The sequence below is a fragment of the Amycolatopsis granulosa genome, from assembly GCF_011758745.1.
Classification (GTDB): Bacteria; Actinomycetota; Actinomycetes; order Mycobacteriales; family Pseudonocardiaceae; genus Amycolatopsis_E; species Amycolatopsis_E granulosa.
On the sequence record NZ_JAANOV010000001.1, the window covers coordinates 5,497,062 to 5,554,071 of the forward strand.

The 57,010-nt window shown below is 73.5% G+C and carries 57 protein-coding genes and 1 pseudogene (2 of these 58 only partly in view); 50 read left to right on the forward strand and 8 right to left on the reverse strand.

The window, feature by feature from the left end; all coding sequences use genetic code 11:
• Positions 1–436 carry the 3' portion of a glucose PTS transporter subunit IIA gene (locus tag FHX45_RS27095; protein WP_167107829.1) on the forward strand. It extends 17 nt beyond the left edge of the window, so 436 of the gene's 453 nt are visible here — the last part of the coding sequence; the start codon falls outside the window, past its left edge; the stop codon is at positions 434–436.
• A 62-nt stretch (positions 437–498) separates the two neighbouring features.
• Here the strand turns inward: FHX45_RS27095 and FHX45_RS27100 are convergent, their stop codons facing one another.
• Positions 499–942: a QcrA and Rieske domain-containing protein gene (locus tag FHX45_RS27100; protein ID WP_167107832.1), complete on the reverse strand. Its 444-nt coding sequence runs from the start codon at positions 940–942 to the stop codon at positions 499–501.
• 115 nt (positions 943–1,057) lie between these two features.
• On the opposite strand from FHX45_RS27100, the gene FHX45_RS27105 reads away from it, so the two are divergent.
• From FHX45_RS27105 to FHX45_RS27155, 10 genes and pseudogenes are all read left to right on the forward strand, one after another.
• Entirely contained in the window at positions 1,058–1,447 is a 390-nt protein-coding gene (locus FHX45_RS27105; RefSeq protein WP_167107836.1) for a hypothetical protein, read from the forward strand.
• Positions 1,448–1,470: 23 nt separating this feature from the next.
• Complete coding sequence (locus FHX45_RS27110) at positions 1,471–1,956, forward strand: sigma-70 family RNA polymerase sigma factor (RefSeq protein ID WP_208401145.1); 486 nt, start codon at positions 1,471–1,473, stop codon at positions 1,954–1,956.
• A pseudogene (locus FHX45_RS27115) lies at positions 1,953–2,144 on the forward strand (anti-sigma factor family protein); the annotation flags it as partial. The gene FHX45_RS27110 and the pseudogene FHX45_RS27115, both read left to right, overlap by 4 nt.
• Before the next feature lie 1,549 nt (positions 2,145–3,693).
• Positions 3,694–4,257 carry a prepilin peptidase gene (locus tag FHX45_RS27125; RefSeq protein ID WP_341771629.1) on the forward strand — a complete coding sequence of 188 codons (564 nt, stop codon included), beginning with the start codon at positions 3,694–3,696 and terminating at the stop codon, positions 4,255–4,257.
• 113 nt (positions 4,258–4,370) lie between these two features.
• On the forward strand, positions 4,371–5,579 hold the full coding sequence (gene aroC / locus FHX45_RS27130; RefSeq protein WP_341771630.1) for a chorismate synthase: 1,209 nt from the start codon (positions 4,371–4,373) through the stop codon (positions 5,577–5,579).
• On the forward strand, positions 5,576–6,079 hold the full coding sequence (locus tag FHX45_RS27135) for a shikimate kinase (RefSeq protein ID WP_167109516.1): 504 nt from the start codon (positions 5,576–5,578) through the stop codon (positions 6,077–6,079). Before aroC ends, FHX45_RS27135 begins: the two co-directional genes overlap by 4 nt.
• On the forward strand, positions 6,076–7,185 hold the full coding sequence (gene aroB, locus FHX45_RS27140) for a 3-dehydroquinate synthase (RefSeq protein WP_167107842.1): 1,110 nt from the start codon (positions 6,076–6,078) through the stop codon (positions 7,183–7,185). The genes FHX45_RS27135 and aroB overlap by 4 nt, the downstream gene beginning before the upstream one ends.
• Complete coding sequence (aroQ, locus tag FHX45_RS27145; RefSeq protein WP_167107845.1) at positions 7,182–7,613, forward strand: type II 3-dehydroquinate dehydratase; 432 nt, start codon at positions 7,182–7,184, stop codon at positions 7,611–7,613. Before aroB ends, aroQ begins: the two co-directional genes overlap by 4 nt.
• On the forward strand, positions 7,610–8,527 hold the full coding sequence (locus FHX45_RS27150; RefSeq protein ID WP_167107848.1) for a GNAT family N-acetyltransferase: 918 nt from the start codon (positions 7,610–7,612) through the stop codon (positions 8,525–8,527). Before aroQ ends, FHX45_RS27150 begins: the two co-directional genes overlap by 4 nt.
• A gap of 50 nt (positions 8,528–8,577) precedes the next feature.
• Positions 8,578–10,080 (forward strand): glycoside hydrolase family protein, encoded by a 1,503-nt coding sequence (locus FHX45_RS27155; protein WP_208407878.1) that lies wholly within the window; start codon positions 8,578–8,580, stop codon positions 10,078–10,080.
• Positions 10,081–10,093: 13 nt separating this feature from the next.
• On the opposite strand, the gene FHX45_RS27160 is transcribed toward FHX45_RS27155, so the two are convergent.
• A complete protein-coding gene (locus FHX45_RS27160; RefSeq protein ID WP_243869240.1) occupies positions 10,094–10,528 on the reverse strand; it encodes a hypothetical protein in 435 nt (144 codons plus the stop codon).
• A 69-nt stretch (positions 10,529–10,597) separates the two neighbouring features.
• Between FHX45_RS27160 and FHX45_RS27165 the strand changes: the two genes are divergently transcribed.
• The 3 genes from FHX45_RS27165 to nusB are packed head-to-tail and all read left to right on the forward strand — an operon-like array spanning position 10,598 to position 12,737.
• Positions 10,598–11,695 carry a M24 family metallopeptidase gene (locus tag FHX45_RS27165; RefSeq protein ID WP_167107851.1) on the forward strand — a complete coding sequence of 366 codons (1,098 nt, stop codon included), beginning with the start codon at positions 10,598–10,600 and terminating at the stop codon, positions 11,693–11,695.
• Positions 11,696–11,731: 36 nt separating this feature from the next.
• A complete protein-coding gene (gene efp, locus FHX45_RS27170) occupies positions 11,732–12,289 on the forward strand; it encodes an elongation factor P (RefSeq protein WP_167107854.1) in 558 nt (185 codons plus the stop codon).
• Position 12,290: 1 nt separating this feature from the next.
• Positions 12,291–12,737 carry a transcription antitermination factor NusB gene (gene nusB, locus FHX45_RS27175; protein WP_167107857.1) on the forward strand — a complete coding sequence of 149 codons (447 nt, stop codon included), beginning with the start codon at positions 12,291–12,293 and terminating at the stop codon, positions 12,735–12,737.
• A 131-nt stretch (positions 12,738–12,868) separates the two neighbouring features.
• Here nusB and bldD read toward each other — a convergent pair whose 3' ends face one another.
• A complete protein-coding gene (bldD, locus tag FHX45_RS27180) occupies positions 12,869–13,357 on the reverse strand; it encodes a transcriptional regulator BldD (protein WP_020422358.1) in 489 nt (162 codons plus the stop codon).
• A 235-nt stretch (positions 13,358–13,592) separates the two neighbouring features.
• On the opposite strand from bldD, the gene pyrR reads away from it, so the two are divergent.
• From pyrR to FHX45_RS27290, 22 genes are all read left to right on the forward strand, one after another.
• Positions 13,593–14,183 carry a bifunctional pyr operon transcriptional regulator/uracil phosphoribosyltransferase PyrR gene (pyrR, locus tag FHX45_RS27185; RefSeq protein WP_167107860.1) on the forward strand — a complete coding sequence of 197 codons (591 nt, stop codon included), beginning with the start codon at positions 13,593–13,595 and terminating at the stop codon, positions 14,181–14,183.
• Positions 14,180–15,139: an aspartate carbamoyltransferase catalytic subunit gene (locus FHX45_RS27190; protein WP_167107863.1), complete on the forward strand. Its 960-nt coding sequence runs from the start codon at positions 14,180–14,182 to the stop codon at positions 15,137–15,139. The genes pyrR and FHX45_RS27190 overlap by 4 nt, the downstream gene beginning before the upstream one ends.
• On the forward strand, positions 15,136–16,425 hold the full coding sequence (locus FHX45_RS27195) for a dihydroorotase (protein WP_167107866.1): 1,290 nt from the start codon (positions 15,136–15,138) through the stop codon (positions 16,423–16,425). The genes FHX45_RS27190 and FHX45_RS27195 overlap by 4 nt, the downstream gene beginning before the upstream one ends.
• Positions 16,425–16,931, forward strand: a complete 507-nt coding sequence (locus FHX45_RS27200) for a PH-like domain-containing protein (protein WP_167107869.1) — start codon at positions 16,425–16,427, stop codon at positions 16,929–16,931. The genes FHX45_RS27195 and FHX45_RS27200 overlap by 1 nt, the downstream gene beginning before the upstream one ends.
• Complete coding sequence (carA, locus tag FHX45_RS27205; RefSeq protein WP_208406149.1) at positions 16,883–18,058, forward strand: glutamine-hydrolyzing carbamoyl-phosphate synthase small subunit; 1,176 nt, start codon at positions 16,883–16,885, stop codon at positions 18,056–18,058. The genes FHX45_RS27200 and carA overlap by 49 nt, the downstream gene beginning before the upstream one ends.
• Positions 18,058–21,390: a carbamoyl-phosphate synthase large subunit gene (gene carB, locus FHX45_RS27210; RefSeq protein WP_167107875.1), complete on the forward strand. Its 3,333-nt coding sequence runs from the start codon at positions 18,058–18,060 to the stop codon at positions 21,388–21,390. The genes carA and carB overlap by 1 nt, the downstream gene beginning before the upstream one ends.
• A gap of 30 nt (positions 21,391–21,420) precedes the next feature.
• Positions 21,421–22,230 (forward strand): orotidine-5'-phosphate decarboxylase, encoded by an 810-nt coding sequence (pyrF, locus tag FHX45_RS27215; protein ID WP_167107878.1) that lies wholly within the window; start codon positions 21,421–21,423, stop codon positions 22,228–22,230.
• Between the two features lie 118 nt (positions 22,231–22,348).
• On the forward strand, positions 22,349–22,666 hold the full coding sequence (gene mihF, locus FHX45_RS27220) for an integration host factor, actinobacterial type (protein ID WP_017983071.1): 318 nt from the start codon (positions 22,349–22,351) through the stop codon (positions 22,664–22,666).
• Positions 22,663–23,340: a guanylate kinase gene (gene gmk / locus FHX45_RS27225; protein ID WP_167107881.1), complete on the forward strand. Its 678-nt coding sequence runs from the start codon at positions 22,663–22,665 to the stop codon at positions 23,338–23,340. The genes mihF and gmk overlap by 4 nt, the downstream gene beginning before the upstream one ends.
• Before the next feature lie 4 nt (positions 23,341–23,344).
• Positions 23,345–23,617, forward strand: a complete 273-nt coding sequence (rpoZ, locus tag FHX45_RS27230; RefSeq protein ID WP_017983069.1) for a DNA-directed RNA polymerase subunit omega — start codon at positions 23,345–23,347, stop codon at positions 23,615–23,617.
• Positions 23,610–24,830 carry a bifunctional phosphopantothenoylcysteine decarboxylase/phosphopantothenate--cysteine ligase CoaBC gene (coaBC, locus tag FHX45_RS27235; RefSeq protein ID WP_341771631.1) on the forward strand — a complete coding sequence of 407 codons (1,221 nt, stop codon included), beginning with the start codon at positions 23,610–23,612 and terminating at the stop codon, positions 24,828–24,830. The genes rpoZ and coaBC overlap by 8 nt, the downstream gene beginning before the upstream one ends.
• Before the next feature lie 57 nt (positions 24,831–24,887).
• Positions 24,888–26,090: a methionine adenosyltransferase gene (metK, locus tag FHX45_RS27240; RefSeq protein ID WP_167107884.1), complete on the forward strand. Its 1,203-nt coding sequence runs from the start codon at positions 24,888–24,890 to the stop codon at positions 26,088–26,090.
• A 49-nt stretch (positions 26,091–26,139) separates the two neighbouring features.
• On the forward strand, positions 26,140–28,209 hold the full coding sequence (locus FHX45_RS27245) for a primosomal protein N' family DNA-binding protein (RefSeq protein WP_167107887.1): 2,070 nt from the start codon (positions 26,140–26,142) through the stop codon (positions 28,207–28,209).
• A gap of 67 nt (positions 28,210–28,276) precedes the next feature.
• Positions 28,277–30,052: a gamma-glutamyltransferase gene (ggt, locus tag FHX45_RS27250; protein ID WP_208406150.1), complete on the forward strand. Its 1,776-nt coding sequence runs from the start codon at positions 28,277–28,279 to the stop codon at positions 30,050–30,052.
• A gap of 174 nt (positions 30,053–30,226) precedes the next feature.
• The gene (fmt, locus tag FHX45_RS27255; protein ID WP_167107893.1) at positions 30,227–31,153 is read left to right on the forward strand and encodes a methionyl-tRNA formyltransferase; all 927 of its coding nucleotides are present in this window, start codon (positions 30,227–30,229) and stop codon (positions 31,151–31,153) included.
• Entirely contained in the window at positions 31,150–32,565 is a 1,416-nt protein-coding gene (locus tag FHX45_RS27260) for an RsmB/NOP family class I SAM-dependent RNA methyltransferase (RefSeq protein ID WP_167107896.1), read from the forward strand. The genes fmt and FHX45_RS27260 overlap by 4 nt, the downstream gene beginning before the upstream one ends.
• Complete coding sequence (locus tag FHX45_RS27265; protein ID WP_167107899.1) at positions 32,562–33,071, forward strand: flavoprotein; 510 nt, start codon at positions 32,562–32,564, stop codon at positions 33,069–33,071. Before FHX45_RS27260 ends, FHX45_RS27265 begins: the two co-directional genes overlap by 4 nt.
• Before the next feature lie 44 nt (positions 33,072–33,115).
• Positions 33,116–33,805, forward strand: a complete 690-nt coding sequence (rpe, locus tag FHX45_RS27270; protein ID WP_167107901.1) for a ribulose-phosphate 3-epimerase — start codon at positions 33,116–33,118, stop codon at positions 33,803–33,805.
• Positions 33,806–33,828: 23 nt separating this feature from the next.
• The gene (locus FHX45_RS27275; protein WP_167107904.1) at positions 33,829–34,464 is read left to right on the forward strand and encodes a riboflavin synthase; all 636 of its coding nucleotides are present in this window, start codon (positions 33,829–33,831) and stop codon (positions 34,462–34,464) included.
• A 29-nt stretch (positions 34,465–34,493) separates the two neighbouring features.
• Entirely contained in the window at positions 34,494–35,771 is a 1,278-nt protein-coding gene (locus FHX45_RS27280; RefSeq protein WP_167109523.1) for a bifunctional 3,4-dihydroxy-2-butanone-4-phosphate synthase/GTP cyclohydrolase II, read from the forward strand.
• 31 nt (positions 35,772–35,802) lie between these two features.
• Positions 35,803–36,309, forward strand: coding sequence for a 6,7-dimethyl-8-ribityllumazine synthase (ribH, locus tag FHX45_RS27285; protein WP_167107907.1), 507 nt, complete (start codon positions 35,803–35,805; stop codon positions 36,307–36,309).
• Positions 36,306–36,770, forward strand: coding sequence for a PH domain-containing protein (locus FHX45_RS27290; RefSeq protein WP_167107910.1), 465 nt, complete (start codon positions 36,306–36,308; stop codon positions 36,768–36,770). The genes ribH and FHX45_RS27290 overlap by 4 nt, the downstream gene beginning before the upstream one ends.
• A 13-nt stretch (positions 36,771–36,783) precedes the next feature.
• Here the strand turns inward: FHX45_RS27290 and FHX45_RS27295 are convergent, their stop codons facing one another.
• Positions 36,784–37,560, reverse strand: a complete 777-nt coding sequence (locus FHX45_RS27295; RefSeq protein WP_167107913.1) for an exodeoxyribonuclease III — start codon at positions 37,558–37,560, stop codon at positions 36,784–36,786.
• 89 nt (positions 37,561–37,649) lie between these two features.
• On the opposite strand from FHX45_RS27295, the gene uvrC reads away from it, so the two are divergent.
• The 4 genes from uvrC to whiA are packed head-to-tail and all read left to right on the forward strand — an operon-like array spanning position 37,650 to position 42,456.
• Positions 37,650–39,593 carry an excinuclease ABC subunit UvrC gene (uvrC, locus tag FHX45_RS27300; protein ID WP_167107916.1) on the forward strand — a complete coding sequence of 648 codons (1,944 nt, stop codon included), beginning with the start codon at positions 37,650–37,652 and terminating at the stop codon, positions 39,591–39,593.
• 35 nt (positions 39,594–39,628) lie between these two features.
• On the forward strand, positions 39,629–40,486 hold the full coding sequence (gene rapZ, locus FHX45_RS27305; RefSeq protein WP_167109525.1) for an RNase adapter RapZ: 858 nt from the start codon (positions 39,629–39,631) through the stop codon (positions 40,484–40,486).
• A gap of 8 nt (positions 40,487–40,494) precedes the next feature.
• Entirely contained in the window at positions 40,495–41,460 is a 966-nt protein-coding gene (locus FHX45_RS27310) for a gluconeogenesis factor YvcK family protein (protein WP_167109527.1), read from the forward strand.
• 9 nt (positions 41,461–41,469) lie between these two features.
• Positions 41,470–42,456: a DNA-binding protein WhiA gene (gene whiA / locus FHX45_RS27315; RefSeq protein WP_167107919.1), complete on the forward strand. Its 987-nt coding sequence runs from the start codon at positions 41,470–41,472 to the stop codon at positions 42,454–42,456.
• 135 nt (positions 42,457–42,591) lie between these two features.
• Here the strand turns inward: whiA and FHX45_RS27320 are convergent, their stop codons facing one another.
• The gene (locus FHX45_RS27320) at positions 42,592–43,410 is read right to left on the reverse strand and encodes a serine hydrolase (protein ID WP_167107922.1); all 819 of its coding nucleotides are present in this window, start codon (positions 43,408–43,410) and stop codon (positions 42,592–42,594) included.
• Between the two features lie 101 nt (positions 43,411–43,511).
• Between FHX45_RS27320 and FHX45_RS27325 the strand changes: the two genes are divergently transcribed.
• From FHX45_RS27325 to FHX45_RS27335, 3 genes are read left to right on the forward strand one after another with little or no spacing between them, the layout of a single operon-like run.
• Positions 43,512–44,186 carry a response regulator gene (locus FHX45_RS27325; RefSeq protein ID WP_167107925.1) on the forward strand — a complete coding sequence of 225 codons (675 nt, stop codon included), beginning with the start codon at positions 43,512–43,514 and terminating at the stop codon, positions 44,184–44,186.
• Positions 44,183–45,622 carry an ATP-binding protein gene (locus tag FHX45_RS27330; protein ID WP_341771632.1) on the forward strand — a complete coding sequence of 480 codons (1,440 nt, stop codon included), beginning with the start codon at positions 44,183–44,185 and terminating at the stop codon, positions 45,620–45,622. The genes FHX45_RS27325 and FHX45_RS27330 overlap by 4 nt, the downstream gene beginning before the upstream one ends.
• Positions 45,622–46,155, forward strand: coding sequence for a GerMN domain-containing protein (locus FHX45_RS27335; RefSeq protein ID WP_167107928.1), 534 nt, complete (start codon positions 45,622–45,624; stop codon positions 46,153–46,155). The genes FHX45_RS27330 and FHX45_RS27335 overlap by 1 nt, the downstream gene beginning before the upstream one ends.
• A 14-nt stretch (positions 46,156–46,169) precedes the next feature.
• Here FHX45_RS27335 and FHX45_RS27340 read toward each other — a convergent pair whose 3' ends face one another.
• Entirely contained in the window at positions 46,170–46,874 is a 705-nt protein-coding gene (locus tag FHX45_RS27340) for a 2OG-Fe(II) oxygenase (protein ID WP_167107931.1), read from the reverse strand.
• Between the two features lie 104 nt (positions 46,875–46,978).
• On the opposite strand from FHX45_RS27340, the gene FHX45_RS27345 reads away from it, so the two are divergent.
• The 4 genes from FHX45_RS27345 (at position 46,979) to FHX45_RS27360 (ending at position 54,277) form a co-directional block, all read left to right on the forward strand.
• A complete protein-coding gene (locus FHX45_RS27345) occupies positions 46,979–47,443 on the forward strand; it encodes a MarR family winged helix-turn-helix transcriptional regulator (protein ID WP_167107934.1) in 465 nt (154 codons plus the stop codon).
• Between the two features lie 11 nt (positions 47,444–47,454).
• Positions 47,455–48,933 (forward strand): hypothetical protein, encoded by a 1,479-nt coding sequence (locus FHX45_RS27350; RefSeq protein ID WP_167107937.1) that lies wholly within the window; start codon positions 47,455–47,457, stop codon positions 48,931–48,933.
• 64 nt (positions 48,934–48,997) lie between these two features.
• Complete coding sequence (locus FHX45_RS27355; protein WP_167107940.1) at positions 48,998–49,798, forward strand: hypothetical protein; 801 nt, start codon at positions 48,998–49,000, stop codon at positions 49,796–49,798.
• Between the two features lie 12 nt (positions 49,799–49,810).
• Positions 49,811–54,277, forward strand: a complete 4,467-nt coding sequence (locus FHX45_RS27360) for a hypothetical protein (RefSeq protein WP_167107943.1) — start codon at positions 49,811–49,813, stop codon at positions 54,275–54,277.
• Between the two features lie 26 nt (positions 54,278–54,303).
• On the opposite strand, the gene FHX45_RS27365 is transcribed toward FHX45_RS27360, so the two are convergent.
• Positions 54,304–54,789, reverse strand: a complete 486-nt coding sequence (locus tag FHX45_RS27365; protein ID WP_167107946.1) for a YybH family protein — start codon at positions 54,787–54,789, stop codon at positions 54,304–54,306.
• Between the two features lie 42 nt (positions 54,790–54,831).
• On the opposite strand from FHX45_RS27365, the gene FHX45_RS27370 reads away from it, so the two are divergent.
• On the forward strand, positions 54,832–55,179 hold the full coding sequence (locus FHX45_RS27370; protein ID WP_167107949.1) for an ArsR/SmtB family transcription factor: 348 nt from the start codon (positions 54,832–54,834) through the stop codon (positions 55,177–55,179).
• Here FHX45_RS27370 and FHX45_RS27375 read toward each other — a convergent pair.
• Positions 55,160–55,804: a LysE family translocator gene (locus FHX45_RS27375; protein ID WP_167107952.1), complete on the reverse strand. Its 645-nt coding sequence runs from the start codon at positions 55,802–55,804 to the stop codon at positions 55,160–55,162. The genes FHX45_RS27370 and FHX45_RS27375 overlap by 20 nt on opposite strands.
• A 73-nt stretch (positions 55,805–55,877) precedes the next feature.
• Between FHX45_RS27375 and FHX45_RS27380 the strand changes: the two genes are divergently transcribed.
• Both FHX45_RS27380 and FHX45_RS27385 read left to right on the forward strand, forming a co-directional pair.
• The gene (locus FHX45_RS27380) at positions 55,878–56,381 is read left to right on the forward strand and encodes a DUF6069 family protein (RefSeq protein WP_167107955.1); all 504 of its coding nucleotides are present in this window, start codon (positions 55,878–55,880) and stop codon (positions 56,379–56,381) included.
• Between the two features lie 32 nt (positions 56,382–56,413).
• Positions 56,414–57,010, forward strand: the 5' portion of a protein-coding gene (locus FHX45_RS27385; RefSeq protein ID WP_167107958.1) for a DNA glycosylase AlkZ-like family protein. The gene runs 573 nt beyond the window's last position; only the first 597 of its 1,170 coding nucleotides appear in the window; it begins with the start codon at positions 56,414–56,416; its stop codon lies off the right edge, out of view.

The following is a 57,010-nucleotide window of genomic DNA, read 5'->3' on the forward strand; positions in this document are numbered from 1 at the left end:
GAGCCCGGTCGCGGGGCGGGTCACGCCCCTGTCCGGGGTGCCGGACCCGGTGTTCGCGCAGGCGATGGTCGGGCCCGGCGTCGCGGTGCTCCCGGCGGGCGGCCGGCAGGACGCGCTCAGCCCGGTCAGCGGCACCGTCGTCACGCTGCACCCGCACGCGTTCGTCGTCGCCACCGAGGGCGGTCAGGGCGTGCTGGTGCACCTGGGCATCGACACGGTGCAGCAGAAGGGCGAGGGCTTCACGCTGCACGTCGTCAAGGGCGAGTCGGTGCGTGCCGGGCAGCCACTGATCAGCTGGGACCCGGACGCGGTCACCGCGGCGGGCTACTCACCGATCGTGCCGGTGGTGGCGCTGGACGCGGAGGCCCAGGCGCTGACCGGATTGCCGGCCGGCGGCGGCATCACCGCCGGCGAGCAGCTGTTCAGCTGGGACTAGTGCGGCGCGGGTACCGGTCGACGGCCCACCACAGGCGGCTCCGCCGCTGAGGGAAACAGAACCTAGGCGGTCACGACGTTGCCGCCGTCGACCTTGACGGCGATCGGGGGCAGGGCCCGCTGCGCGGGGCCCTTCTCGACCGCGCCGGTGAGGGCGTCGTACGTCGACCCGTGACACGGGCAGTGCAGCTTCGCGCCCTCGGGCGCGACCGTGCAACCCTGGTGGGTGCAGATCGCGCTGAAGCACACCGCGGTGGTGCCGGAGGGGCGCGACACGATCGCCGGTTGGCCGTCGACCTCGACCGACTTGGCGCCGCCGACGGGGACGTCGGCGAGCGCGGCGATGGTGGTACCGGGCGGGGCGGCGGGGGCCGGGCCGGTGTTCTGGCTGCTTCCGGAGCTGCCGCCGCTGCCGCAGGCGGCGAGGGCCACGGAGCCGGCGGCCGCACCGGCCACGGCGACCCCGGTCGTCAGGACGGCACGGCGGGTAGGTGAATGCGCAGTCATGTCCGGTGAAACGGCCGCCGGCCCCGCCCGGTTCACTTCCGCGACGGATTGAACCCGATCGCGCGCCACGCCGTGGTCAAACGGTGCAAGGATCGCCGGTGGAGGAGGTCGGGTCATGGTGGCGTGGCTGCTGCGGATCCTGGTGGTCCTCGGGCTGCTCGGATCGGCGTGGGTGCACTGGACCCTGTGGTCGGGCGAGGGGTTCCGCGACATCCCCACGATCGGCCCGTTGTTCCTGGTCAACGTCGCCGCCGGGGTGATCGTCGCGGTCGCTGTGCTGTTCTGGCACCACTGGCTGCCGGTGCTCGCGGCGATCGGGTTCGGCGCCGCCACGCTGGGCGCGTACCTGATCTCGCTGACCCCGGGAGGCCTGTTCGGGGTGCGGGAGCAGTTCGTGACGGCCGCGGAGAAGTGGGGCGTGATCACCGAGTCCGCGTGCATCGTGTTCGGGGTGCTGCTGCTGGTCGCGCAGCGGGTCCGGCGGAAGCAGAGCGTGCTCGTGTGACCGGGGGCGCCGAGGACCAGCTGATGCGGGCGCTGCACGCCGACCACGCGGCCGCGCTCTGGTCCTATGCGCTGCGGCTCACCGGGGGCGACCGCGCCCGGGCCGAGGACGTCGTGCAGGAGACGCTGCTGCGGGCCTGGAAGCACCCGCGGGTGCTGGACCAGACGCAGGGGTCGGCGCGGGCGTGGCTGTTCACGGTGGCGCGCCGGATCGCCATCGACGACTGGCGGTCGGCGGCGCACCGGTCGGAGGTGACCACGGACTCGCCGCCGGAACGCGCCGCGCCGGACGACACGGACCGGGCGTTGCAGGGGTGGCTGGTCGCCGAGGCGCTGCGGGAGCTGTCCGTGGCCCACCGCGAGGTGCTGTTGCTGTGTTACTTCCAGGGCTTCTCGGTCGCCGACGCGGCCGAGCGGCTCGGGATTTCGCCCGGGACGGTCAAGTCCCGGACGCACTACGGACTGCGGGCGTTGAAGCTCGCGCTGGAGGAGAAGGGGGTGACCCGGTGACCGAACCCGACGAGTTCGTGACCTATGACGCGGCCTACGTGCTGGGCGCCCTCGCACCGGAGGACCGCTCGGCGTTCGAGGAACACCTGCGCACCTGCGACCGGTGCTCCCGGGCGGTGGCCGAGCTGGCCGGTCTGCCCGGGCTGTTGTCCCAGGTGACCGCCGACATGCTGGGGCCGGCACCGGATGCGCCGACGGGGTCTTCGGCTGCGGGGTCTGCGGGGGCGGTCCGGGCGGTCACGGGGGAGCCCGGGGTGAAGCCGTCGCGGGACGGTCTGCCGTCCCAGGCTGTGGAGCCGCCGCACGAGTGGCCGGTGGCGTCGCTGCCGGACGGGGTGCTGCCGGGACCCGGGATGCGCCCCACCGGGACGCCGGGGACTGTGCCGGGTGAGCCGCCATCGGCCGGGTCGCCGCCACGGGAAATGGCGTCGGGCAACGCCGTGCCGGGGGTGTGGCAGCCCGGGGTGAGCCCCGATGAGCCGTCATCGGATCGGGCGTGGCGGCCCGGGATGCCGGATGAGCCGTCGTCGGGCAGGTCGTCGGGTGGGTCGTCGCAGCAGGTGACGGTGCCGGGCGAGCGCTCGCCGGGCGGAGATTCGCGGTCCGCGACCGCGCCGGGTGAGCGGTCATCGCCAGGGGCGGGGCGGCCGGGGATGGTGCCGGGCGATCCACTGCCGTTCGTGCCGCCGGCGGTCGCGCCGGGCGGGGCGTCACCGGAGGAGATGCTGCCGGCGTTGCTGCGCACGGTGCACCGCGCCCGGCGGCGCCGGCTGGCGACGACCATCGCGGCAGCGGTGGCGGCCGCGGCGGCGGTGCTGGCCGCCATCTTCGTGTCCCTGTCCGGCGGGGACGGTGGCGGGACCGCCATGACCCCGCTGGGCGCCTATCCGGTCCAGGCGACCGCCGCGGTGGCCTCGGTGTCCGGCGGCAGCCGGGTCGACATGTCGTGCACCTACCGGGGCGCCCGTCAAGGGGCGGGATACCAGCTGGTGGCCCTCCGCGTGGACGGCTCGGAGACCGAGCTGGCCACGTGGACCGCCACCCCCGACCGCGACGCCCGCATCTCGGTGGGCACCGACGTGCCGCGCGAACAGATCACGGCACTGGAAGTTCGCACCACGAGCGGCGTACCGCTGCTGCGCTGGCACCCCTGACGAGTGGCCGGTGTGGTGCGCGCACGAGTGGGACTCTCGTGACGAGCGACCGGACCACTCGTGAACGGGCGAGGCGCGACTGTGCCCCGCAGACCCGTCGACCGGACCGTGATCACGCTCCTGGCCGGATTCCGCGGGAACTGCATCCCACTGGACCTTGCCTGACCCTGCGCACGCGGCACCACGGTTTCCCGCCTGGAACTCCGCGTGCCGAATGGGCCCGGCTATCCGGCACGTGCGCGAAGTTCGCTCGTTCCGCCAGGAGTGCCGGCGGAGCGGTACTCGGGTGGCCTGCCGAGATACCAGCGGATCGCCAGTCCGCGTGAGACCGGCGTGATACCCGCGGATCGGCGCTCGCGAGCACCGGCGAGAGGTGCCTTCCCCGCGACTCTGCATCGCTCGGGTCTCCGCCGGTGCAGGGCGATGCCGGGAAGAGTCCCGGTGCCACGAGCGAGCGGGAGGGCGCGACCGGTTCTCCCGTCGCGCCACGAGAAGACCGTTCGCACGAGGTGCCTCGTGCGAAAGGAACTTTCGTGCGCGCCGGGAATTGCCGACCCGGCCGAGCCGGTTCCAGGCTGGGACCGTGAACTGGGGAATCGTCGCGGCGCTCGGCGCCGCGGGAACGTGCGCCGGCGCCGCAACGGCCCGCCTGCTCCGCCGGGCGGAGGCGCCGGTGCCGGTCGTCGCCGTCGCGGCCGGCACCGGCGCGGTGTGGCTGGTGTTCGCCGCCGCGGGCGTGAGCCGGTGGCTGCCGTTCGTCCTGGCGGCGCTCGCGGTGCCGTTGACCGCGGCCGACCTGGGCCATCGGCGGCTGCCGGATGTGCTCACCCTGCCGGCGTACCCGATCGTCGTCGCGGTGGTGCCGAACCCGCTCCAGGCGCTGGCCGGGGCCGCGGTCTTCGGCGGCGCGCACGTGGTGGCCCACGTGCTCGCCCCGCACGCGATGGGCGCCGGGGACGTGAAGCTGGCCGGAGCCCTCGGCGTGGCCCTCGCGTCGGTGGGATGGCTCGCCCTGCCTGCGGCCGCCGTGCTGGCCGCGTTCGTCACGGCGGTCCTGGCCGTGAGCCGCCACTGGCGCGATGGCGTCCCGCACGGGCCCGGCCTCCTCGCCGCGGCCACCACGTTGGTGTTGTTGCGTCCGGGATGACCGGCGGTGGCAGGGCGGCTCCGTCTCCGCCGTGCATGGCCGCCCCGCGGGCCCGCGCCACACCGGCCGGAGCCGCGTGCACCGCATCGGGAGGGTCATGACAGGATCGTCTGGTGGGACTGCGCTGGATAACCGCTGGTGAATCGCACGGCCCGGCTCTCGCTGCCGTGCTCGAAGGGATGGTGGCCGGGGTCGAGGTCACCACCGCCGACGTGAGCGAGCAGCTCGCCCGCCGGCGGCTCGGGTTCGGCCGCAGCCCCCGCATGGGCTTCGAGACCGACCACATCGAGTTCCTCGGCGGCGTCCGGCACGGCGTCACCCAGGGCGGGCCGGTCGCGGTGCACATCGAGAACGCCGAATGGCCCAAGTGGGAAAAGGTCATGTCGGCCGACCCGGTCGACCCGGCCGAGCTCGAGGGCCTGGCCCGCAACGAGCCGCTCACCCGCCCCCGGCCCGGGCACGCCGACCTGCCCGGCATGCAGAAGTACGGCTTCGACGAGGCCCGCCCGGTCCTGGAGCGTGCCAGTGCCCGGGAAACGGCCTCCCGCACGGCGCTGGGCACCGTCGCGCGGAACTTCCTCCGTCAGCTGCTCGGCGCGGAAATCGTCAGCCACGTGGTGTCCATCGGCGGCGCCGCCGCCCCCGACGGGCCGCTGCCCGGGCCCGGCGACCTCGCGGCCGTCGACGCCTCGCCGGTCCGCGCCTTCGGCCAGGAGGCCACCGACGCGATGATCGCCGAGGTCGACGCCGTGCGCCAGGCCGGCGACACCGTCGGTGGCGTCATCGAGGTCATCGCGTACGGCCTGCCGCCCGGGCTGGGCTCCCACGTCCACTGGGACCGCCGCCTCGACGCGCGTCTGGCCGGCGCGCTCATGGGCGTCCAGGCCATGAAGGGCGTCGAGGTCGGCGACGGCTTCACCACCGCCCGCCGCTGGGGCAGCCAGGCCCACGACGAGATCGACCGGGGCACCGGCCCGGTCGGCGTCACCCGCCGCTCCAACCGGGCCGGCGGTCTGGAAGGCGGCATCACCAACGGCGAGCCCGTCCGCGTGCGGGTCGCCATGAAGCCGATCTCCACCGTCCCCCGCGCACTGTCCACAGTGGACGTCAAGACCGGTGAACCGGCCGTGGCGATCCACCAGCGTTCCGACGTGTGCGCGGTGCCGCGCGCCGGTGTCGTCCTGGAATCCGTTGTGGCGCTGGTGCTCGCCGATGCGGCACTGGAGAAGTTCGGCGGCGACTCGCTGGCCGAGACCAAGCGCAACGCCGAGTCCTACCTCGCTGCCCTGGAGGAACGGTGGACCAGCCACCCTGCATCGTGATCGCCGGGCCGCCCGGGTCCGGCAAGAGCACGATCGGGCCGCTGCTCGCCGAACGCCTGGGCGTGCCGTTCCGCGACAGCGACGACGACATCATCGCCCGCACCGGCCGCGCCATCGCCGACATCTTCGCCGAGGACGGCGAACCGGCCTTCCGCGTCCTGGAAGAAGAAGTGATCGCCGAGGCGCTGGCCGCGCACCACGGGGTGCTGTCGGTCGGCGGCGGCGCCGTGCTCGCCGAGGGCACCCGGAAACGCCTGCGCGGCCACCCGGTCGTGTTCCTCAACGTCGGCTTCGCCACCGGCGTCCAGCGCGTCGGCCTGTCCACCGCGCGGCCGCTGCTCGCCGGGGTCAACCCGCGCGCCACCTACCGCTCGCTGCTCGAGGCGCGGTTGCCGGTCTACCGCGAGATCGCCACCCTCGAGGTGCAGACCGACGACCGCAGCCCGGCCCAGATCGTCGACGCCATCGCCCGCGAACTAGCCCTGGAGGAAGCGCAGTGACCGATCCGGTCCGGATCGAGGTCCGCACCGCCCGCCCGTACCCGGTGATCATCGGCCGTGGCCTGCTCGGTGAGCTCACCGAGGCGGTCAAGGACGCCTCCGGCGTCGCGATCATCCACCAGCCCACGCTGGCCGCCACCGCCGAGGCCGTGCGCGACGAGCTCATCGCCGCCGGGCTCGACGCGCACCGCGTCGAGATCCCGGACGCCGAGGACGGCAAGGACCTGTCCGTCGCCGGGTTCTGCTGGGAGGTCCTCGGCCGCATCGGCCTGGACCGCCAGGGCGTCGTCGTCGGCCTGGGCGGGGGAGCGGTCACCGACCTCGCCGGGTTCGTCGCCGCCACCTGGATGCGCGGCGTGCGGCTGGTCAACGTGCCCAGCACGCTGCTCGGCATGGTCGACGCCGCGGTCGGCGGCAAGACCGGCATCAACACCGACGCGGGCAAGAACCTGGTCGGCGTCTTCCACGAGCCCAGCGCCGTCCTGGTCGACCTCGCGACCCTGGAAACCCTGCCCCGCCACGAACTCGTCGCCGGCATGGCCGAGGTCGTCAAGGCCGGGTTCATCGCCGATCCGCGCATCCTCGAGCTCATCGAAGCCGGCCCGGAAGCCGCCACCGACCCCGCCGGCGAGATCCTCGGCGAGCTGGTGCACCGGTCCATCCAGGTCAAGGCCGACGTGGTGGCCGCCGACCTGCGGGAATCCGATCTGCGGGAGATCCTCAACTACGGCCACACGCTCGCCCACGCCATCGAACGCCGCGAACGCTACCGCTGGCGCCACGGCGCGGCCGTCAGCGTCGGCCTGGTGTTCGCCGCCGAGCTGGCGCGCCTGGCCGGCCGGCTCGACGACGCCACCGCCGACCGGCACGCGCGCATCCTGGAGACGCTCGGCCTGCCGACCAAGTACGACCCGGACGCGCTGCCCCAGCTGCTGGAGTCCATGCGCAAGGACAAGAAGACCCGCTCCGGTGTGCTGCGGTTCGTCGTGCTCGACGGGCTGGCCAAGCCGGGCCGGCTGGAAGGCCCGGACCCGGCGCTGCTCGCCGCCGCCTACTCGGCCGTGGCCGGTCCCCGGCAGTCCGAGGGCGGGAGCGTGCTGCTGTGAAGGTGTTCGTGCTCAACGGCCCCAACCTGGGCCGCCTCGGCACGCGCGAGCCCGGCGTCTACGGCTCCACCACCCACGCCGAGCTCGCGGAGCTGTGCGTCAAGACCGGCGGCGAGCTCGGCATCGAGGTCGAGGTGCGGCAGACCGACCACGAGGGCGAGATGATCGGCTGGCTGCACGAGGCCGCCGACGGTGGTAACCCCGTGGTGCTCAACGCCGGCGCCTGGACGCACTACTCGATCGCCGTGCGCGACGCGGCCGCCCAGCTCACCGCGCCGCTGATCGAGCTGCACATCTCCAACGTGCACAAACGCGAGCAGTTCCGGCACCACAGCGTGCTCTCCGACATCGCCACCGCCGTGATCGCCGGGCTGGGCGTCGACGGCTACCCGCTCGCCCTGCGCTGGCTCGCGGCCAACGCGGGATGACCGTCCCGGACCTCCGAACCGCCCGGCTGCGGCTGCGGGGCCTCCACGCCGCTGACACCGAAGCGATCGTCCGGATCTTCGCCGACCCGGAGATGAGCCGCTTCCTGGCCACCGACCTCAGCGACCCGGCGCGATGCCGGGCCTCGGTCGCGCGGCGCCTGTCCTACGCCGGGCCGGACGGCACCGGCCACTGGGTCGTCGAACGCGAGGGCGAGGTCATCGGCCTGGCGCACCTGCGGCCGTCCACCGAGCTGTCCGGGGATCTCGTGGAGACCGGCTACTTCCTCGACCCCGCCCACGGTGGCCAGGGCCTGGCCACCGAAGCGGCCGACGCGCTGCTGCGCCACGCCTTCGCGGCCCTCGGGCTGCCCGCCGTGTGGGCGCTCATCCACCAGTCCAATGTGGCCAGCCGGAAACTGGTGCACCGCCTGGGTTTCACCGATGTCGGCGGCGGCGAGCACTACGGCGGCCCGCACCGCGTGTTCGTCGCGCTGCCGGCCGCGACCGGGCAGTGGCACCACGTCGAGCTGTGGGTGCCCGACCTCGCGCGCGCCGAGGACAGCTTCGGCTGGCTGCTCACCGAACTCGGCTGGCGGGAGCACCAGCGCTGGCGCGACGGCGTGAGCTGGAAACTCGGCGCGGGGTACCTCGTGGTCGAACAGTCCCCGGCGCTCACCGGTGCCGTGCACGACCGTTGCGCGCCGGGTCTCAACCACGTGGCGCTGCACGCCGGTTCGCCGGAGCGGGTCGGCGAACTGGCCCAGGCCGCGCTCGCCCACGGCTGGCGGCCGTTGTTCGCCGAGCGCTACCCGCACGCCGGCGGTGCTGATCATTACGCCGCGTATCTGGAGAACGCCGACGGCTTCGAAGTCGAACTGGTCGCCGACTGGCCGCGTTTCACTCGACCGGGTTAGGCGCTCTCTACACTGATCGTGTCGGTGGCGGTGAACGAACGGCGGTGACCATGCGCAGGGTGCTCGGCGGAACGCTCGCCGCGGTGCTGGCCGTCAGCGCGCTGGCCGGGTGCGCCGGCAGCGTGCCACCGCAGGCCGAGGGCGCCGGGCACGGCGTGATCGGCGGCGCCCGGCCGGACACCACCACGACCGCACCCGCCGACGTCGCGCTCGAGACCGCCTCGCCGCGCGAGAGCCCCGGTGTCGTGGGCGCGGGCGGACCCGGCGCGCCCTACAACTACGGCCCGACCGTGATGGCCGACGGCGCCACCAACCGGATGTGGTGGTGCAGCCAGTACCCCGGCTCGCCGCCGCCGGGCGACGACATCCTCTACGCCGAATCCGGGTCGCTGGACGGGCCGTTCACCGGCCCCGGCGGCGCGGTGCCGCCCGCCGTGCTGTCCGGCGACCCCGGACAGTTCGACGGCGTGCACACCTGCGATCCGTCGGTGATCCGGGTCGGCGGGACCTACTACCTGTACTACACCGGCGCGGCCGGCGACCACGCGCTCGGCAACGCGATCGGCCTCGCCACCAGCACCGACGGGATCACCTGGCGGCGCGCGAACGGCGGCGGTCCGATCGTCGGCCCGGCCCACGACACCCACCGCGACAACCTCTACGGCGCCGGCCAGCCCGCCGCGGTGTACCTCGACGGCTGGTTCTACCTGATGTTCACCGATACCACGGGCCTCGCCGCGGGCTGGAACGGCGCGGGCCAGTTCGTGCTGCGGTCGAAGGACCCCACCTTCGCCGGTGGTATCGAGGCGCTCGGGGAGGCCGGCTTCGCCCCGGTGGCGAGCACCGCCGCGCCGCGCACCAAGTCCGTGGCCGACGCGTTCAGCGCGGACCTGATGTGGATCGACGCGCTGAACGCGTGGGCGATCGCGCACGAGACCGCGGACGGCACCACGATCACCTTCTGGGACCGCGACTTCACCCGCGGGCCGTACCGGCCGGTGCTCGTCCCGGGCGCCTGGCGGGAGGGTCCCGGCCTGGTCCGGCGGCCGGACGGGCACGCCCCCGTCTCGGCGGCGGACCCGTGCGGGCGGGTGCCGCTCGACGTGGTCCGCGCGACCGCGACCGGGGAGGCCGGCGCGCCCACCGATCTGCGCCGGTTCGGGCTGGACGTCGTGGGCGTGCCCGGGTGCGCGGACCCGCGCCGCGCGCTGACCGTCCTGGACGGCTTCGCGATGCCGTCCCCGGTGCGGACCATGGATCTGGTCGTCGCCGGACAGGTCGTGCGCGTCGACCGCCGCTCGGTGGCGCAGCAGCTGGCCGGGCACGTGCTGGACACGCGGCTGGACGTGCTGGACCAGTTCCCGGTCGCGGCACGGCTGGAGTCGGGCACGCGTGCGCTGACGGCGGCCGGGCTCGGCGTCGGCTTCCTGCTCGACGACGGCCGCCTCTACCCGGTGCGGCGGGTCGACGCGGTGGCCGCGAACGGCTCCGCCGTCGAGGACGTCTCACCCGCGCAGTGGCGCGGCTTCCCGGCCGGGCCCGCGCTGGGCTGATCCGGCGGCCGGGTCAGTCCTCGGCCGCGGGCCGCGGGCGCGGGCGCGGTGCCGGGCGCTCCTCCCCGGGCCCGTCCTCGTCGGTCGCCGGCCGCTTGACCCGCCCGCCGGCGAACAGGCCCAGCCCGGCCGGCACCAGGATGAGCAGCGCGGTGAACGCGGCGCCACCGGTGACCGCCGGCCACAGCTCGTCCGCGCCCGTGCGGTCCACGAACACCGCGCGCCCGATCACGTACAGCACGCCGGACACCGGGCCCGCCACCAGCGACGCGATCAGCCAGGTCCGCCCGGCGCCGGCGCGGCGCAGCCACGCGTCCAGCGCGCTCCACAGCGCCGCGATGCCCACCAGCAGCGCGATCACCGCGATCCGGGCGGTGGTCAGGCCGGTCGGGTCGTACACCGTCGCCTTCGCCAGGGCGACCTCGGCCAGCGCGTGCAGCACCGCCATGCCCAGACCTCGAACCAGCCAGGACCGCATACCCATCCACCCATCGTCGCACCGCACTAAGCTGCCGGTGTGCCCGACCTCCACGCCTCCCGGCGCGACGCCCTGCGCACGGTGCTCAACGAGTCCGGCGTCGACGCGTTGCTCGTCACCGACCTGCTCAACGTCCGCTACCTCACCGGCTTCACCGGCTCCAACGCCGCGCTGCTGGTGCACGGCGCGGGTGAGGACCGCACCGTGTTCTGCACCGACGGCCGCTACACCACGCAGGCCGCGGCCGAGGTGCCGGACCTGGAGCGGGTCATCGAGCGGGAGAGCGCCCAGGCTCTGCTGGCGCGCGCCGCGGGCGACGCGGCCGCCTACCGGCGCACCGGTTTCGAGAGCCAGCACGTCAGCGTCGAGGCGCACGACGCCTACACCCGGGTCGCCGAGGGAGTCGAGCTGACCCGCGCGCCCGGCCTGGTCGAGCGGTTGCGGCTGGTCAAGGACGAGACCGAGATCGAGGCGCTGCGGATGGCGTGCGCGGCCGCCGACCGCGCGCTGGCCGGGCTGCTCGAGCACGGCGGCCTGCGGGCCGGCCGCACCGAACGGGACGTGGCGCGCGATCTGGAGAACCGCATGCTCGACCACGGCTCGTCCGGGCCGTCGTTCGACACCATCGTCGCGGCGGGGCCGAACTCGGCGATCCCGCACCACCGGCCCGCCGACCGCCCGCTGCGCAGCGGGGACCTCGTCAAGCTGGACTTCGGGGCGACCGTCGACGGTTACCACTCCGACATGACCCGCACGGTCGTGCTCGGCCGCCCCGCCGGCTGGCAGGAAGACCTGTACGAGCTGGTCCGCCGCGCCCAGGAGACCGGCCTGGAGGCGGCGCTGGCCGGGCAGGCGGTCGCCGACGTCGACCGGGCCGCCCGGCACGTCATCGAGCACGCCGGGCACGGTGACGCCTTCTCGCACGGCCTCGGGCACGGTGTCGGCCTGGAGGTGCACGAGGCGCCCAGGCTCGCGAAGAACGTCGCCGGTACACTGGCCGTCGGCATGACGGTCACCGTGGAGCCAGGCGTCTACCTCGCCGGCCGCGGTGGCGTGCGCATCGAGGACACGCTGGTCGTGCGGGACGCCGATCCCGAACTCCTCACCCTGAGCAGCAAGGAACTCGTGGTCGTGTAGCGCGGCCCGATCGGAAACAGGAGAACTGGACAACCCGTGGCCACCACCAACGACCTGAAGAACGGCCTGGTGCTGAACCTCGACGGACAGCTGTGGTCCGTCGTGAACTTCCAGCACGTCAAGCCGGGTAAGGGCGGTGCGTTCGTGCGCACCACGCTCAAGCACGTGCTGTCCGGCAAGGTGGTGGACAAGACCTTCAACGCGGGCACCAAGGTCGACACCGCGACCGTCGACCGGCGCACCATGACCTACCTGTACAACGACGGGTCCGACTACGTCTTCATGGACGGCGAGACCTACGACCAGATCACGGTGCCGCGGGAGACGGTCGGCGACGGCGCGAACTACCTGCTGGAGAACACCGAGGTCCAGGTCGCCATGCACGAGGGCGTGGCGCTCTACGTCGAGCTGCCGACCTCGGTCGAGCTGGTCATCCAGCACACCGACCCGGGCCTGCAGGGCGACCGTTCCACCGGCGGCACCAAGCCGGCCACGCTGGAGACCGGCGCCGAGATCCAGGTGCCGTTGTTCCTGAGCACCGGCGAGAAGGTCAAGGTCGACACCCGCGACGGCCGTTACCTGGGCAGGGCCTAGGTTGTCCGACCCGGTATCGGCACCCCGTCGCGGCGGCCGCCGCGCCCTGCGCAGGCGTGCCGTCGAGATCCTGTACGAGGCCGCCCAACGTTCACTCGATCCGGTGACGCTGCTGGCGGACCGGGTGGGGTCCACCGCCGCCGACCCGGTCGGCGATTACACGATCACCCTCGTCGAGGGCGTCACGGCGAACCGTGAGCGCATCGACGAGCTGCTCGCCGAGCACGCGCACGGCTGGACGCTGGAGCGCATGCCCCCGGTCGACCTGGCCGTGCTGCGGGTGGGCGTCTACGAGCTGCTGTGGGCGGCGGACGTGCCGGACCCGGTCGCCATCGACGAGGCGGTGGGCCTGGCCCGGGAGCTGTCCACGGACGACTCGCCGCGGTTCGTCAACGGCGTGCTCGGCCGCATCGGCACGATCGCCGACCGCATCCGCGCGGTGCTGTAGCGCGCAGCGGAAAGCCCGGCGCGCGGAGATCGCGCCGGGCTCCTGTGCGGGAGGTCCGGGGGTGCCGGCCGGACGGCGCGGCGAAGCGAGGCGGTCCGCGTTCGGCGAACCCCCGCCTGCTCGGGTAGCCCTCAGTCCTCCTTGGCGGGACGCGCTTCCGGGGGCAGGACACCCCAGTCGATGAGCTGCTCGGTCAGTTCACCGGGCGTCATGTCGTAGATGATGGCCAGCGACCGCAGGTCCTCGGTGCGGATGGACAGCACCTTGCCGTTGTAGTCGCCGCGCTGGCTCTGGATGGTGGCCGCGTAGCGGGCGAGCGGACCGACCTTTTCGGCCGGCAGCTGCTGCAGCCGCTCCAGGTTGATCACGATCTTGGTGGCGGGTTCGGCGCCGGAGGGCACACGGCCTTCGGGCAGCAGCTCGACCACCGGCACGCCGTAGAAGTCGGCGAGCTCGGCCAGTTTCTGCACGGTCACGGCCCGGTCGCCGCGCTCGTAGGAACCGACCACGACAGCCTTCCAGCGTCCGCCGGACTTCTGCTCGACCCCGTGCAGGGACAGGCCCTGTTGCTGGCGGATCCCGCGGAGCTTCGCCCCGAGCGCCTTGGCGTAATCGCCCATCTGGTGGTTCTCCGTTTCCTCGCCCAGTCGGTCTGGTGGGCCGCCGGGGGACTGCCGAGTTGAACACTCAGAGTAATGGTTACGCATTGTCGTCACCAGGTCAAGAAGAGGATGGCCCCGGCACCACCCGGATGGCTGAACCGCACCTCCTGTTACCATCAGGTGGATTTCCTCGGTAAGCAGGAGATCGACATCCTTTAAGGACCCGTCCGGTGAGGCGGGGAAGGAGTCTGCCGTGGCGTCACGCCCTCGTGGCGCGGCGGAGCCAGGTGGCGAGCGCGAGCTGCTCTCCGCCGGCGACGTCGCGCGCACCATCGCCCGGATGGCCCACCAGGTCATCGAGAAGACCGCCCTCGGCGGCGGCCCGGGCGCACCGCCCGTTCTCCTGGGCATCCCGACCCGGGGCACCTCGCTCGCGACCCGGCTGGCCGAGCGCATCGGCGAGTTCTCCGGCGTCGAGCCCCCCACCGGTGCCCTGGACATCACCCTCTACCGCGACGACCTGCGCCGCCGTCCGACGCGGCCGCTCGCGGACACCACCCTGCCCGACAGCGGCATCGACGACCGGGTGGTGATCCTGGTCGACGACGTGCTGTTCTCCGGCCGGACCGTGCGCGCGGCGCTGGACGCCCTGCGTGATCACGGGCGTCCCCGGGCCGTGCAGCTCGCCGTGCTGGTCGACCGCGGGCACCGCGAGTTCCCGATCCGCGCCGACTACGTGGGCAAGAACATCCCGACCGCACGTGCCGAGGACGTCGCCGTGCTGCTGTCCGAAGTAGACGGCCGCGACGCGGTGCTGCTGCGGGAGGGGGAAGCGAAGGCATGAAGCACCTGCTGGCCACCGAAAACCTCGATCCGGACCTGGCGACCGCGGTGCTGGACACCGCCGACGGGCTCAAGCGCACGCTGCTCGGCCGCGAGGTCCGCAAGCTGCCGACCCTGCGCGGCCGCACGGTCGTGACCATGTTCTACGAGAACTCCACCCGCACCCGGGTCTCGTTCGAGATCGCCGGGAAGTGGATGAGCGCGGACGTGGTGAACGTCTCGGCCGGCGGCTCGTCGGTCGGCAAGGGCGAGTCGCTGCGGGACACCGCGCTGACCCTGTCCGCGGCCGGCGCCGACTGCGTCATCGTCCGCCACCCGGCCTCCGGCGCGGCCCAGCGCCTGGCCGGCTGGCTCGAGGGCACCGGCACCTCGGTCGTCAACGCCGGGGACGGCATGCACGAGCACCCCACCCAGGCGCTGCTGGACGCGGCCACCCTGCGGGACCGGCTCGGCGGGATCAAGGACCGGCGCATCGGCATCGTCGGCGACGTCCTGCACAGCCGGGTCGCGCGCTCCAACATCCACCTGCTGTCCGCGCTGGGTGCCGAGGTGGTGCTCATCGCGCCGCCGACGCTGCTGCCGGCCGGGGTCGGCGCGCTGCCGGTGACCGTCTCGCACGACCTGGACGCCGAGCTGCCTGCCCTGGACGCGGTGATGATGCTGCGCGTGCAGGCCGAGCGGTTGGCCGGGGCCGCCGGCCCCGGCGGCAAGTTCGCGGGGTTCTTCCCCTCTGCTCGCGAATACTCGATCGCCTACGGCCTGAACGAGGCGCGGCTGCGGCTGCTGCCCGAGCACGCGGTGGTGCTGCACCCCGGCCCGATGCTGCGCGGCATGGAGATCGCCTCCGCCGTGGCGGACGCGCCGTCCGCGGCGATCACCGACCAGGTCCGCAACGGGGTGCACGTGCGGATGGCCGTTCTCTACCACCTGCTCGCCGGAGAGGAAGACGCGAAGTGACCCAGGTTCTGATCAAGGGTGCCCGGCTCTACGGCGCGGGCGACCCGGTGGACGTCCTGGTCACCGGCGGCACCATCGCCGAAATCGGCGAAATCCAGGCACCCGGGGATGCCGAGGTGATCGAGGCCGGCGGCCAGGTCCTGCTGCCCGGCTTCGTCGACCTGCACACCCACCTGCGGGAACCGGGCCGCGAGGACACCGAGACCATCGAGACCGGCTCGGCCGCGGCCGCGCTCGGCGGCTACACCGCCGTGTTCGCGATGGCCAACACCGATCCGGTGGCCGACAACGCGGTGGTGGTCGAGCACGTGTGGCGCCGCGGCCGGGAGACCGGCCTGGTCGACGTGCACCCGGTCGGCGCGGTGACCGTCGGGCTCCGCGGCGAGCGGCTCGCCGAGCTGGGCACGATGGCGAAGTCGGCGGCCGGGGTGCGGGTGTTCTCCGACGACGGCCACTGCGTGCACGACCCGCTGATCATGCGCCGGGCGCTGGAGTACTCGACCGCACTGGACGTGGTGATCGCCCAGCACGCCGAGGAGCCCCGGCTGACCGTCGGCGCACAGGCCCACGAGGGCGAGAACGGTTCACGCCTGGGCTACGCGGGCTGGCCCGCCTCCGCCGAGGAGTCCATCGTCGCGCGCGACTGCCTGCTCGCCGAGCACGCCGGCGCGCGCCTGCACGTGTGTCACGTCTCCACCGCCGGCACCGCCGACGTGCTTCGCTGGGCGAAGGAACGGGGGACCCGGGTCTCGGCCGAGGTCACCCCGCACCACCTGCTGCTCACCGACGAGCGCCTGGCCACCTACGACCCGGTGAACAAGGTCAACCCGCCGCTGCGGACCGGCGGCGACGTGGCGAAGCTGCGGGCCGCGCTGGCCGAGGGCGTCATCGACTGCGTCGCCACCGACCACGCCCCGCACGCGCCGCAGGACAAGGACTGCGAGTGGTCCGCGGCCCGGCCCGGCATGCTCGGCCTGCAGACCGCCCTGTCCGTGGTCGCCGCGACCATGGTGGAGACCGGGCTGCTGGACTGGCGCGGCGTGGCGAAGGTCATGAGCGAGCGGCCCGCGGAGATCGCCGGCCTGCCTGACCAGGGACGACCGCTCGCCGTGGGCGAACCCGCCAACCTGGTGCTGGTCGACCCGGGCGCACAATGGACCGTGCGGGGGGCGGAGCTGGCCAGCCTCGCCGCCAACACCCCGTACGAGGGAATGCGGTTGCCCGCCGTGGTGACCGCGACGATGCTGCGCGGGCGGGTCACGGCCCGCGAAGGGAAGATCTGCTGATGGACCGGTTGCTGCTCACCCTGCTGGTGATCGTCTGCTTCCTGCTCGCGCTGTGGGGGATGCGGCGGAGCTGGCGGCGCCGCGCCCGGTCGCAGAGCGCCGTGCTGCCGCCGTTCCCGCAGAAGCCGGCCGAGCCGGGGGAGGAGCTGCTGCCGGAGGCCAAGGGCCTCTACGTGAGCACCACCACCGCCGGCAACTGGCAGGACCGGATCGTCACCCGCGGGGCCGGCCTGCGCGGCCGGGCGGTCCTCCGGCTCTACCGCGCCGGGCTGGAGATCGACCGGGCCGGCGCGCCCGGGTTCTTCATCCCGCGCGAGTCCATTGTGGAGGCCGGAAGGTCGAACGCGATCGCCGGGAAGGTGATGGGCACCGACAGCCTGCTCGTCGTCCGCTGGCGGCTCGGCGACGCCGAGCTCGACACCGGATTCCGCGGCGACGACCTCGATGTTTATCCACAATGGATTCGAAGCTTGTCCGAACGAGAGATCAAGGGAGGGGCCCAGTGACCGTGGGCACCAGGACACCGGCCGCATTGGTGCTGGAAGACGGGCGGGTGTTCCGCGGATCGGCCTATGGCGCCCAGGGCCACACGCTGGGCGAGGCCGTGTTCTGCACCGGCATGACCGGCTACCAGGAGACGCTGACCGATCCGTCCTACCACCGCCAGATCGTGGTGCAGACGGCGCCGCAGATCGGCAACACCGGCTGGAACGACGAGGACGACGAGTCCGACCGCATCTGGGTGGCCGGCTACGTCGTGCGCGACCCGGCCCGGACCCCGTCGAACTGGCGCTCCCGCCGCACCCTGGACGAGGAGCTGGCGCGCCAGGGCGTGGTCGGCATCAGCGGCGTGGACACCCGCACCCTCACCCGCCACCTGCGCGAGCAGGGCGCGATGCGGGCCGGGGTGTTCTCCGGCGACGCGCTCGGCGCCGAGGACGCGATGGTCGCGCAGGTCCTGGCGAGCCCGCCGATGAAGGGCGCCGACCTGGCCGGCGCGGTCACCACCAGGCAGCCGTACGTGGTGGCGCCGGAGGGGGAGCGGCGCTTCCGCGTGGCCGCGCTGGACCTGGGCATCAAGTCCAACACCCCGCGGCAGATGAGCCGCCGCGGGATCGAGGTGCACGTCCTGCCCTCGACGAGCACGCTGGACGACCTGCTGGCCGTCGAGCCCGACGGGGTGTTCCTGTCCAACGGCCCGGGCGACCCCGCCACCCAGGACCACGCGGTCGCGCTGACCGAGGAGGTCCTGCGCCGCGAGATCCCGCTGTTCGGCATCTGCTTCGGCAACCAGATCCTCGGCCGCGCGCTGGGGCTGGGCACCTACAAGATGCGCTACGGCCACCGGGGGATCAACATCCCGGTGATCGACGTGGCGACCCGGCGGGTGGCGATCACCGCGCAGAACCACGGCTTCGCCCTCGAAGGCGAGCCCGGGCAGCGGTTCGACTCGCCCTTCGGCGCCGCGCAGGTGAGCCACTACTGCCCCAACGACGACACGGTGGAGGGCGTGCGCTGCGCCGACGTGCCGGCCTTCTCGGTGCAGTACCACCCGGAGGCCGCCGCGGGCCCGCACGACGCGGCGCCGCTGTTCGACGAGTTCGTGACCCTGATGGAGAAGAAGAGCCGCTGATGCCGAAACGTACAGACATCGAGCACGTCCTCGTCATCGGATCCGGCCCGATCGTCATCGGGCAGGCCGCCGAGTTCGACTACTCGGGCACCCAGGCATGCCGCGTCCTGCGCGCCGAGGGCCTGCGGGTCAGCCTGGTCAACTCCAACCCGGCGACGATCATGACCGATCCGGAGTTCGCCGACTCCACCTACATCGAGCCGGTCACGCCGGACTTCGTGGAGAAGGTCATCGCGCACGAGCAGGCGCAGGGACGCCCGGTCGACTGCCTGCTGGCGACCCTGGGCGGGCAGACCGCGCTGAACACCGCCGTCGCCCTGCACGAGCGCGGGGTGCTGGAGAAGTACGGTGTCGAGCTGATCGGTGCCGACATCGACGCCATCCAGCGCGGCGAGGACCGGCAGAAGTTCAAGGACATCGTCCGCGCCATCGGCGGTGACGTGCCGCGCAGCCGTGTGTGCCACTCGATGGAGGAGGTCCGCGACACCGTCGCCGAGCTGGGCCTGCCGGTCGTCATCCGGCCCTCGTTCACCATGGGCGGGCTGGGCTCGGGCATGGCGCACACCGACGAGGAGCTGGAGCGGCTGGCCTCGATCGGGCTGGCCGAGTCGCCGGTCACCGAGGTGCTCATCGAGGAGAGCGTGCTCGGGTGGAAGGAGTACGAGCTCGAGCTGATGCGCGACCGCCACGACAACGTGGTGGTGATCTGCTCGATCGAGAACATCGACGCGATGGGCGTGCACACCGGTGACTCGGTGACCGTCGCGCCCGCGATGACCCTCACCGACCGCGAGTACCAGCACATGCGCGACGTGGGGATCGCCGTGCTGCGGGAGGTCGGCGTCGACACCGGTGGCTGCAACATCCAGTTCGCGATCAACCCGCGCGACGGGCGCATGGTCGTCATCGAGATGAACCCGCGCGTGTCCCGCTCCAGCGCACTGGCGTCGAAGGCCACCGGCTTCCCGATCGCCAAGATCGCCGCGAAGCTCGCCATCGGCTACAGCCTGGACGAGATCCGCAACGACATCACCGGCGAGACCCCGGCCTCGTTCGAGCCGACCCTGGACTACGTCGTGGTCAAGGTGCCGCGGTTCGCGTTCGAGAAGTTCCCGGGCGCCGACCCGGAGCTGACCACCACGATGAAGAGCGTCGGCGAGGCGATGGCCGTGGGCCGCAGCTTCCCCGAGGCCCTGGGCAAGGCGCTGCGCTCGATCGACACAAAGGCAGCCGGCTTCTGGACCGTGCCCGATCCGGAGGGCGCCACCCTGGAGAACACGCTGGAAGCCCTGCGCACGCCGCACGACGGCCGCCTCTACGCGGTCGAGCGCGCCCTGCGCCTGGGCGCCACCGTGCAGCAGGTGCACGAGGCCAGCGGCATCGACCCGTGGTTCATCGACCAGATCGCGCTGATCGGTGAGATCGGCGCCGAGGTGCGCGACGCCCCGGTGCTGGACGCGCTGCTGCTGCGCGAGGCCAAGCGCGTCGGGCTGAGCGACCAGCAGATCGCCGCGCTGCGGCCGGAGCTGGCCGGCGAGGACGGCGTGCGCGCGCTGCGCCACCGGCTCGGGGTGCGCCCGGTGTTCAAGACCGTGGACACCTGCGCGGCCGAGTTCGCCGCGAAGACGCCGTACCACTACTCGGCCTACGAATCCGACGCCGAGGCTGCCGAATCCGAGGTCACGCCGCAGCCGGACAAGCCGAAGGTGCTGATCCTCGGTTCCGGCCCGAACCGGATCGGCCAGGGCATCGAGTTCGACTACTCGTGCGTGCACGCCGCGCTGGCGCTGCGCGAGGCCGGGTTCGAGGCCGTCATGGTCAACTGCAACCCGGAGACCGTGTCCACCGACTACGACACCTCCGACCGGCTGTACTTCGAGCCGCTCACCTTCGAGGACGTGCTCGAGGTGGTCTACGCCGAGCAGCGCTCGGGCACGGTCGCCGGGGTGATCGTGCAGCTCGGCGGCCAGACCCCGCTCAAGCTGGCACAGCGGCTGGCCGACGCCGGGGTGCCGATCGTGGGCACCTCGCCGGAGGCGATCAACCTGGCCGAGGACCGCGGCGCGTTCGGCGACGTGCTGGCCGCCGCGGGCCTGCCGGCGCCGAAGTACGGCACCGCCACCTCGTTCGAGGGCGCCAAGCGGATCGCCGACGAGATCGGCTACCCGGTCCTGGTGCGGCCCTCCTACGTGCTCGGCGGCCGCGGCATGGAGATCGTCTACGACGAGGCGTCCCTGGCCGGCTACATCCAGCGGGCCACGGAGGTGAGCCCCGAGCACCCGGTGCTGGTCGACCGGTTCCTCGACGACGCGATCGAGATCGACGTGGACGCCCTGTTCGACGGCGAGGAGCTCTACCTCGGTGGCGTCATGGAGCACATCGAGGAGGCCGGCATCCACTCCGGTGACTCCTCGTGCGCGCTGCCGCCGATCACGCTCGGCCGCCAGGACGTCGAGGCGGTGCGCGCCTCCACCGAGGCCATCGCCCGCGGTGTCGGCGTGCACGGCCTGCTCAACGTCCAGTACGCGCTCAAGGACGACGTGCTCTACGTCCTGGAGGCCAACCCGCGCGCCAGCCGCACCGTGCCGTTCGTGTCCAAGGCCACCGGTGTCCAGCTGGCCAAGGCGGCCTCGCTGGTCATGACCGGCTCCTCGATCAAGGACCTGCGCGCCCGCGGCGTCCTGCCGGCCGAGGGCGACGGCGGGCACCTGCCGGTCGACGCGCCGGTCGCGGTGAAGGAAGCGGTCCTGCCCTTCCACCGCTTCCGCACACCGGAGGGCAAGGGCGTGGACTCGCTGCTCGGGCCGGAGATGAAGTCCACCGGCGAGGTGATGGGCGTGGACACCTCGTTCGGCGAGGCGTTCGCGAAGTCGCAGGCCGGGGCCTACGGGTCGCTGCCGACCGCGGGCAAGGTGTTCGTGTCGGTCGCCAACCGGGACAAGCGGGCACTGGTGTTCCCGGTCAAGCGGCTGGCCGACCTCGGGTTCGAGATCCTCGCGACCTCCGGCACCGCCGAGGTGCTGCGCCGCAACGGGGTGCCCAGCACGGTGGTGCGCAAGTACTCCGAGGGCAGCACACCGGACGAGCCGAACGTGGTCGAGGTGATCGCCTCCGGCGGCGTGGACATGGTGATCAACACCCCGTACGGCAACAGCGGCCCCCGGATCGACGGCTACGAGATCCGCACCGCCGCGGTGTCGCGGGACATCCCGTGCATCACCACGGTGCAGGGCGCCGCGGCCGCGGTGCACGGCATCGAGGCGCTGATCCGGGGTGACATCGGCGTCCGCTCGCTGCAGGACCTGCAGGCGGCGCTGCGGGCGAAGGCGTGAAAGGGGCCAAGGCGTGAAGGGGGCCGTGGCGTGACGGGCTTCGGCGCACGCCTGGTGGCGGCGATCGCCGCGCGCGGGAACCTGTGCGCGGGGATCGACCCCCATCCGGAGCTGCTCGACGCGTGGGGCCTGGACCGGGATCCCGGCGGGCTGGAGAAGTTCGCCCTGACGGCGGTTGACGCCCTGGCGCCGGAGGTGGCCGTCGTCAAGCCCCAGTCGGCGTTCTTCGAGGCGTTCGGGCCGCCCGGCGCGGCTGTCCTGGCCCGCGTGGTGGAACACGCCCGCGACCGCGGTGCGCTGGTGCTGCTGGACGTCAAGCGGGGCGACATCGGGTCGACGATGGCCGCCTACACGGCGGCCTACCTCGGTCCGGACGCGCCCGTCCGGGCCGACGCGATCACCGTGTCGCCCTACCTCGGGTTCGGTGCGCTGGCGCCGGCGCTGGGCACCGGCGAGGGCCTGTTCGTGCTCGCCCGCACCTCCAACCCGGAGGCCGGCGGGCTGCAGAACGCCTTGCTGGCCAACGGCAAGACGGTCGCGCAGTCGATTGTGGACGAAGCTGCCCGGTGCAACGCCGGCGCCGCCTCGCTCGGCGACGTCGGCGTGGTCGTGGGCGCCACCATCGCCGACGGCGAACTCGACCTGACCGGGCTCAACGGACCGGTCCTGGCGCCCGGTTTCGGGGCCCAGGGCGCCACCGTGGCCGATCTTCGGCGGCTGTTCGGTCCGGACCTGCCCGGGGTGCTGCCCGCGTCGTCCAGGGACGTGCTCAGGCACGGTCCCGGCCCCGCGGCGTTGCGCGACGCGGTGCGCCGCGTCCAGGCGAGCCTGACCGGATAGCGCCAATATCAGGTCCCTGTCCTGGAACCGAGCGACCACCCCCCGCATTGTGGCCGGTGGCGCGGGGTGGGTACCGTCGCGTCACCCACCCAGAATTTTGAGTACTACGGAGGAAAACGTGGCACTTCCCCAGCTGACCGAGGAACAGCGCAAGGCGGCGCTGGAGAAGGCCGCTGCCGCTCGTCGTGCCCGCGCTGAGCTGAAGGAGCGCCTCAAGCGAGGCGGCACCACGCTCACCGATGTGCTGAAGCAGGCCGACGAGGACGAGGTTCTCGGCAAGATGAAGGTCTCCGCCCTGCTCGAAGCCCTCCCCGGCGTCGGCAAGGTGCGCGCCCAGCAGACCATGGAGCGCCTGGAGATCGCACCGAGCCGGCGGCTGCGCGGCCTTGGTGACCGGCAGCGCAAGGCGCTGCTGGCCGAGTTCAGCGGCGAGTGAGCGACACCGGCAGCGACCGCGTCACCGGGGCCGGCGGGCATGCCGGCCCGGCGGCGCACCGTGAGCCGGTTCCGGGGCAGGCGCGACAGGGGTCCCGGAGCCGGCTCACGGTCGTCTCCGGCCCGTCCGGGGTCGGGAAGTCCAGCGTGGTCGGCGAGCTGCGCCGGCTGGACCCGGACATCTACTTCAGCGTGTCGGTGACCACCCGGCCGCCCCGCCCCGGCGAGATCGACGGGGTGCACTACCACTTCATCGACCGCGCCGTGTTCGACAAGATGGTCGCCGCGGACGAGCTGCTCGAGCACGCCGAGTTCACCGGCAACTGCTACGGCACGCCCCGCGAGCCGGTGGAACGGGCGCTGGCCGAGGGCAGGCCCGCCGTGCTGGAGATCGAGCTCCAGGGGGCGCGGCAGGTGCGCGCGGCCATGCCGGACGCCCGGCTGGTCATGCTCATGCCGCCGTCCTGGGAGGAGCTGGTCGGCCGGCTCAAGGGGCGCGGCACCGAGGCGGAGGCCGCCGTCAGCGCCCGCCTCGCCGAGGCGGAGCGGGAACTCGCGGCGGCCGGCGAGTTCGACGTGCGGGTCGTGAACGCCGACGTCGGGGAAGCCGCGCGGCAGTTGTTAGACTTGCTGCGGGGAGACCACCGACTTCACGAAGAGAACTCAGGAGCATAAGCGCGTGACCGCATCGCTCGGCATCTACGGCGAGGAACTCGAGGGCATCACCAACCCGCCGATCGACGACCTCCTCGCGAAGGTCAGCTCGAAGTACGCGCTGGTGATCTACGCCGCGAAGCGCGCCCGCCAGATCAACGACTACTACGCCCAGCTCGGCGAGGGGCTGCTCGAGTACGTCGGCCCGCTCGTGGAGCCGGGCCCGCGCGAGAAGCCGCTGTCGATCGCGCTGCGCGAGATCCACGCCGGCCTGCTCGAGCACACCGAGGGTGAGTAAACCCCGCGTCGTGCTCGGCGTGGGTGGCGGGATCGCCGCCTACAAAGCCTGTGAGGTGCTGCGCGGGCTGACCGAGACCGGTCACGACGTCCGCGTGGTGCCCACCGAGGCCGCGCTGAACTTCGTCGGCGCGGCCACCTTCGAGGCGCTCTCCGGTCACCCGGTGCACACCGGCGTGTTCACCGAGGTGGACCAGGTGCAGCACGTCCGCATCGGCAAGGAAGCCGACCTCGTGCTGGTCGTCCCAGCGACCGCGGACCTGCTCGCCCGTGCGGCCCAGGGCCGCGCCGACGACCTGCTCACCGGCACGCTGCTCACCGCGCGCTGCCCGGTCGTCTTCTTCCCGGCGATGCACACCGAGATGTGGGAGCACCCGGCCACCCGGGACAACGTGGCGCTGCTGCGGTCCCGCGGCGCCGTGGTCACCGAGCCCGCCGCCGGCAGGCTGACCGGCGCCGACACCGGCAAGGGGCGCCTGGCCGACCCGGCCGAGATCGTCGACCTGGCCCGGCTGCTGCTGGCCGCGCCGTCGGCCCTGCCGCGCGACCTGGAGGGCCTGCGCGTCGTGATCTCCGCGGGAGGCACGCGGGAACCGCTCGACCCGGTCCGCTACCTGGGCAACCGGTCCTCCGGCAAGCAGGGTTACGCGCTGGCCCGCGTCGCCGTCCAGCGCGGCGCCGAGGTCACGCTCGTGACCGGGCACACCGCCGAGCTGCCCGAACCGGCCGGGGCCGAGCTGCGCCGGGTCTCGACCGCCGAGCAGATGCGCGAGGCCGTGCACGAGGCCGCCAAGGAGGCGGACGTGGTGGTGATGGCCGCCGCCGTCGCCGATTTCCGGCCGGCGAGCCGGTCCGGTCACAAAATCAAGAAAACCGACGACCGGCCGGATCCCGTCATCACCCTTTCCCGGAATCCGGACATTCTCGCGGAACTGGTCACGAATCGATTGCCGGGGCAGGTCGTCGTCGGTTTCGCCGCGGAAACGGGTGACGAGCACGGTAGCGTACTCGACCACGGCCGTGCGAAACTGCGGCGCAAGGGCTGTGACCTGCTGGTTCTCAACGCCGTCGGAGATGGCAGGGCGTTCGAGGTCGAGGAGAACGCGGGGTGGCTGCTGGCCGCCGACGGCACCGAGCGACCTATCCCGCTGGGCTCCAAGGCGCAACTCGCCGCCGCAGTGTGGGACGCGGTCGGGGAATTCATCAGGCACTGACCGGCACGTCTTACGCTGACGGCCGGAGGGACGAAGATTTGATGGGATGTGAGCGTGGTGACCGCGTCTAACCGCAGGCTGTTCACTTCGGAGTCGGTGACCGAGGGGCACCCGGACAAGATCTGTGACGCCATCAGCGACTCGATCCTGGACGCCCTCCTGGCCAAGGACCCGCGCTCCCGCGTCGCGGTCGAGACGCTGATCACCACCGGCCAGGTGCACGTCGCCGGTGAGGTGACCACCGAGGCCTACGCCGACATCCCGACCATCGTGCGTGAGCGGATCCTCGACATCGGCTACGACTCCTCCGCCAAGGGCTTCGACGGCAACTCCTGCGGGGTGAACGTCGCGATCGGCGCGCAGTCCCCGGACATCGCCCAGGGTGTGGACGCCGCCTACGAGGCGCGCGTGGAGAACGCCATCGACGACATCGACCGGCAGGGCGCCGGCGACCAGGGCCTGATGTTCGGTTACGCCTGCTCCGACACGCCCGAGCTGATGCCGCTGCCCATCGCGCTGGCCCACCGCCTGTCCCGGCGGCTCGCCCGCGTGCGCAAGGACGGCGTGCTGCCCTACCTGCGCCCGGACGGGAAGACGCAGGTCACCATCGAGTACGCCGGCGACCAGCCGGTGCGCCTGGACACCGTCGTGGTGTCCACGCAGCACGCCGACGGCATCGACCTGGAGACCATGCTCGGCGTCGACGTGCGCGAGCAGGTCGTGCGGCCCGAGCTGACCGAGCTGGACCTCGACCACGGTGACGTGAAGCTGCTGGTCAACCCCACCGGCCGGTTCGTCATCGGCGGCCCGATGGGCGACGCCGGGCTGACCGGCCGCAAGATCATCGTCGACACCTACGGCGGCATGGCGCGGCACGGTGGTGGCGCGTTCTCCGGCAAGGACCCGTCGAAGGTGGACCGGTCCGCGGCCTACGCGATGCGCTGGGTCGCCAAGAACGTGGTCGCCGCGGGTCTGGCCGGGCGGATCGAGGTGCAGGTCGCCTACGCGATCGGCAAGGCGTCGCCGGTCGGCCTGTTCGTGGAGACCTTCGGCACCGAGACGGTCGATCCGGCCAAGATCCAGGCCGCCATCACCGAGGTGTTCGACCTGCGCCCGGCCGCGATCATCCGCGACCTGGACCTGCTGCGCCCGATCTACGCCGCCACGGCCGCGTACGGCCACTTCGGCCGGACCGACCTCCAGCTGCCGTGGGAGAACACCGACCGCGCCGACGCGCTCCGGTCGCTCGCGGGCGCCTGAGCCGCCCTGTACTTCCGGCGGGCCCGGGCGCGTCTGGTAGAGAACACGTGTGACCTCGTCCGACGCGCTCTGGGAGCTGCCCGCCGCCGCGCCACCCCGGCGCGCCGCGGCGAAGCGTCCCGCGTCCCGGAAAGGGCAGCAACGGCCGGCGGAGCAGGACCCGATCGCGCGGGTCGTCGTCGACGTGCCGCTGGCGCACCTGGACCGCACGTTCGACTACCAGGTGCCGGACAAGCTCGACGGCGACGCGGTCCCCGGATGCCGGGTGCGGGTGCGGTTCGCCGGGCAGCTGGTCGACGGGTTCCTCGTCGAGCGCGCCGCCACCACCGGGCACCGCGGTCGGCTCGCGTTCCTGGAACGGGTCACCTCGCCCGAACCGGTGCTGACCCCGACGTTGTACGCGCTGGCCCGCCGCGTCGCCGACCACTACGGCGGCACGTTGATGGACGTGCTGCGGCTGGCGATCCCGCCGCGCCACGCCAAGGCCGAATCCGAGCCGGGACGTGAGCCGGTGCGGGTCACCGAGGCGCCGTCGGCCGGGGCGTGGCGGCGCTACCAGTTCGGCGCATCGTTCACCGACGCCCTCCGCGCCGCCCGCCAGGCACACGCGGTGTGGCAGGCGCTGCCGGGGGAGGACTGGCCGGCGCGGCTGGCCGAACTGGCCGCCCTCGCCGCGGCGAGCGGCCGGGGCGCGCTGCTGGTGGTGCCCGATCACCGCGACCTGACCCGGGTGCACGACGCGTGCGCGCGGGTCGCCGGGGCGGATGCGGTGGTCGCGTTGTCGGCGGACACCGGGCCGGCCGAGCGGTACCGGCGGTGGCTCGCCGTGTCCCGCGGCTGCGTGCCGATCGTCGTCGGGACCCGCGCGGCCATGTTCGCGCCGGTCGCCGACCCCGGCCTGTTCGTGGTGTGGGACGACGGCGACGACCTGCACGTCGACCCGCACATGCCGTATCCGCAGGTGCGGGACGTGCTGGCGCTGCGGGCGCACGCGCAGGGCGCGTCGTTCGTGGCCGGCGGGTTCGCCCGGACCGCCGAGGCGCAGCTGCTGGTCGAAACGCGCTGGGCGCACCCGGTGACCGGCTCGCGCGACGAGCTGCGCAAGGCCGCGCCGCGCGTGACACCGGTCGGGGAGGACTTCGACGTGGCGCGGGACGAGGCGGCACGCGTGGCGCGGCTGCCGTCGGTCGCGTTCGAGGCCGCGCGGCAGTCCCTGTCCGCCGGGGCGCCGGTACTGGTCCAGGTGCCGCGCCGCGGGTACGTGCCCGCGCTGGCGTGCGCGCAGTGCCGCACCCCCGCGCACTGCCGGCGCTGCGCCGGGCCGCTCGGGCTGCCGGGCGGGGCGGGTGCCGACGTCGCGCACCCGCCGAGCTGCCGTTGGTGCGGCACGCCCGAGGCCCATTTCCGGTGCCCGGCGTGCGGTTCGGCCCGGCTGCGGGCGGTGGTGGTCGGCGCGAAGCGGACCGCGGAGGAGCTGGGCCGGGCCTTCCCGGGAACGCCGGTGCGGACCTCCGGCGCCCGGGAGGTGCTGGCGGCCGTTCCCGGCCGTCCCGCGCTGGTGGTCGCGACCCCCGGGGCCGAGCCGGTCGCCGAGGGCGGTTACGGGGCGGCGCTGCTGCTGGACGGGTGGGCGCTGCTGGGGCGGCAGGACCTGCGGGCGGCCGAGGAGACGCTGCGCCGCTGGATGGCCGCCGCCGCCCTGGTGCGCCCCGCCTCCGCCGGGGGCCGCGTGATCGTCGGAGCGGAAGCGCCCCTCGCGCCGGTGCAGGCCCTGGTGCGCTGGGACCCGGCCTGGCACGCCGAACGCGAACTGGCCGAGCGGCGCGAGCTGGGTTTCCCGCCGGCCGTGCGGATGGCGAGCGTGGAGGGCACGCCCGAGGCGGTGGCGGCGCTGCTCGAGGAGACCGAACTGCCGTCGTCGGCGGAGATCCTCGGCCCGGTGCCGCTGACCGAGCCCGACGAGGAGGGCCGCTCGGAGCGGGAACGCGCCCTGATCCGCGTGCCGCGCGGCGAGGGCCGCGCCCTCGCGTCCTGTCTGGCCGCCGCGCAGGCCGCCCGCGCGGCGCGCAAGGAAACCGCCGCGGTGCGCATCCAGCTCGACCCGCTGGCGCTGATCTGAGCCGCCGGCCGGCCGTCCCGTCCATGTCCGGTTGAGTCGATGACCGAAACCGGGCAGGATGCGGCGAATGCGTACTCTGCGTGTCCTCGCGGTTCTCGCCAGTGCCGCCCTGCTCGCCCCGGGCGTCGCCTACGCCGACCAGGCACCGCCCCGGCAACCGGTCGCCGCCGGGTTCGGCGGTGCGGTCGCCAGCATCGACCCCGACGCCACCGCGATCGGCACCCAGGTGCTGCGCGAGGGCGGCAACGCGGTCGACGCGGCCGTCGCCACCGCCGCGGCCCTCGGCGTCACCGACCCGTTCTCGGCCGGCATCGGCGGCGGCGGGTTCTTCGTCTACTACGACGCCCGCACCCACCAGGTCCACACCCTCGACGGCCGCGAGACCGCCCCGGCCGGCGCCGGCGAGAACCTCTTCGTGGAGAACGGGCAGCCGATCCCGTTCGCCGAGGCCGTCACCAGCGGCCTGTCCGTCGGCGTCCCCGGCACGCCGGCCACCTGGCAGGACGCGCTGCGCCAGTGGGGTACCCGGCCGCTGAGCGAAATGCTGCGCCCGGCCGCCCGCCTGGCCCGCGACGGGTTCACCGTGGACGACACCTTCCACACCCAGATCGCGGAGAACGCGGCGCGGTTCTCCGCGTTCCCCAGCACCCGGGAGCTGTACCTGCCGGGCGGCGCACCGCCCGCGGTCGGCAGCCGGTTCACCAACCCCGACCTGGCCGCCACCTACGACACCGTGGCCCGCCAGGGCGCCCGCGCCTTCTACCGCGGCCCGATCGCCGACGAGATCGCCGCGACCGTCCAGCACCCGCCGGTGGATCCCGCGTCCGGGCTGAACGTCCGGCCCGGCAAGCTGACCGCCGACGACATCGCCGCCTACCGCACGGTCGAGCGCGAGCCCACCCACACCCGCTACCGCGGCCTCGACGTCTACGGCATGCCCGCCCCGTCCTCCGGCGGCCTGACGGTCGGCGAGGCGCTCAACATCCTGGAGAACTTCGACGTCGCCCGGTTCTCCGAGTCCGACTACCTGCACCACTTCCTGGAGGCCAGCCGGTTCGCCTTCGCCGACCGCAACCGCTGGATCGGCGACCCGGCGTTCGTCGACGTCCCGTCCCGGCAGCTGCTGAGCCAGCGCTTCGCGGACAGCCGGGCATGCCTGATCAACCCCGGCCGCGCCGCCAGCGGCACGGTGCCCGCCGGGGACCCGCGCCACCCGCAGCCGTGCGCGACGGGCCCCGCGGCGCCCACACCGTACGAAGGTGAGAACACCACCCACCTGACCGTCGCCGACAAGTGGGGCAACGTCGTCGCCTACACGCTCACCATCGAACAGGAGGGCGGCAGCGGGATCGTGGTGCCCGGCCGCGGCATCCTGCTCAACAACGAGCTGACCGACTTCTCCTTCACCCCGGTCACCCCGGGCGTGCCCGACCCGAACCTGCCCGGCCCCGGCAAGCGCCCGCGCTCGTCGATGGCGCCGACGATCGTCCTGGAGCACGGCAAGCCGCTGCTGGCGGCCGGTTCGCCCGGCGGGGCGACGATCGTCACCACCGTGCTGCAGGTGCTGCTCGGCCGGCTCGACCGCGGTCTGACCCTGGAACAGGCGATCGCCGCGCCGCGGGCCTCGCAGCGCAACTCCGGGCCGGCTCAGGTGGAGCCCGCGTTCCTCGCGCTGCGCGCGGCATCCGACCTGCGGGCGCGGGGCCAGCAGTTCTCGTCGTCCCCGGCGGAGATCGGGGCCGCCACCGGCGTGGAACGCCTGCCCGACGGCCGGTGGCTGGCCGCCGCCGAGCCGGTGCGCCGCGGCGGGGGAGCGGCCCAGGTCGTGCACCCCGCACCCTGACCGCGGCATCCAGGAGCGGCCAACTCACCGCCGCAACCGGCCAACGCTGCGGGTGGTGAGTTGGCCGGCCCGGGCGGTGACGGGCGGAGTGATCCGCCCGGACGGGCCACCCGGGCCGGTCACTAGACTGGAGCCGATGCCGACCCGTCCCACACCCGTCGCCGAGGTGCCTTGATGCGCCTCGTCTTCGCCGGTACCCCCGAAGCCGCCGTGCCGTCGCTGCGGGCGCTGCTCGACTCGCCGCGGCACGAGGTCGTCGCGGTCGTCACCCGGCCCGACGCGCCGGCCGGCCGCGGCCGCAAGCTCGTCCGTTCCCCGGTCGGCGCGCTCGCCGACGAGCACGGCATCGAGGTGCTCACCCCGCCCAAGGCGGGCGACCCCGGGTTCCTCGCCCGGCTCGCCGAGCTGGCCCCGGACGCGTGCCCGGTCGTCGCCTACGGTGCGCTGCTGCCACAGCGGGCGCTGGACATCCCGCGGCACGGCTGGATCAACCTGCACTTCTCGCTGCTGCCCGCGTGGCGCGGCGCCGCGCCGGTGCAGGCCGCGATCCGCGCGGGCGACGAGATCACCGGCGCGTCCACCTTCCGCATCGTCAAGGAGCTCGACGCCGGTCCGGTCTTCGGCGTGGTCACCGAGAAGATCGCCGCCGACGACACCGCCGGCGCGCTGCTGGAGCGGCTCGCGATCTCCGGCGCCCGCCTCCTGGTGTCCACATTGGACGGCGTCGAGGACGGGGTGGTCCAGGCGGTGCCGCAGCCGGCGGACGGGGTCACCTACGCCCCGAAGGTCGCCGTCGAGGACGCCCGCGTCCCGTTCACCGAGCCCGCCGCCGCGGTCGACCGCCGGATCCGTGCGGTGACCCCGGATCCGGGTGCGTGGACCGGGTTCCGCGGCGAACGGCTCAAGCTCGGCCCGGTCACCGTCGTCGACGGGCCGGCCCTCGAACCCGGCGAGCTGCGCGTGGAACGCAAGCACGTCCTGGCCGGCACGGCGACCAAACCGGTGCGGCTGGGCGAGGTCCAGGCGCAGGGCAAGAAACGCATGGCGGCCACCGACTGGGCCCGCGGTACCCGCATCGAGCAAGGAGAACGGCTGTCATGAACGAGCGCAGGCCCTCGCGGCCCCAGCGCGGACGCCCGGCGCCCCGCAAACCGGGCCCGCGCCGCCCGCCGGCCGAGGACCCGGCGCGCCGCGTCGCGCTGGACGTGCTGCGTGCCGTCCGCCAGCGCGACGCCTACGCGAACCTCGTGCTGCCGGACATGCTGCGCCGGCACCGGTTGTCCGGCCGCGACGCCGCACTGGCCACCGAGCTCGCCTACGGCGCCTCCCGCGCGCAGGGCATGCTGGACGCGATCATCGCCGCGTGCCTCGACCGTCCGCTGGACAAGGTCGACGGCCCGGTGCTGGACTGCCTGCGGCTGGGTGCCTATCAGTTGCTGCGCACCCGCATCCCGGAGCACGCCGCGGTGACCTCGACCGTCGACCTGGCCCGCGCCGACGCCGGGTCGCACGTCGCCGGGTTCGTCAACGCCGTCCTGCGCAAGATCTCCGAGCAGGACGAGGACGCGTGGATGGCGCAGCTGACCCCGGACCGCGCGCAGGACCCGATCGGGCACCTCGCCATGCGCACCGCGCACCCGCGGTGGGTGGCCCGCGCGTTCGCCGAAGCGCTCGGCGACAAGGGCGACGAGCTGCAGGCGGCGCTCGAGGCCGACGACGCCCGTCCGGCCGTGCACCTGGCGGCCCGGCCCGGTGAGATCAGCGCCGACGAGCTCGCCGCCGTCACCGGGGGCGACGTCGCGCCGTACTCGCCCTACGGGGTGCACCTGCCCACCGGCGCCGGCGACCCGGGCGACTCCGAGCCGATCCGGGAACGGCTGGCCGTGGTACAGGACGAGGGCAGCCAGCTGTGCGCGCTCGCCCTCACCCGGGTGCCGCTGGCCGGTTCCGACGAACGCTGGCTCGACCTGTGCGCCGGCCCCGGCGGCAAGGCGGGGCTGCTCGGCGCGCTCGCCGCGACCCAGGGCGCGCACGTCGACGCCGTCGAGCAGGCGCCGCACCGGGCCAGGCTCGTCGAGCAGGCCACCGAGGGCCTGCCGGTCACCGTGCACGTCGCCGACGGGCGTGATTCCGGGCTCGACCCGGGTTTCGACCGGGTCCTGGTCGACGCGCCGTGCAGCGGCCTGGGCGCGCTGCGGCGCCGTCCCGAGGCGCGCTGGCGCCGCAAGCCCTCCGATGTGCCGGACCTCACCCGCTTGCAGGGCGAGCTGCTCAGCGCCGCGCTGGACCTCACCCGCTCCGGCGGGGTGGTGGCCTACGTGGTCTGCTCACCGCACCTGGCCGAGACCGAGGGCGTGGTGGGCGAGTTCGCCCGCCGCAGCAAGGCCGAGGTGCTCGACGCGCGCGAGTTCTTCCCGGGCGTGCCGCAGCTGGGCGACGGGCCGTACGTGCAGCTGTGGCCGCACCGGCACGGCACGGACGCGATGTTCTGCGCCGTGCTGCGCAAGCCGTGACGGTCCTCGGGCTGGTCGGCAGCGCGTGCGGGGGACTGGACACCAGGTTCCGCGCCGAGCTGGCCGCGCCGGCGGTGGCCCGCGGCTGGCGGCCGGCGATCACCCTGACCCCCACCGCGCACCGCTGGCTGGACGCCGCCGGTGAACTCGACGGGCTGGCGGCGCTGACCGACCTGCCGGTGCGGTCGGTGTCGCGGCTGCCCGGGGAACCGCGCCCGCACCCCGACCCGGCGGTGTTCCTGTTCGCGCCCGCCTCGGCCAACTCGATCGCCAAGCTCGCGCTCGGCATCGCGGACAACCAGGCGCTCACCGTGCTCGGTGACGTGCTCGGCGATCCGGGCGTCACGATCGTCGCCGGCTACCAGGTCCAGGACAGCCGGCTGCGGCATCCGGCGTGGTGCCGCCACCTCGCCGCCCTCGCCGAAGCCGGTGTGCGGGTGGAGCGTCTCGAGTACGGAAAGCCCTGGTCGGCCGTGCTGGACCTGCTCCCGGCGTCCACAGGATGAGTGCGTCCGAAGCGGCGCGGGCGCACGATCTACACTCCGGAACCGTGGCCCACCGACCTCTCATCGCGCCCAGCATCCTGTCCGCCGACTTCGCCCGTCTGGGCGAGGAGATCCGCGCCGTCGCCGGTGGCGGTGACACCCGGGCCGACTGGGTTCACGTCGACGTCATGGACAACCACTTCGTGCCCAACCTGACGCTGGGCCTGCCGGTCGTGCAGTCGCTGCTCAAGACCGCCGACATCCCGCTGGACTGCCACCTGATGATCGAGGACCCGGACCGCTGGGCCGTCGGGTACGCCGAGGCGGGCGCTTACAACGTCACCGTGCACGTCGAGGCCGCCGCGGACCCGGTGATGCTGGCGAAGAACCTGCGGGCCGCGGGTGCGAAGGCCGGCCTGTCGATCAAACCGGGCACACCGCTCGAGGACCACCTGGAAACCCTCAAGCACTACGACACCCTGCTGGTCATGTCGGTCGAGCCCGGCTTCGGCGGCCAGTCGTTCATCCCGGACGTGCTGGCCAAGGTCCGCACCGCCCGGCGCCTGGTGGACACCGGTCACCTGAAGCTGCTCGTCGAGATCGACGGCGGCATCAACGCCGACACCATCGAGCAGGCCGCCGAGGCCGGGGTGGACTGTTTCGTCGCCGGCTCCGCCGTCTACGGCGCCGGGGACCCGGGCAAGGCCGTCGCGGCCCTGCGCGAACGCGCGGCGAACGCCGGCGCGGCACACTGACACCGACAAGGAGGCGCGCGCCAGTGTTCACCGGCATCGTGGAGGAGCTCGGCGAGATCATCGCGGTCGAGCAGGTTCCGGGCGCCGCGCGGCTCACCGTGCGCGGGCCCGTGGTGACCTCGGACGCCAAGCACGGCGACTCGATCGCCGTCAGCGGGGTGTGCCTGACCGTCGTCGACGTGTCCGGCGCCGAGTTCACGGTCGACGTGGTGCAGGAGACGTTGCAGCGCTCCCGGCTCGCGAAGATCGCGGTCGGTGACCGGGTGAACCTGGAGCGCGCGACCGCGGTCGGCGACCGGCTCGGCGGGCACATCATGCAGGGTCACGTCGACGGCACCGGGGTGTTCCTGTCCCGCGACGCGGTGGGCCTCACCCGGTTCGCGCTGCCCGAAGGACTGTCCCGATACATCGTGGAGAAGGGCTCGATCGCGGTCGACGGCATCTCGCTGACCGTGACGAGTGTGACGAACGACGAGTTCTCCGTGGCGCTGATTCCGACCACACTGGAGCTGACCACCCTCGGCCGTGCCGAGCCGGGTGATCTGGTGAACCTCGAGGTCGACGTGCTCGCCAAGTACGTGGAGAAGCTCGCGACGCCCCATCTGCCCGGCCGCACGGAGGACACTGGAGCCGGGGCAGGCTCGAAGGAGGACGCGTGAGCAGCGCAGGGACGCCGTGCGGGGCGGGGGTGCCGGTCGATGCCGCCGGGATCGAGAAGGCGATCGCGGACATCGCCGCCGGCCGGCCGGTGGTCGTCGTCGACGACGAGGACCGCGAGAATGAGGGCGACCTGATCTTCGCCGCCGAGAAGGCGACGCCGGAACTGCTCGCGTTCATGGTGCGCTACACCTCGGGCTACGTCTGTGTGGCGCTCACCGAGGGGGACTGCAACCGGCTGGACCTCCCGCCGATGTACCACACCAACCAGGACCAGCGGGGCACCGCGTACACGGTCACGGTGGACGCGGCCGAGGGCATCACCACCGGCATCTCGGCCGCCGACCGGGCGCACACGATCCGGCTGCTGGCTGATCCGAAGTCGCAGGCGAGCGATTTCCGGCGGCCCGGGCACGTGGTGCCGCTGCGGGCCAAGGAGGGCGGCGTGCTGCGCCGCCCCGGGCACACGGAGGCGTCGGTCGACCTCGCCCGCATGGCCGGCCTGCACCCGGCCGGTGTGCTGTGCGAGATCGTCTCCCAGAAGGACGAGGGGGACATGGCGCGGCGGGAAGAGCTGGAGATCTTCGCCGCCGACCACGACCTGCAGATCATCACGATCGCCGACCTGATCGCCTACCGGCGCCGGCACGAGAAGCAGGTCGAGCGGGTCGCCGAGGCGCGCATCCCGCTCGCCGCGGGCGAGTTCCGCGCGGTCGGCTACGACAGCCTGCTCGACGGCATCGAGCACGTCGCGTTCGTCTACGGCGAGATCGGCGACGGCGAGGACATCCTGGTGCGCGTGCACTCCGAATGCCTCACCGGCGACGTGTTCGGCTCGCTGCGCTGCGACTGCGGCCCCCAGCTGGAGGCCGCGTTGCAGATCGTCGCCGACGAGGGCCGCGGCATCGTCCTCTACATCCGCGGGCACGAGGGCCGCGGTATCGGCCTGCTGCACAAGCTGCAGGCGTACCAGCTGCAGGACCTCGGCGCGGACACGGTGGACGCGAACCTGGCGCTCGGCGTGCCGGCGGACGCGCGGGACTACGGCACGGGTGCGCAGATCCTGTGCGACCTGGGCGTGCGGTCGATGCGGCTGCTGACCAACAACCCGGCCAAGCGGATCGGCCTGGAGGGCTACGGCCTGACGATCACCGGACGCGTGCCGCTGCCGATCTCGCCGAACCCGGAGAACCTGCGCTACCTGCGCACGAAGCGGGACCGGATGGGGCACGACCTGTCCAACCTGGAGGAGTTCGACCAGGTCGGCGCCGACCTGGAGGCGCGGAACGGGAACGGTGCGGCACAGTGAGCGATGACGACCGCAGGGAGCGGCAACGGCCATGAGCGGTGAGGGACGTCCGGACGTCGAGCTCGACCTGAGCGAGTGCGAGAACCTGCGGCTGGGGATCGTGGCGACCCGGTGGCACGCGAAGATCACCGGCGCGCTGCTGGAGAACGCGCTGAAGACGGCGCGCGAGGCGAAGCTGAACGAGGAACCGACGGTGGTGCGTGTCGCCGGTGCGATCGAGCTGCCGGTGGTGGCGCAGGCGCTGGCCCGCACGCATGACGCGGTGGTCGCGCTCGGCGTGGTGATCCGCGGCGGCACGCCGCACTTCGAGTACGTGTGCGACGCGGTGACGGCCGGGCTGACCCGGGTCGCGCTGGACGAGGGCACGCCGATCGGCAACGGCGTGCTGACCTGCGACACCGAGCAGCAGGCGCTGGACCGCGCCGGGCTGCCCGGATCGGCGGAGGACAAGGGCCGCGAGGCGACGCAGGCGGCGCTGGACGCGGCGCACGTGCTGCGGTCGCTGCGGCAGCCGTGGACGGACCGGAAGTTCGTGTGAGCGTGGCCGTGGCGAACCAGACCGGGCCGGTGGTGTTCCGGCCGCATCGCGCGACGTGGATGTCGTCGATCCTGGCGGTCGTGCTCGTCGCGGCCTTCGTGGTGGTGGCGATCCTGCTGCGCAGCTCCAGCACCGGCGTCATCTTCGAGCGCTCCGACCAGGTCGCCATGGTGTTCATCGGCCTGCTCCTGGGCGGGGCGACGATGCTGTTCGCCACCCCGCGGGTGCGGGCGGACGCCGAGGGGGTCTCGGTGCGCAACGTCCTGGTGGGGCGGCGGTTCACCTGGCTGGAGGTCCTGTCGGTCAGCTTCCCGGACGGCGCGTCGTTCGCCCGCCTGGAGCTGCCCGAGGACGAGTACTACGCGATGCTCGCCATCCAGGCGGTGGACCGGGACCGCGCCGTCGACGCGGTGCGCACCCTGCGGCGGCTGCACCAGGCCGCGTGGGCGGACCGGGACTGAGCGGCGGCGCGGGTTACACCGTCAGGTCCACGACCACCGGGGCGTGGTCGGAGGTGCCCTTGCCCTTGCGTGCCTCGCGGTCCACGTACGCGTCGCTGACCGCACCGGTGAACTTCGCCGACCCGTAGACGAGGTCGATCCGCATCCCGTTGTTCTTCGGGAACGCCAGCTGCCGGTAGTCCCAGTAGGTGTAGGGCGTGTCGTACTTCAGCGCGCGCGGCACCACGTCGCTCAACCCCGCTTCGCGCAGCGCCGCCAGCGCGGCCCGCTCCGCCTCCGTCACGTGCGTCATGCCGTCGAACAATGTGATGTCCCAGACGTCGTCGTCGGCCGGGGCGATGTTGAAGTCGCCCAGCACCGCGAACGGGCGGTCGGCCGCGGCCTCGGCCGCCACCGTCGCCCGCAGCGCCTGGAGCCACCGCAGCTTGTACGCGTAGTGCGGGTGCGACGGCTCGCGCCCGTTCGGCACGTACACCGACCACAACCGCACCCCGCCGCACGTCGCGCCGATCGCGCGCGGCTCGGACGCGCCGTCGAACGTCGGCTCGCCCGCCAGCCCGCGCCGGACGTCGGCCAGCCCGACCCGGGACAGGATCGCCACGCCGTTCCACCGGCCCGTCCCGTACGCCGCCACCTCGTAGCCGGCCTGCGCCACCTCGGCCGGGAACGCCTCCGTGGCGCACTTGAGCTCCTGCAGGCACACCACGTCCGGCTGGGCCGTGCCGAGCCAGGACAGCAGCCGCGGCAGCCGCGCGGTGACGGAGTTGACGTTCCAGGTGGCGATGCGCATGATCGGAAGAATCGCATACCCGCCGGGGCCGTCGGCGCCCGGCAGGAGGGGTGTCTCGGACTGTCGGAGGGGAGCCATAGGCTGGAGGCGTGGCTGACCCGTCCACCTACCGTCCCGCGCCGGGGAGCATCCCGGAGGAGCCCGGCGTCTACAAGTTCCGCGACGCGAACCGGCGGGTCATCTACGTCGGCAAGGCCAAGAGCCTGCGCAGCCGGCTGAACTCCTACTTCGCCGACCTGTCCGGGCTGCACCCGCGCACGCGGCAGATGGTGACCACCGCGGCCGGCGTGGAATGGACCGTCGTGTCCACCGAGGTCGAGGCGCTCCAGCTGGAGTACAACTGGATCAAGGAGTTCGACCCGCGGTTCAACGTCCGCTACCGCGACGACAAGTCCTACCCGGTGCTGGCGGTGACGCTGCACGAGGAGTTCCCGCGGTTGCACGTCTACCGCGGTCCCCGGAAGAAGGGCGTGCGTTACTTCGGCCCGTACGCGCACGCGTGGGCGATCCGGGAGACGCTCGACCTGCTGCTGCGCGTGTTCCCGGCCCGCACCTGCTCGGGCGGTGTGTTCCGCCGCCACGGCCAGATCGGCCGGCCGTGCCTGCTCGGCTACATCGACAAGTGCTCCGCGCCGTGCGTGGGCAGGGTCAGCGCCGAGGAGCACCGGCAGATCGTGGACGACTTCTGCGACTTCCTCTCCGGCCGCACCGACGCCATGGTGCGCAGGCTGGAGCGGGAGATGGCCGACGCGGCGGAGGCGCTGGAGTTCGAGAAGGCCGCCCGGCTGCGTGACGACATCGGCGCGCTGCGGCGGGCGATGGAGAAGCAGGCCGTGGTGCTCGGCGACGGCACGGACGCCGACCTGGTCGCGTTCGCCCACGACGAGCTGGAGGCCGCCGTCCAGGTCTTCCACGTGCGCGGCGGCCGGGTGCGCGGCCAGCGCGGCTGGGTGATCGACAAGGCCGACGAGATGGGCGTGCCCGACCTCGTCGAGCAGTTCCTCACCCAGTTCTACGGCGAACAGGTGGAGCTCGCCGAACAGGGCACCGACCTGGGCACGCCGGTGCCGCGCGAGGTGCTGGTGCCGGAGCTGCCCGCCGATCCCGACGCGATGAGCGAGTGGTTGTCCGGGTTGCGCGGCTCCCGCGTCCAGCTGCGGGTGCCGCAGCGCGGCGACAAGCGCGCGCTGGCCGAGACGGTGCAGCGCAACGCCGAGGAAGCCTTCGCCCAGCACAAGCTGCGCCGCGCGGGTGACCTGACGGCGCGCTCCGCCGCGCTGGCCGAGCTGCAGGAGCACCTCGCGCTGGACAGCGCGCCGCTGCGCATCGAGTGCGTCGACATCAGCCACACGCAGGGCACCGACGTGGTCGCCTCGCTCGTGGTGTTCGAGGACGGCGTGCCGCGCAAGGCCGAGTACCGCCGGTTCGCCTTGCGCGAGGCCGCGACCGAGGGCGACGTCGCCGCCATCGCGGAGGTGGTGCGGCGCCGCTTCGCCCGCTACCGGACCGAGACGCAGGAGGGCCTGGCCGGTGACAAGCCGGGCCTCGACCCGGAGACCGGCCGCCCGCGCAAGTTCGCCTACCCGCCGAACCTGCTCGTGGTCGACGGCGCCGGCCCGCAGGCGACCGCGGCGGCGGACGTGCTCGCGGAGATGGGCATCACCGACATCGCCGTGGTCGGCCTGGCCAAGCGGCTGGAGGAGGTGTGGCTGCCCGGCGATCCGGACCCGGTGATCCTGCCGCGCACCTCCGAGGCCCTGTACCTGTTGCAGCGGGTGCGGGACGAGGCGCACCGGTTCGCCATCGCCTACCACCGGCAGAAGCGGGCCAAGCGCGTGCAGGTGTCCGCTTTGGACGGAGTACCGGGGCTGGGACAGGCACGGCGGGCAGCGCTCATCAAGCACTTCGGCTCGGTGAAGCGGCTGAAGGAAGCAGGGGTGGACGAGATCGCCCAGGTGCCGGGCGTGGGGAAGCGCACCGCCGAAGCGATCGTCGCCGCGTTGGCCTCACCTGGGGAGTCGGAGGAGAAGTGACGGGAGAGACGATGGCCGAGGAGCGGAGCACCGGCATGGAGGTGGCCGTGGTGACCGGGCTGTCCGGTGCCGGCCGCAGCACCGCCGCGAAGTGCCTGGAGGATCTGGGCTGGTTCGTGGTGGACAACCTGCCGCCCGAGCTGATCGCGACGATGGTCGAGCTGGGGGCGCAGGCCCGTGGCGCGATCACGAAGGTCGCGGTGGTGATGGACGTCCGCTCGCGCGCGTTCACCGACGACCTGTCGTCGATCATCAAGGACCTCGACGCGCGCGGCTACAAGCCGCGGGTGCTGTTCCTGGAGGCCACCGACGCGGTGCTGGTGCGCCGGTTCGAGCAGGTGCGCCGCGGCCACCCGCTGCAGGGCGACGGGCGGCTCATCGACGGCATCACCGCGGAACGTCAGATGCTCGCGCCGCTGCGCGAGGAGGCCGACCTGGTGCTGGAGACGTCCGCGTTGTCGGTGCACGACCTGCGTGCGAAGATCGAGGACGCGTTCGGCAGCGAGGCGGCCATGCAGACCCGCGTGACCGTGCTGTCGTTCGGTTACAAGTACGGGCTGCCGATGGACGCCGACCTGGTGATGGACGTCCGCTTCCTGCCCAACCCGTTCTGGATCCCGGAGTTGCGCGATCACACCGGCCTGGACGCCGAGGTGCGCAACTACGTGCTGTCCCAGGAGGGCGCCGAGGAGTTCCTGGACCGCTACCACCAGCTGCTGCGCCTGATCGGCGCTGGTTACCGGCGGGAGGGCAAGCGCTATCTGACGCTGGCGGTGGGCTGCACCGGCGGCAAGCACCGCAGTGTGGCGATCTCCGAGGAACTGTCCCGGCTGTTGTCCAATGAGGACGGTATGGCCGTGAAGGTCGTGCACCGGGACCTGGGACGCGAGTGACGCCGGCGTTGCGAGCCGTCGCGCTGGGCGGCGGCCACGGGCTGCACGCGACGCTGACCGCGCTGCGGCGGCTGACCCCGGACGTGACCGCGGTGGTCACGGTCGCCGACGACGGCGGCTCGTCCGGGCGGCTGCGCCGGGAGCTGGGCCTGCTGCCGCCCGGGGACCTACGGCAGGCGCTGGCCGCGCTGACGGTCGCCGAGAAGGGCGAGTCGCTGTGGGCGGAGGTGTTCCAGCACCGTTTCGGCGGCAGTGGCGCGCTGACCGGGCACGCGGTGGGCAACCTGTTGCTGGCCGGGCTGTTCGAGGTGCTGGGCGATCCGGTGGCCGCGCTGGAGGAGGCGCGCCGCCTGCTGGGGGTGCCCGGCCGGGTGCTGCCGATGTCGCCCGAGCCGCTGGAGATCGAGGCCGAGGTGTCCGGGCTCGACGACGACGGGTCGCTGCGCCGCATCCGCGGCCAGGTCGCCGTGGCCAGCACACCGGGGCGGGTCGAGCGGATCACGCTGCGCACGCCGGGGCGGCCGGGCGGGGTGCCCGCGGCGTGCGAGGAGGCGGTGCGGGCCGTGCTGGACGCGGAGGCGGTGTTCCTCGGGCCGGGTTCGTGGTTCACCAGCGTGATCCCGCACCTGATGGTGCCGGGCCTGCACGATGCGCTGCTGCGCACCGCGGCGACCAAGATCGTGGTCCTCAACCTCGTCCCGCAACCGGGTGAGACGGCGGGGTTCTCACCCGAGCGGCACTTGGACGTACTCTTCCAGCACGCGCCCGGGCTGCGGGTGGACGCGGTGATCGCCGACCGGGACTCGGTGCCGGCACCGGGCCGCCTGCGGGACGCGGCGGCGGGGCTGGGGGCGACGACGCTGCTGGCGGATGTGGCAGACCCTGGTCGCGAGGGTGTGCACGATCCGGATGCGCTGGCGAGCTGTGTGCGGGAAGCTCTCGGTCTCAGCGGGACCGCGGGCGGGAAAGGGTAGGGAGGGGCCATGGCGATGACCGCCGCCGTGAAGGACGAGCTCAGCAGGCTGCAGATCACCAAGATCGGGCCGCGCCGGTCGGAAGTCGCATCGATGCTGCGCTTCGCCGGTGGCCTGCACATCGTGGGGGGACGGGTGGTGGTGGAGGCGGAGCTCGACACGGGTTCGGTCGCGCGGCGCCTGCGCAAGGAGATCCACGAGCTGTACGGTCACCACTCGGACGTGCACGTGCTGTCCGCCGGCGGGCTGCGCAAGACGACCCGGTACATCGTCCGGGTGGTTCAGGACGGGGAGAGCCTGGCCCGGCAGACCGGGCTGATCGACCAGCGGGGCCGCCCGGTGCGCGGCCTGCCGGCCGCGGTGGTGTCCGGGGGCATCGCCGACGCGGAGGCCGCATGGCGGGGCGCCTTCCTGGCGCACGGCTCGTTGACCGAGCCGGGCCGGTCGTCGTCGCTGGAGGTGACCTGTCCCGGCCCGGAGGCGGCGCTGGCGCTCGTGGGCGCGGCCCGGCGGATGGGCATCCAGGCGAAGTCGCGCGAGGTCCGGGGCGCCGACCGGGTGGTGGTGCGCGACGGTGACGCGATCGGCGCCCTGCTGACCCGGCTGGGCGCCCACGCGAGCGTGCTGCAGTGGGAGGAGCGGCGGATGCGCCGCGAGGTCCGGGCGACGGCCAACCGCCTGGCGAACTTCGACGACGCGAACCTGCGCCGCTCGGCCCGCGCCGCGGTCGCGGCGGCCGCCCGGGTGGAACGGGCCCTCGACATCCTGGCGGACTCGGCGCCGGAACACCTGCTGGCGGCCGGCCGGCTCCGGCTGGAGAACCGGCAGGCCTCGCTGGAGGAGCTGGGTCAGCTCGCCGACCCGCCGATGACGAAGGACGCGGTCGCCGGCCGCATCCGGCGGTTGCTGGCCATGGCCGACAAGCGGGCGAAGGAACTGAACATCCCGGACACCGAAAGCGCGGTCACCCCGGACATGCTCGAGGAAAGCGTCTGACTCCGCACGGGACGCGGCCGCAGGTGACGGGATCGCGTCTCCGCGCTGATCCGCCGGACCAGGCGGTCTCCCGCGCCGGACGATCAGCGCCGGCGCGGGAGACCTGGTGGGTGGCGGGCTCCTGCGGGGAAAACCTCAGGACAGCAACGATTTCACGGCTGCCGTCGCCACGGTGACCTCTGCCATCGCGGTTTGCATGGGCGTTCCGCCCGGTCGGTGGCTGAGCACCACCACGATGTACCGGTCGCCGTTGCCGACCACGCCGCTGGTGTGCGCGTCCACGCCGCCGCGGCCGGCCGCCCAGCCCTGTTTGATCGCCCGCGGGACGCCGGGCAGCGCGTCCGGGATGCCGAAGAACTGGTCCGTTCCGTCGGCCGCCACCCGCTCCGCGGCGCGGAGCGGGTCGAGGATCAGGCGGCGCTGGTCGGCCGGCAGGGCGAGCACCGCCCGGTACACCGTGACCATGTCCGACGCCGACAGCAACGTGTCGCCCCAGCGGCTCGAGTCGGCCGGCGGCTCGGTCGCGGTCAGGCTGAGCGACTGCGCGACGCGGTGGACGATGTCCGGGCCGCCGCCGGACTGCCACAGCGCACTGGCGATCACGTCGTCGCTGGCGGCCAGCATGCGGGCGACTCGCGGGCTCGGCCGGTCGCTGGTCACCTTGCCGCGCTGCACCAGGTCCAGCGCGATGATCACCTTCACCAGCGACGCCGACCGGAACCGGGCGTCGGTGCCCTCCGCCCGCAGGACCCGGTCCTGCGTGCGGTCGTAGACCAGCACGCTGGTCTCCGACGCGTCGGCGGCCACCGTCGTGGAGGAGGTGCTGCCGGCGCCGCGGACCAGGAAGGCGGTCCCGAGGGCGAGGGCGATCACGACGACCGCGGTGACGAGGACGGAGACCGGACCACGCCGGTGTGGCTTCAGCTGCACGGTCGGCGCCGTGTGCACAGACATGCCGATCAGCATCGGGCAGCGATGTCCGGGTCCCGTCGCCGTCATGTCATGGTTTTGCTACCAAGTCGCGGCAGTTGGTGACCGACCGCCATAATCGCGGCGTGGCGAGTCTGCTGTTGATCGAGGACGACCCGGCCGTCCGGGAAGGACTGTGCCTGGGCCTGCGCCGGCACGGTCACGACGTGGCACCGGCTCCGGACGGGGAACGCGGGTTGCGCCTGCTCGCCGCCGGCCGTCCGGACCTCGTGCTGCTCGACCTGATGCTGCCCGGGATCGACGGGTTCGAGGTGTGCCGCCGCATCCGCGCGACCGCTCCGGTGCCGATCATCATGCTCACCGCCCGGGGTGACGACATCGACGTGGTCGGCGGGCTCGAAGCCGGAGCCGACGACTACGTGGTCAAACCCGTGCAGTCGCGCGTGCTGGACGCGCGCATCAAAGCCGTGCTGCGGCGCGGTGGCGCCGCCGGCCACGACCGCGAACAGCACGGCGACCTGATGATCGACCGGGCCGCCTGCGAGGTCACCAAGAAGGGGCACCCGGTCCGGCTGACGCCGACCGAGTTGCGGCTGCTGCTGGAACTCTCCCGCGTCCCCGGCCGCGTGCTCAGCCGTCAGCAGCTGCTGGAACTGGTGTGGGAACACGACTACCTCGGCGATTCACGGCTCGTCGACGCCTGCGTGCAGCGGCTGCGCGCGAAGCTGGAGGACCGGCCCGCCGCGCCGGTCTACGTGCGCACCGTGCGCGGGTTCGGCTACCGGTTCGGTCCACTGTGATCAGGCGAATCCTGGCGCTGCTGCGCGGAATCCGCGTCCGCCTGGTGCTGATCATCAGCCTCGTCGCGGTGGTGGCGACCGCCGGCGCGACCGGCATCAACTACGTCAGCGCGCGGCGCACGGTGCTCGCGGCGGCCCAGGACCGGCTGATGAATCAGCTGCGCCAGGACGTCGACGCCCTCGCCCCCACCGTGCGGATGCCGCCCGACCGGACCACCCTCGACGAGCTCACCACCGTCATCCGCGGATTGTTCGTCTTCGTCCGCTACCGCGATATGGTCTCGCACAACTCCTCCTCCCCGTCTTCGTGGCCGCTCGGGACTCCGATCCCGCCCGAGCTGGTGTCCCGCGTCCGCACCGAGGGGCGGTTGGTCTTCCAGCGCATCTCCGACCGCGACATCGGCCCGGCACTGGTGGTCGGCATGCCCGTGATGACGGTCGGCACGGACTTCCGCCCGGTGCCGTCCGGACTCGAGGTGTACGCCGAGTACCCGCTGTTTCAGGAACAGCAGCAGATCAGCGAGTTCGCGCTCAACGGCTGGCGCACGGCGGCCGTGGTGGTGCCCCTGGCGGTGATCCTCGCGTGGCTGGCCGCGGGTGCGGTGCTCCGGCCGGTCCGGCGGCTGCGCGACGGTGCCCGGGACCTGGCGCACGGACGGCTGTCCACCCGGCTGCCGGAACGCGGCGGCGACGAGCTGGCCGAGCTGGCGCGCACCTTCAACGAGTCCGCCGCGAGCCTGGAACAGTCCGTGGGGGACCTGCGGCGGATGGAGGCCGACGCGCGCCGGTTCGTCGCCGACGTCTCGCACGAGTTGCGCACCCCGCTCGCGGCCATGACCGCCGTGACCGAGGTGCTCGACGAGGAGGGGGCGCGCCTGCCCGGTGACGCCGGCACCGCGGCCCGGCTGATCAGCGAGGAGACCCGCAAACTGACCCGGCTCGTGGACGATCTCATCGAGATCTCCCGCTTCGACAACGGCCGTGCCCGGATGGACCGGCGGGAGGCCGACCTGGGCGAGCTGATCGCGGCGACCTTGCGCACCCGTCAGTGGACGGACCGGGTCGGGGCCGCGCTGCCGGCCGGGATCACCGCCCCGGTGGACGCGCGACGATTCGACGTCATCGTGGCGAACCTGGTCGGCAACGCGCTGCGCCACGGCGCCCCGCCGGTGCGGGTGCGGCTGTGCCCCTCCGGCCCGGACGCCCTCGTCGAGGTCACCGACCACGGACCGGGCCTGGCCGAGGACGTGCTGCCGCACGTGTTCGACCGGTTCTACAAGGCCGACAGCGCACGGACGAGGTCGGAGGGCAGCGGTCTGGGTTTGTCGATCGCGCAGAACAATGCCGTCCTGCACGGGGGCACGCTCGAAGCGGGCAACCGGCCGGGAGGTGGGGCGCGGTTCCTGCTGCGGCTGCCCCGGACGGTGGCGCCGTGATGCGGTGGGTCGCGCTGCTGCTCGTGCTGGTGCTCGCCGGGTGCGGCGTCCGGCCGACAAGGCCGGTCGGGGCGGGGGAGGGGCCGATCGGGGTGGCGCCCGGGCCGATCCTGTACTTCCAGCGCGCGGGGGCCACGACACCGGTGCTGCGCCAGACCGGTCATCTGGGCACCGTGCGGGAAGCGGTCGCCCTGCTCCTGGCTGGTCCGACCCCGCAGGAGCAGGATTTGGACTACTACACCGCCATCGGACCCGTAGCGGCCTCCGCCACGTCCGTCGGGCCGGTGCGGGACGGCGTGGTGACAGTGGACTTCACCATGCCCCTGGAGTACGTCGGGCAGGAGGCGAAGGCCCAGATCGCGTGCACCGTGATCGCGGTGAACGCCCAGCTCGGTGCCAATGCCCGCAATCTGCTCGTCCGGTTCCGCAGCGTTCCGGGCGTCACGCAGTTGTCGGGCCCGGACGCCTTTCCCGCGGCGGCCGGGCCGTACGCCCAGGATGCGCCCCGGGGCTGCCCGGCCATGCCCAGGTGAGGACCCGCCGGGGCTCAGGTCGCGTCGTGGAAGACGAGGCCGAGCGTGTGACGGATGCCGCTGCGGACGGTGCTGACGCCGTGCCGCACCGGTGCCGCCGACCAGCCCCGCGACGAGCGCACCGGGCGGTCCCGCGTGGTGAAGATCAGCGCGTGTCCCTGCGGCAACACGGTCACCGTGCCGCGGGACTGGGCCCTTGGCCGCTGCTCGACGAGCAGGAACTCACCGCCGGTGTGGTCGGTGCCGGGTGCGTCCAGGCCGATCACGACCTGCAGCGGGAACACCAGCTCTCCGTAGAGGTCGCGGTGCAACGCGTTCCAGTCACCGGCCCGGTACCGCAGCAGGATCGGGGTCGGGCGGGTCTGGCCTGCCCGGTGACAGCGGTCCAGCCAGGTCGCCAGGTCGTCCGGCCACGGTGCGTCCCAGCCGAGCTTGGCGGCCCAGTCCCGGGCGACCGGCAGCAGGCGCGGGTAGAACGCCTCGCGCAGCCGTGCTACCGGATCCGGCAGCGGGTGGTCGAAGTACCGGTACTGCCCGGAGCCGAACCGGAAGCGCGCCATGTCGATCGTGGACCGGAACCGGCCGGGGTCGTCGTAGAGCGCCGCCAGCTCGCGGCATTCGGCCGGGCTCAGGATCGGGGGCGTGAGCGCGCAGCCGAGGTCGTTCAGGTCCCGGGTGAGAGCCGGCCAGTCCAGGCCGGCGAGGTCGGTGGTCCGCACGTCCGCGAGTGTGCGCCGGTTTCCGGCCGGGGGCTGGCGGAAATCGGCCGGGGAGCCCGCCGGACGGCGATCCCCGCTGCCGGCGGCGTGGGATCATGACCGGCATGGCGAGCGAAGGACCAACCACGGAGGAGGCCGTGCGCACCGCGTTGCTGCTCCTGCCGCGGCTGGTGGGGCGCGCCAAGAAGATCCCGGTCCCGGAGTCGCTGCGCGGGTTCTCCCTCGCCCCGCGGCACCTGTCGCTGCTGTCCTACCTGCTCTTCGACGGGCCGATGACGGTCAACGAGCTGGCCGCGCGTCTGGAGGTCGCGTCCACCACGGTCAGCCTGATGGTCGGCGACCTCAGCCGCCGCGGCATCCTCACGCGCACCGAGGACGAGCAGGATCGGCGCCGCACCATCGTGAGCATCGCCGCGGCGTACCACACGGATGTGGAGGGCTGGCTCGCCACCGGCGCACGTGCCTGGCGCACCGCGCTGGAGCCGCTCACGCCCGCACAGCGGCGGATGTTCCTCGACACGCTGCGCGCCTACGAGCGTGAAGTCGAGCAGGAGCGGGGTCCCGGGTAGTCTGGCCCGCTGTGCGTGACTCGGACCTGATCAGCGGGGGGCTGGTGGACGAGGGCCTGGCCCGGCGGCTCAAGGCGCTCGCCTGCACCGCGCCCCTGCACGACCTGGACGCGCGCAAGGCGAAGCTGGACTGGGCCGACGCGACCGTCTACCAGATGGCCGAGATCGCGCTGCACACCATCGACCTGGTCACCATCGCGATGGACTTCGACACCGGCGCCGGCCACGACGACGTGGTGCGCCGCCTGCAACCGTTCATCGCCGCCCAGGCCCCGCAGCGCCCCGCGGAGGAGCACCTGCGGGTCGCGCGCTGGGTGCTGGACAACCTGATCAACGTCGGCACCACGGACCGCGGCTTCCGCCGGGTCTACGGCAGCCTGGACGCGCACGGCCGTTACCGGCGCCGCGCGTTCGACTTCAAGCTGCTCGTCGAGCTGGCGGCCCCGGACGGCGAGGTGTACCTGCGGGCCAGCGACGAGGCGATCAACGTGCTGGTCGGCGCGCTGGACACCGACGTGGAGTCGGCGCAGATCGCGGCCGAGGTCAAGTTGGAGAACCTGATCAGCCGTGGCCGGCTGGCGGACGCGAAGCTCGCCGCCGAGCAGGCGCGCTACCGCACCGTCCAGTACGGCGAGACGTTGCGGGCCAAGCTCGACGCGACCCGCCGCGATGTGCGTGCGGTGGACTGGGACCGGGAGATGCCGGAGCTGCTGGACTCCGCGCTGACCCACATCGAATCCCGGTTCCGGGCCGAGAACGCGATCCTGCGCAACATCACCGCGGCCCGGGACGAGGCCGAGGACGTCGACCACAAGCGCCGTGCCGCCGAGCTGGTCGACATCGTCGGCGACTGCATCAGCCGCCACACCCGGCTGCAGGCGCGGTTGCAGGCCGCCGGCGCGGTGTTCCGCGCCGAGCAGGACCGCCAGCAGTTCTCCGGTCCGCCGCGGCGGGCCACGGTCGACCTGTTCGGCCAGATCCTGATGCCCGCGCTCGAACTGCCGATCGCCGAGGCCGTCGCGCCGCTGGAGTCGTACTTCCAGGCCGCGTCCGGGCTGACCGTGCCGACCGTGCCCGCGCTGCCGTCGCTGGTGTCGTTGCTGCTGCGGCCGGCACCCGAGCGCGACAAGGTGGTGGGCGAGGTGCCGGAGCCGGAGCTCGTCCCGCCCGAGAGCCTCGACCACTACAGTGACGAGCAGTGGCGGCGCGCGGACGAGCTGCTGGACCTGCCCGGGGTGCCGCGGCGGCTGTCCGGCGTGCTGGCCGAGGCGCGCGAGCTCGACCCGCAGCTGCCGCGTCTGGTGGCGTTGCGGGCGCTGCACTCCTACAGTCCCGAGGTGGGCGCGGCGATCCGGCAGGGGGACGACCGGGCGCTGCTCGCCGTCGACGACGGCACACCACTGGCCGACGGCGAGTTCGGCGGCGCCGACCTGCTGCTGAGCACGGTCCGGCTGGACCGCGACGTTGTGGACGAAGAGGGGGCGGCATGAGGACTGCGCGCAGGTCCGGATCATCCGGTGCCGGGCGGAGCGCGTCCGGCGCGGAGGTGCCGGCATGACGCGTCCGGTCACCACCGGCGACGCGGAGAACGCGGCACGGCTGATCTCGTTCGGCATGCGGCCCAAACACCTGCCCGCCCGCGACGTCGTGTACGCGGACCTGGTCCGCCGCTACGGTGAGGACAGCGCGTTCAAGCAGCTGACCAACTCCGTCGCGGCCGGCCTGGGCCTGATGGTGCTCGACGTGAGCAGCCAGGCCGGGGCGGTGCTGGCCGCCACCGACGAGTCGGTGTTCGAGGTCAGGATGGACAGCTACGCGCGGCAGAGCAAGATCCGCGAGCGCCGTGACACCGAGAAGGTGCTGCACGGCCTGGTGCACCTGGCCACCGCGGCGCTCGGTTACCCGCGCCCGGACGACCTGGCCAACGACACCTACATCGGCCGGGTCAGTGTCGACCAGGTCGACGGCGTGGTGCGCGAGGCGTGCCGGATCCTCGACGAGCGCGCGGCGAAGGCCGAGGCGAACAACGACCCGCTGTCCGACTCGCCGGAGCTGGAGCAGGCGTGGCGCGCCTACGCCCGCCGTCCCGAGGCGGCGGCGACCAAGGACGGCCGGCTGGCCTCGGACACCACGCGCGGCATGGTCTCGCGCGCGCTGCGGTTCCTGGCCGACCAGGGCTTCCTGGTGCAGGTCAGCGGCGAGCAGGGCGGCACCTACCGGACCACGCCGCGCTACCAGGTGCAGGTGCGGGAGCTGGCCGCGGACAGCGCCTTCGAGGAGCTGCTGGCACTCGGCGTGGTCGCGGTGTCCGACGGCGAGGGCACGCTGCGTCCGTCCGGTTCGGACACTCTGTAGGGGGAGAGATCGGTGTACGAGCTTTCGCGGGTGCGCCTGCACTCGGTCGGTCCGGCCGGCGCGCGCTACCAGGACGTGCTGCTCGACTTCAGCGGTGCGGGCCCGCTGGTGCAGGCGCCGGCGCAGGACGCGCTGTTCACCGCCGGGATCCACTCGGCCGAGGGCGGCCCGCCGCGGCGGCCGTCGCCGGCGAGCGTGCTGTTCCTGGAGAACGGCGGCGGCAAGTCGGTGCTGATCAAGCTGATCTTCTCGGTCATGCTGCCCGGGCGGCGTCAGGTGGTGGGCACGACCAGCACGCGCGTGCTGGAGAAGTTCGTCATGGCCAAGGACGTCGCGCACGTCGTGCTGGAGTGGCAGCACACCGGGACCGGGCAGCGGGTGATCACCGGCAAGGTGTCGGAGTGGCGCGGGCACGTGACCTCCGGTGATCCCGCCAACCTGATCGATTCGTGGTACTGCTTCCGGCCCACCGCGTCGCTGGATCTGGAGTCGCTGCCGTTCACCGACGGCGGCCGCCTGCTCACCATGTCCGGGTTCGCCGAGCAGCTGGACCGCGCGCACAAGGCCGAGCCGGAGCTGGAGCTGTTCACCACCCGGCGCCACCACGAGTGGACCGAGCGGCTGGACGGCCTCGGCCTGGACACCGAGCTGTTCCGCTACCAGCGCGCGATGAACGCCGGCGAGGGCGAGGCTGCCGACGCGTTCGCCTTCACCTCCGACGAGGCGTTCGTGGAGTTCCTGCTGCGCGCGGTGATCCCCGAGGACGACCCGAAGGACCTGGCGGAGGTGGTGCAGACCTACGCGCACAACCTCGGCCGCCGCGGCGAGCTGATGAGCGAGCGCGACTTCGTCGCCGGCGCGCTGGAGCTGCTCACCCCGCTCACCGAGGAGGAGTCGCTGGCCGCGGCGTCCCGCAAGCTGGCTGCCCTCGCCCGGGAGGAGGCGTGCGAGCTGGCCGGATCCGTCGTCGCCCGGCACCGGCTGGAAGCCGGACGGCTCGCCGGGCTCCGGTCCTATGTGGACGAGGCCAGGGATGCGGAGAAACTCGCCGAGGGCGACCACCGGCGCCGCGCCGCCGTCGTGACCGAGCTGCGCCGGGTCGTCGCGGAACTGCGACTGGCCGGCGCCACCGCCGAGAGGACCCGGCTCGACGAGGAGCTGCGGCACGCACGCGAGACGGCGGCCGCCTGGCGCGAGACCGGCACGGTGCTGGCACACGTCAACGCCGCCCGCAGGGCCGCCGACATCCGCGAGCTCGTCGGTGACCGCGAGCAGAGCGCGAAACCGGCGCTGGCGGCCAGGAACGCGGCGGCCACGGCACTGGCCCGCGGCCTGCTCGCGCTCGCCCGCGAGGCCGGGGAACAGGCCGGGGCCGCCGAAGCGCGCGCCGCGGCTGCGCGGACCGGCGCCGCGGCCGCCCAGGACCAGCGGGACGAGGCCACCGCCACCGCCGCCGCGCACCGCGCCGAGCTGGGACAGCTGACCCGCCGCATCGAGGAGGTGCGCGCGCGGGTGCAGCAGGCCGTCCGGGACGGGCTGCTCACCGATGGCACCCAGGTCGCCGCCGCGGCGCAGGAGGCCCGCACGCGCGGGGAGCAGGCGGTGGCGGAGCTGGCCGCGCGGGAGAGCGAACTGGAGGGCGTGGCCGAGGACCACGCCCAGGCCCAGTTCGCGCTGCACGCCGCGCAGCAGCGAGCCGCCGCCGCGCAGGTCCGCGCGGCACACGCGGCCGAGGAGCTGGCCAAGGCGCAGCGCCGCACCGACAGCCTCGCCGCGCACCCGCGGCTGCTGGAACTGCTCGGCGGTGACAACGTCCAGCTGGAGACCGACACCCCCGCGCTGCTGACCCGGTTGCGCGAGGCGCGGGCCGCCGCGGAACGGGAGCAGACCGCGCTGCGCATGGCGGAGTCGGCCGACGAACGTGCGCTGGCCGCGCTCGGCTCCGGTGGGCTGCTGCCGGCGCCGCCGGAGGTCCAGTCCGCTTTGGACGTGCTGGAGGCGGCGGGCATCACCGCGTGGTCCGGGTGGCGGTATCTGTCCACGATGGACAGCGCAGCGCGGGAGCGGGTGCTGCGGGACCTGCCGCACCTGCTCGGCGGGGTGCTGGTGAACGACCCGGCGCACCTGGACCGCGCCCGCCAGGTGCTCGCCGGCGCCAAGCTGCTGCCGAGCGTGGTGCTGCCGGTCGGCACCACCGGGGCGGTGCGTGCCGGCGGCGCGGCGCCGGGCGTGGCGTTCCTGGTCCCGCCCAACCCCGCGATGTACGACGAGGACGCCGCCGACACCGAGCGGCAGGCGATCGCCGCCCGGCAGGCCCGCCGGGAGAAGCAGCTCGACGCGCTGGCGAGCGCGATCGGCGACGACACGGCACTGGAGTGGAAGCTCACCACCTGGCGCGAGGACTACCCGCCCGGCGCGCTCGCCACGCTCGCCGAGGAGGCCGAGGCCGCGGCGGCCGGGCACACCGAGGCGGTGGCCGCCATCGCCGCGCAGGAACGCGCCCTGGCCGATCTGACTGCGCGGCGGAACCGGTTGCGGGAAGCGGTCCCGGCGCTGCGCGCCGCGGCCCGCACGAGCGAGGAGCGCGCCCGCAAGCTCGGTGAGCTGGCCGAGCGGGTCGCGTTGATCCCGCAGTGGACCGAGGCGGCCGGGCACGCGCAGGAGGTGGTCACCCGCGCGGAGGCCGGGGCCGAGCAGGCCGCGGCCCGCGCGGCGCGGCTGCGCGAGGAGGCCGCCGAGGAGCAGCGCACCGCCGACGGCCACCGCCGCACCGTGACCCACGCGCGGGCCGAGCTGGCCGAGGTGCCCGGCGGGGGATCGGTGTCCGAGGACGAGCCGGTGCCCGCCGAGCCGGTGGACGTGCTGCGCCGGGCGTTCGCCGCGGCCAGCGACGCCTACGCCCGGGTCGAGGTCGGCAGCGACCTGCGGGCCGAACTGGACCAGGCCGAAAGCGCGGAGGCCGCCGCGCGGGCGGCGCTGGAGGCCGTGGACGCCGCGGTGCGGGAGCGCGCCGCGCGGCTGCTGGAAACGCCGGACGGATCGGACGCCGCGACCCGCGCGGCGGCCCTGGCCCGCGCCGGGCGGGCGGTGTCGGCGCTGGAGGCCGAGCAGAGCGAGGCGATCGGGCTCGTCGCGACCTGCAAGGCCGAGCTGGACCAGCTGCCGGGGCAGAACGCGGCGCTGGAGACCCGGCCGCGCGACGTCGAGCACGGCCGTGAGCTGATCGACGACGCCACGGAGCAGGTGTCGGCCGCCGCCCGGGCGCTGGAGGAGGCGCAGGCGCGGCGCGCGGAGGCCGAACGCGCGCTGGAGGTGGCCACCGCCTCGGCCGCCGGGTTCGAGATGCTCGCCGGCTCGGTGGCGCACCTGGTTCCCGGCGGTGAGCCGGAGGGTGCGGTCGGGGCGGACAGTGCGGTCAGCGTGTTCGACGGCGATGTGGAGGCCGCGCAGGCCCGCTACCGCAAGCTGAACACGACGCTGACCGACGCCGAGGCCGCGGTGGAGGGCGCCGAGAAGCGGGTGCGCGCGGCGGCGGACGCGCTCGCCCAGTACGCGACGGACAAGCGGTTCGAGAAGCTGAGCAGCCCGGTGCGGCAGCAGATCGTGTCGGTGCGCCGGGACGACCTGCCGGCGCACGCGCGGGAGTGGGCGGCCGCGCTGAAGCCGCGGCTGCGGACACTGACCGACGACCTGGCGCAGATCGACCGGCACCGTTCCGGGATCGTCGCCCGGCTGCAGGGGATGGTCGAGGGTGCGCTGCGCATGCTGCGCTCGGCGCAGCGGCTGTCGCGGCTGCCCGAGGGACTCGGCGGCTGGTCCGGGCAGGAGTTCCTGCGGATCCGGTTCGGCGACCCCGAGGAGCCGCAGCTGTCCGAGGCGCTCGGTCAGGTCGTGGACGAGGCCGCGATCGGCCGGACCAGCGACGGGCGCGACGTCAAGCGCGACGGCATGTCCCTGGTGCTGCGGGGTGTGCGGGCGGCCGTGCCCAAGGGGTTCCGGGTGGACATCCTGAAACCGGACTCGGTGCTGCGCACCGAACGCCAGCGGGTGTCGGAGATCCGGGACGTCTTCTCCGGCGGCCAGCAGCTCACCGCCGCGATCATCCTGTACTGCACGCTGGCCGCGCTGCGGGCGAACAACCGTGGCCGGATCCGCAACCGGCACTCCGGGGTGCTGTTCCTGGACAACCCGATCGGCCGCGCGTCGGCCGGGTACCTGCTGGAGCTGCAGCGCGTCGTCGCCGAGGCGCTGGGCGTGCAGCTGATCTACACCACGGGCCTGTTCGACGCGGGAGCGCTGTCGGAGTTCCCGCTGATCGTCCGCCTGCGCAACGACGCCGACCTGCGGGCGGGCCGCAAGTACCTGTCGGTCGACGCCACGATCCGCAACCACCTCGACGACCTCGGGGAACCCGACGGCACCGCCCGCATCTCGGCGACCCGGCTGTTCACCAGGCCGGGGGAGCAGGCGAGCGTCTGAGGCCGACCCGCCCGCTCCCCGGGCGGTCAGCCGCGGATCGCCGCCTGGTACGCGGCCAGCTCGCCGGCGTCGTCGATGCTGCCGTGGTGGTGGAACTGCGCCCAGCGGCCGTCCGCGTAGCGGAAGTACCGGCTGGTGCGGATCCGCAGCGGCACCTCACGGCCGTCGACCACGTAGGAGCCGGTCTCCCGTCCGGCGAACAGCGCGTGGCCCTCGCCGGCGTACTCCACGATGTCGCCGAACGTCACCGTCACCAGCGCCGGACCGTGGAACACCTTGTCGTACAGCGCGCTGATCTCCGGGCCGCCGCGCAGGATGCCGCCCAGCGGGTTGTTCAGCTGGGCCAGCGGATCGCCGGTCCACACCTGCGCGAACACGTCCGAATCGCGCTGGTTGAAGGCGAAGTAGAAGGTCTCCAGCGCGGCCAGCGCGCCTTCGATGCCGGGCGCGGTGGCCGCGTCCAGCCGGTTGCGCGAGTCCGGGCCGAAGGTGGCCGCGAGGCGTCGGGTCATGTCCGCTCCTGTCGTCTAGAGTGTTCGATGGAGGTCGATCACATGAGTGTACGACAAGTTTCGAACACTGCGCGAGCGCGCGGGCTGACCCACGCCGACCCGAAGGACGTGTCCCTGCAGGACGCCTTGACCGCCGTCGCCGACCCGGTGCGCCGGGCCATCCTGCGCGAGCTGGCCGGGGTGCCGGACTGGACCAAGGCGTGCGGCACCTTCGACCTGCCGGTCACCAAGGCCACCCGCAGCCACCACTTCGCGGTCCTGCGCGCGGCCGGCCTGATCGAACAACGCGACGCCGGCCCCCGGCGGCTCAACAGGCTGCGCCGCGGCGAGTTCGACGACGCCTTCCCCGGCCTGCTGGAGCTGGTGCTGACTAGTCCCGCCGACCGTTGAGCGCCAGCCCCGCGCCGAGCCCGATCATCACCAGCCCGCCGGTGCCGCCGACCAGTTCGAGCCGCCGCGGCGAGCGGGCGAACCACGCCCGCGCGGCGCCCGCGACCAGCGCCCACCCGCTGTCCGACACCAGCGCGATGACCGGCAGCGCGATCCCCAGCACCAGGATCTGCCCCACCACCCCGCCCGCCGGGTAGTCGACGAACTGGGGCAGCACGGCCGCCAGGAACACGATCGACTTCGGGTTGGCGAAGCCCACCACGAACCCGTCCCGCAGCACGGCCACCGTGCGGCCGGACGTGGCCGGCACCGCGCCGGTGAGCGCCTCCGACAGTTTCCGGCGGTGCCGGACCGCCTGCACACCCAGGTAGACCAGGTAGGCCGCGCCGGCCAGCTTGATCACCGTGAACACGGTCGCCGAGGTCCGCACGAGCGCGCCCATCCCGAACGCCACCGCCACGACCTGGGTGTACACCCCCGCGGCGTTGCCGGCGACGGTCAGCAACGCGTCCCGCCGGCCCGCGGACAGCGCCCGGCTGACGGTGAACAGCACGCTCGGCCCGGGGACGACCACCATGACGAACACCAGTGCGGCGAAGGCGGCGAAGTGGCTCGGAGACACCATCACCGGAGCGTATCGGCACGTCCGCCTGGGTGACGAATGTTTATCCGCGGCGGATCGGGCCAACCCCCGGACGGTGACCGGATACCCGCCCAGTGACCGCACCGAGCCCGACTACGGCCGGCTGTGGGCCGGCGGGGTGGCGACCGCGGTCGTCGCCGCGCTCGCGGCCGTCGTCGGCCTGCTGATCGCCCGCGGCCTGTTCGACGTCGCCGTCCTGGCCCCGAAGGGCAACGGCATCTGGGGCAACGCCAACACGTTCACCTACGCGCTGTGCGCGGCCGTCGCGGCGCTGCTGGCGACCGGGCTGATGCACCTGCTCAGCCTCGCCACCCCGGCGCCCGGGCAGTTCTTCACCTGGATCATGGTGCTGGTCACCGCGATCGCGATCGTGCTGCCGCTGACGCTCACGGTGCGGACCGACGCCAAGGTGGCGACCGCGCTGATCAACCTCGCCATCGGGGCGGTGATCACCACGCTGGTCGGCACGGTGGCCGCCACCGCGCGCCGCCGCCGCCGCGACCGGGACGCGCCGGCGCCCACCGTCAAGTGGGACAACGGCCCGCACTACTACTCCTGAAAAGTGTCGGACCCCGGTGGTAGAACCACCGGGTGAGCAGGAAACTGGGGAACGACCAGCGCCGGGCCCGGCTGGTGAGCCGGCACCACCTGGCCGTGCCCGCGGACGGCCCGGAGCAGGTCGCCGAGAGTCTCGTCGCGCTGCACGCCACCGACCCGGCCACCGTGCACCTGTCGGTGCTCGCCCGCTGCGCGGCGGGCACGGCCGACGTGGAGCGTGCCCTCTACGACGACCGCACGCTGGTGCGGATGCTCGGCATGCGCCGCACCATGTTCGTCGTCCCCGCCGCGCTCGTGCCGGTCGTGCAGGCCGCGTGCGCCGACGACATCGCCGCCCGCGAGCGCACCCGGCTGGTCCAGCACCTCGCCACGGCCGGTCTGGACGGCCGCGACCTGGATGCCTGGCTCGCCGACGTCGAGGAGGGCGCCCACGCCGCGCTCCGCGCCCGTGAGCCGGCGTTCGCCCAGCAGATCGCCGACGGCGAGCCGCGGCTGCGCACCGAGATCGTGATGGCCGCCGGCAAGCCGTACGAGTCGCGCGGCTACCTCACCAACCGGGTGCTGTTCCTGCTCGCCGCCGCCGGCCGCATCGTGCGCGGCCGTCCGCGCGGCAGCTGGTTGTCCACCCAG

Coding starts and splice junctions, on each gene's coding strand:
- FHX45_RS27100 (WP_167107832.1), bottom strand. CDS start 942: ATGACTGCGCATTCACCTACCCGCCGTGCCGTCCTGACGACCGGGGTC.
- FHX45_RS27105 (WP_167107836.1), top strand. CDS start 1,058: ATGGTGGCGTGGCTGCTGCGGATCCTGGTGGTCCTCGGGCTGCTCGGA.
- FHX45_RS27110 (WP_208401145.1), top strand. CDS start 1,471: ATGCGGGCGCTGCACGCCGACCACGCGGCCGCGCTCTGGTCCTATGCG.
- FHX45_RS27150 (WP_167107848.1), top strand. CDS start 7,610: ATGACCGTCCCGGACCTCCGAACCGCCCGGCTGCGGCTGCGGGGCCTC.
- FHX45_RS27155 (WP_208407878.1), top strand. CDS start 8,578: ATGCGCAGGGTGCTCGGCGGAACGCTCGCCGCGGTGCTGGCCGTCAGC.
- FHX45_RS27160 (WP_243869240.1), bottom strand. CDS start 10,528: ATGGCGGTGCTGCACGCGCTGGCCGAGGTCGCCCTGGCGAAGGCGACG.
- bldD (WP_020422358.1), bottom strand. CDS start 13,357: ATGGGCGATTACGCCAAGGCGCTCGGGGCGAAGCTCCGCGGGATCCGC.
- FHX45_RS27190 (WP_167107863.1), top strand. CDS start 14,180: ATGAAGCACCTGCTGGCCACCGAAAACCTCGATCCGGACCTGGCGACC.
- FHX45_RS27200 (WP_167107869.1), top strand. CDS start 16,425: ATGGACCGGTTGCTGCTCACCCTGCTGGTGATCGTCTGCTTCCTGCTC.
- carA (WP_208406149.1), top strand. CDS start 16,883: ATGGATTCGAAGCTTGTCCGAACGAGAGATCAAGGGAGGGGCCCAGTG.
- carB (WP_167107875.1), top strand. CDS start 18,058: ATGCCGAAACGTACAGACATCGAGCACGTCCTCGTCATCGGATCCGGC.
- ggt (WP_208406150.1), top strand. CDS start 28,277: ATGCGTACTCTGCGTGTCCTCGCGGTTCTCGCCAGTGCCGCCCTGCTC.
- fmt (WP_167107893.1), top strand. CDS start 30,227: ATGCGCCTCGTCTTCGCCGGTACCCCCGAAGCCGCCGTGCCGTCGCTG.
- FHX45_RS27260 (WP_167107896.1), top strand. CDS start 31,150: ATGAACGAGCGCAGGCCCTCGCGGCCCCAGCGCGGACGCCCGGCGCCC.
- ribH (WP_167107907.1), top strand. CDS start 35,803: ATGAGCGGTGAGGGACGTCCGGACGTCGAGCTCGACCTGAGCGAGTGC.
- FHX45_RS27295 (WP_167107913.1), bottom strand. CDS start 37,560: ATGCGCATCGCCACCTGGAACGTCAACTCCGTCACCGCGCGGCTGCCG.
- rapZ (WP_167109525.1), top strand. CDS start 39,629: ATGGAGGTGGCCGTGGTGACCGGGCTGTCCGGTGCCGGCCGCAGCACC.
- whiA (WP_167107919.1), top strand. CDS start 41,470: ATGGCGATGACCGCCGCCGTGAAGGACGAGCTCAGCAGGCTGCAGATC.
- FHX45_RS27320 (WP_167107922.1), bottom strand. CDS start 43,410: ATGTCTGTGCACACGGCGCCGACCGTGCAGCTGAAGCCACACCGGCGT.
- FHX45_RS27335 (WP_167107928.1), top strand. CDS start 45,622: ATGCGGTGGGTCGCGCTGCTGCTCGTGCTGGTGCTCGCCGGGTGCGGC.
- FHX45_RS27345 (WP_167107934.1), top strand. CDS start 46,979: ATGGCGAGCGAAGGACCAACCACGGAGGAGGCCGTGCGCACCGCGTTG.
- FHX45_RS27355 (WP_167107940.1), top strand. CDS start 48,998: ATGACGCGTCCGGTCACCACCGGCGACGCGGAGAACGCGGCACGGCTG.
- FHX45_RS27365 (WP_167107946.1), bottom strand. CDS start 54,789: ATGACCCGACGCCTCGCGGCCACCTTCGGCCCGGACTCGCGCAACCGG.
- FHX45_RS27370 (WP_167107949.1), top strand. CDS start 54,832: ATGAGTGTACGACAAGTTTCGAACACTGCGCGAGCGCGCGGGCTGACC.
- FHX45_RS27375 (WP_167107952.1), bottom strand. CDS start 55,804: ATGGTGTCTCCGAGCCACTTCGCCGCCTTCGCCGCACTGGTGTTCGTC.